Source organism: Marinobacter persicus (genome assembly GCF_002934325.1).
In the GTDB taxonomy this organism is placed as follows: Bacteria; Pseudomonadota; Gammaproteobacteria; order Pseudomonadales; family Oleiphilaceae; genus Marinobacter; species Marinobacter persicus_A.
In genome coordinates this window covers 1-56,772 of the sequence record NZ_PTIV01000021.1, presented here as the reverse complement: position 1 = coordinate 56,772, position 56,772 = coordinate 1, and the positions used below count along the sequence as shown (strand labels likewise).

Annotated in this window: 57 protein-coding genes and 2 tRNA genes (1 of these 59 only partly in view); 26 read left to right on the top strand and 33 right to left on the bottom strand. The window is 56.1% G+C overall.

Annotated elements, in window-relative coordinates; translation table 11 throughout:
- Positions 1-459 carry the 5' end (the start) of a TolC family protein gene (locus tag BY454_RS11555; protein WP_258075638.1) on the bottom strand. The gene continues 819 nt to the left of window position 1, outside the view, so the window shows 459 of its 1,278 coding nt (coding positions 1-459); its start codon is at positions 457-459; the stop codon falls past the left edge of the window.
- 228 nt (positions 460-687) lie between these two features.
- Here BY454_RS11555 and BY454_RS11550 point away from each other — a divergent pair, with 228 nt between their 5' ends.
- Positions 688-993 (top strand): hypothetical protein, encoded by a 306-nt coding sequence (locus tag BY454_RS11550; RefSeq protein WP_258075637.1) that lies wholly within the window; start codon positions 688-690, stop codon positions 991-993.
- A 113-nt stretch (positions 994-1,106) separates the two neighbouring features.
- Entirely contained in the window at positions 1,107-1,328 is a 222-nt protein-coding gene (locus BY454_RS11545; protein WP_104416565.1) for a hypothetical protein, read from the top strand.
- 341 nt (positions 1,329-1,669) lie between these two features.
- Here BY454_RS11545 and BY454_RS11540 read toward each other — a convergent pair whose 3' ends face one another.
- Positions 1,670-2,764, bottom strand: coding sequence for a YncE family protein (locus tag BY454_RS11540; protein WP_258075636.1), 1,095 nt, complete (start codon positions 2,762-2,764; stop codon positions 1,670-1,672).
- Positions 2,765-3,448: 684 nt separating this feature from the next.
- Between BY454_RS11540 and BY454_RS11530 the strand changes: the two genes are divergently transcribed.
- Positions 3,449-3,952, top strand: coding sequence for a DUF411 domain-containing protein (locus tag BY454_RS11530; RefSeq protein WP_104416562.1), 504 nt, complete (start codon positions 3,449-3,451; stop codon positions 3,950-3,952).
- Positions 3,953-4,003: 51 nt separating this feature from the next.
- A complete protein-coding gene (locus tag BY454_RS11525) occupies positions 4,004-4,726 on the top strand; it encodes a cytochrome c biogenesis CcdA family protein (protein ID WP_104416561.1) in 723 nt (240 codons plus the stop codon).
- A gap of 79 nt (positions 4,727-4,805) precedes the next feature.
- Here BY454_RS11525 and BY454_RS11520 read toward each other — a convergent pair whose 3' ends face one another.
- From BY454_RS11520 to BY454_RS11495, 6 genes are all read right to left on the bottom strand, one after another.
- On the bottom strand, positions 4,806-5,192 hold the full coding sequence (locus tag BY454_RS11520; protein WP_104416560.1) for a DUF302 domain-containing protein: 387 nt from the start codon (positions 5,190-5,192) through the stop codon (positions 4,806-4,808).
- Between the two features lie 24 nt (positions 5,193-5,216).
- Positions 5,217-7,589 carry a heavy metal translocating P-type ATPase gene (locus tag BY454_RS11515; protein WP_104416559.1) on the bottom strand — a complete coding sequence of 791 codons (2,373 nt, stop codon included), beginning with the start codon at positions 7,587-7,589 and terminating at the stop codon, positions 5,217-5,219.
- Positions 7,582-7,806 carry a hypothetical protein gene (locus BY454_RS11510; RefSeq protein WP_104416558.1) on the bottom strand — a complete coding sequence of 75 codons (225 nt, stop codon included), beginning with the start codon at positions 7,804-7,806 and terminating at the stop codon, positions 7,582-7,584. The genes BY454_RS11515 and BY454_RS11510 overlap by 8 nt, the downstream gene beginning before the upstream one ends.
- A gap of 31 nt (positions 7,807-7,837) precedes the next feature.
- The gene (locus BY454_RS11505; RefSeq protein ID WP_104416579.1) at positions 7,838-9,190 is read right to left on the bottom strand and encodes an APC family permease; all 1,353 of its coding nucleotides are present in this window, start codon (positions 9,188-9,190) and stop codon (positions 7,838-7,840) included.
- A gap of 10 nt (positions 9,191-9,200) precedes the next feature.
- Positions 9,201-9,554, bottom strand: coding sequence for a hypothetical protein (locus BY454_RS11500; RefSeq protein WP_104416557.1), 354 nt, complete (start codon positions 9,552-9,554; stop codon positions 9,201-9,203).
- A 73-nt stretch (positions 9,555-9,627) separates the two neighbouring features.
- Positions 9,628-10,152 (bottom strand): cupredoxin domain-containing protein, encoded by a 525-nt coding sequence (locus tag BY454_RS11495; RefSeq protein WP_104416556.1) that lies wholly within the window; start codon positions 10,150-10,152, stop codon positions 9,628-9,630.
- 196 nt (positions 10,153-10,348) lie between these two features.
- Here BY454_RS11495 and BY454_RS11490 point away from each other — a divergent pair, with 196 nt between their 5' ends.
- Both BY454_RS11490 and BY454_RS11485 read left to right on the top strand, forming a co-directional pair.
- Positions 10,349-11,014 carry a response regulator transcription factor gene (locus tag BY454_RS11490; RefSeq protein ID WP_104416555.1) on the top strand — a complete coding sequence of 222 codons (666 nt, stop codon included), beginning with the start codon at positions 10,349-10,351 and terminating at the stop codon, positions 11,012-11,014.
- Positions 11,001-12,329 carry an ATP-binding protein gene (locus tag BY454_RS11485; protein WP_104416554.1) on the top strand — a complete coding sequence of 443 codons (1,329 nt, stop codon included), beginning with the start codon at positions 11,001-11,003 and terminating at the stop codon, positions 12,327-12,329. Before BY454_RS11490 ends, BY454_RS11485 begins: the two co-directional genes overlap by 14 nt.
- A gap of 4 nt (positions 12,330-12,333) precedes the next feature.
- Here BY454_RS11485 and BY454_RS11480 read toward each other — a convergent pair whose 3' ends face one another.
- The gene (locus tag BY454_RS11480) at positions 12,334-13,575 is read right to left on the bottom strand and encodes a permease (protein ID WP_104416553.1); all 1,242 of its coding nucleotides are present in this window, start codon (positions 13,573-13,575) and stop codon (positions 12,334-12,336) included.
- Between the two features lie 255 nt (positions 13,576-13,830).
- Here BY454_RS11480 and BY454_RS11475 point away from each other — a divergent pair, with 255 nt between their 5' ends.
- On the top strand, positions 13,831-14,274 hold the full coding sequence (locus BY454_RS11475) for a (R)-mandelonitrile lyase (protein ID WP_104416552.1): 444 nt from the start codon (positions 13,831-13,833) through the stop codon (positions 14,272-14,274).
- Positions 14,275-14,299: 25 nt separating this feature from the next.
- Here the strand turns inward: BY454_RS11475 and BY454_RS11470 are convergent, their stop codons facing one another.
- From BY454_RS11470 to acuR, 4 genes are all read right to left on the bottom strand, one after another.
- Positions 14,300-15,244, bottom strand: a complete 945-nt coding sequence (locus BY454_RS11470; protein ID WP_104416551.1) for an AraC family transcriptional regulator — start codon at positions 15,242-15,244, stop codon at positions 14,300-14,302.
- A 222-nt stretch (positions 15,245-15,466) separates the two neighbouring features.
- Positions 15,467-16,687, bottom strand: a complete 1,221-nt coding sequence (locus BY454_RS11465) for an MFS transporter (RefSeq protein WP_104416550.1) — start codon at positions 16,685-16,687, stop codon at positions 15,467-15,469.
- Positions 16,688-16,818: 131 nt separating this feature from the next.
- The gene (gene acuI / locus BY454_RS11460) at positions 16,819-17,802 is read right to left on the bottom strand and encodes an acrylyl-CoA reductase (NADPH) (protein WP_104416549.1); all 984 of its coding nucleotides are present in this window, start codon (positions 17,800-17,802) and stop codon (positions 16,819-16,821) included.
- Between the two features lie 49 nt (positions 17,803-17,851).
- Positions 17,852-18,523, bottom strand: coding sequence for an acrylate utilization transcriptional regulator AcuR (acuR, locus tag BY454_RS11455; RefSeq protein WP_104416548.1), 672 nt, complete (start codon positions 18,521-18,523; stop codon positions 17,852-17,854).
- Between the two features lie 127 nt (positions 18,524-18,650).
- On the opposite strand from acuR, the gene BY454_RS11450 reads away from it, so the two are divergent.
- From BY454_RS11450 to BY454_RS11415, 8 genes are all read left to right on the top strand, one after another.
- Entirely contained in the window at positions 18,651-19,706 is a 1,056-nt protein-coding gene (locus BY454_RS11450) for an NAD(P)-dependent alcohol dehydrogenase (RefSeq protein WP_104416547.1), read from the top strand.
- A 134-nt stretch (positions 19,707-19,840) separates the two neighbouring features.
- Positions 19,841-20,812 (top strand): beta-ketoacyl-ACP synthase III, encoded by a 972-nt coding sequence (locus BY454_RS11445; protein WP_104416546.1) that lies wholly within the window; start codon positions 19,841-19,843, stop codon positions 20,810-20,812.
- A 109-nt stretch (positions 20,813-20,921) separates the two neighbouring features.
- Entirely contained in the window at positions 20,922-21,926 is a 1,005-nt protein-coding gene (gene cysP / locus BY454_RS11440) for a thiosulfate ABC transporter substrate-binding protein CysP (protein WP_104416545.1), read from the top strand.
- 9 nt (positions 21,927-21,935) lie between these two features.
- Complete coding sequence (gene cysT / locus BY454_RS11435; RefSeq protein ID WP_104416544.1) at positions 21,936-22,811, top strand: sulfate/thiosulfate ABC transporter permease CysT; 876 nt, start codon at positions 21,936-21,938, stop codon at positions 22,809-22,811.
- Positions 22,812-23,669, top strand: a complete 858-nt coding sequence (cysW, locus tag BY454_RS11430) for a sulfate ABC transporter permease subunit CysW (RefSeq protein WP_104416543.1) — start codon at positions 22,812-22,814, stop codon at positions 23,667-23,669.
- A gap of 2 nt (positions 23,670-23,671) precedes the next feature.
- Entirely contained in the window at positions 23,672-24,790 is a 1,119-nt protein-coding gene (locus BY454_RS11425; protein WP_104416542.1) for a sulfate/molybdate ABC transporter ATP-binding protein, read from the top strand.
- Positions 24,791-24,958: 168 nt separating this feature from the next.
- The gene (locus BY454_RS11420; protein WP_104416541.1) at positions 24,959-25,642 is read left to right on the top strand and encodes a FadR/GntR family transcriptional regulator; all 684 of its coding nucleotides are present in this window, start codon (positions 24,959-24,961) and stop codon (positions 25,640-25,642) included.
- Positions 25,639-26,649 (top strand): bile acid:sodium symporter family protein, encoded by a 1,011-nt coding sequence (locus tag BY454_RS11415; protein WP_104416540.1) that lies wholly within the window; start codon positions 25,639-25,641, stop codon positions 26,647-26,649. Before BY454_RS11420 ends, BY454_RS11415 begins: the two co-directional genes overlap by 4 nt.
- Here BY454_RS11415 and BY454_RS11410 read toward each other — a convergent pair.
- Entirely contained in the window at positions 26,614-27,276 is a 663-nt protein-coding gene (locus BY454_RS11410) for a molecular chaperone DnaJ (protein WP_104416539.1), read from the bottom strand. The two genes, BY454_RS11415 and BY454_RS11410, sit on opposite strands and share 36 nt — an antisense overlap.
- A gap of 141 nt (positions 27,277-27,417) precedes the next feature.
- Here BY454_RS11410 and BY454_RS11405 point away from each other — a divergent pair, with 141 nt between their 5' ends.
- The 3 genes from BY454_RS11405 to BY454_RS11395 are packed head-to-tail and all read left to right on the top strand — an operon-like array spanning position 27,418 to position 32,101.
- Positions 27,418-29,598: a TonB-dependent receptor plug domain-containing protein gene (locus BY454_RS11405; RefSeq protein WP_104416538.1), complete on the top strand. Its 2,181-nt coding sequence runs from the start codon at positions 27,418-27,420 to the stop codon at positions 29,596-29,598.
- A 44-nt stretch (positions 29,599-29,642) separates the two neighbouring features.
- On the top strand, positions 29,643-30,617 hold the full coding sequence (locus BY454_RS11400) for an ABC transporter substrate-binding protein (RefSeq protein ID WP_258075635.1): 975 nt from the start codon (positions 29,643-29,645) through the stop codon (positions 30,615-30,617).
- Positions 30,614-32,101: a sensor histidine kinase gene (locus BY454_RS11395; protein ID WP_104416537.1), complete on the top strand. Its 1,488-nt coding sequence runs from the start codon at positions 30,614-30,616 to the stop codon at positions 32,099-32,101. The genes BY454_RS11400 and BY454_RS11395 overlap by 4 nt, the downstream gene beginning before the upstream one ends.
- 58 nt (positions 32,102-32,159) lie before the next feature.
- On the opposite strand, the gene gorA is transcribed toward BY454_RS11395, so the two are convergent.
- The 10 genes from gorA to gspE all read right to left on the bottom strand — a co-directional run bounded on the left by gorA (position 32,160) and on the right by gspE (position 41,276).
- Positions 32,160-33,521, bottom strand: a complete 1,362-nt coding sequence (gorA, locus tag BY454_RS11390) for a glutathione-disulfide reductase (RefSeq protein ID WP_104416536.1) — start codon at positions 33,519-33,521, stop codon at positions 32,160-32,162.
- A 63-nt stretch (positions 33,522-33,584) separates the two neighbouring features.
- Complete coding sequence (gene gspM / locus BY454_RS11385) at positions 33,585-34,118, bottom strand: type II secretion system protein GspM (RefSeq protein ID WP_104416535.1); 534 nt, start codon at positions 34,116-34,118, stop codon at positions 33,585-33,587.
- A 1-nt stretch (position 34,119) separates the two neighbouring features.
- Positions 34,120-35,439 (bottom strand): type II secretion system protein GspL, encoded by a 1,320-nt coding sequence (gene gspL, locus BY454_RS11380; RefSeq protein ID WP_104416534.1) that lies wholly within the window; start codon positions 35,437-35,439, stop codon positions 34,120-34,122.
- 2 nt (positions 35,440-35,441) lie between these two features.
- Complete coding sequence (gspK, locus tag BY454_RS11375) at positions 35,442-36,428, bottom strand: type II secretion system minor pseudopilin GspK (RefSeq protein ID WP_258075640.1); 987 nt, start codon at positions 36,426-36,428, stop codon at positions 35,442-35,444.
- Entirely contained in the window at positions 36,418-37,125 is a 708-nt protein-coding gene (gene gspJ, locus BY454_RS11370) for a type II secretion system minor pseudopilin GspJ (RefSeq protein ID WP_104416533.1), read from the bottom strand. Before gspJ ends, gspK begins: the two co-directional genes overlap by 11 nt.
- Entirely contained in the window at positions 37,122-37,502 is a 381-nt protein-coding gene (gspI, locus tag BY454_RS11365) for a type II secretion system minor pseudopilin GspI (protein WP_104416532.1), read from the bottom strand. The genes gspJ and gspI overlap by 4 nt, the downstream gene beginning before the upstream one ends.
- Positions 37,499-38,047: a type II secretion system minor pseudopilin GspH gene (gene gspH / locus BY454_RS11360; protein WP_104416531.1), complete on the bottom strand. Its 549-nt coding sequence runs from the start codon at positions 38,045-38,047 to the stop codon at positions 37,499-37,501. Before gspH ends, gspI begins: the two co-directional genes overlap by 4 nt.
- Complete coding sequence (gene gspG / locus BY454_RS11355) at positions 38,034-38,495, bottom strand: type II secretion system major pseudopilin GspG (protein ID WP_104416530.1); 462 nt, start codon at positions 38,493-38,495, stop codon at positions 38,034-38,036. The genes gspH and gspG overlap by 14 nt, the downstream gene beginning before the upstream one ends.
- A gap of 58 nt (positions 38,496-38,553) precedes the next feature.
- Positions 38,554-39,765, bottom strand: a complete 1,212-nt coding sequence (gene gspF, locus BY454_RS11350) for a type II secretion system inner membrane protein GspF (RefSeq protein WP_104416529.1) — start codon at positions 39,763-39,765, stop codon at positions 38,554-38,556.
- Between the two features lie 2 nt (positions 39,766-39,767).
- Positions 39,768-41,276, bottom strand: a complete 1,509-nt coding sequence (gene gspE / locus BY454_RS11345) for a type II secretion system ATPase GspE (protein WP_258075634.1) — start codon at positions 41,274-41,276, stop codon at positions 39,768-39,770.
- 172 nt (positions 41,277-41,448) lie between these two features.
- Between gspE and BY454_RS11340 the strand changes: the two genes are divergently transcribed.
- Both BY454_RS11340 and BY454_RS11335 read left to right on the top strand, forming a co-directional pair.
- Positions 41,449-42,096: a type II secretion system protein N gene (locus tag BY454_RS11340; protein WP_104416527.1), complete on the top strand. Its 648-nt coding sequence runs from the start codon at positions 41,449-41,451 to the stop codon at positions 42,094-42,096.
- Positions 42,097-42,104: 8 nt separating this feature from the next.
- Entirely contained in the window at positions 42,105-42,770 is a 666-nt protein-coding gene (locus BY454_RS11335; RefSeq protein WP_104416526.1) for a transglutaminase-like cysteine peptidase, read from the top strand.
- Here BY454_RS11335 and BY454_RS11330 read toward each other — a convergent pair.
- The 4 genes from BY454_RS11330 to BY454_RS11315 form a co-directional block, all read right to left on the bottom strand.
- Positions 42,736-44,955 (bottom strand): bifunctional diguanylate cyclase/phosphodiesterase, encoded by a 2,220-nt coding sequence (locus BY454_RS11330; protein ID WP_104416576.1) that lies wholly within the window; start codon positions 44,953-44,955, stop codon positions 42,736-42,738. The genes BY454_RS11335 and BY454_RS11330 overlap by 35 nt on opposite strands.
- A 248-nt stretch (positions 44,956-45,203) precedes the next feature.
- A tRNA-Cys gene (locus BY454_RS11325) sits at positions 45,204-45,277 on the bottom strand.
- Positions 45,278-45,330: 53 nt separating this feature from the next.
- Positions 45,331-45,406 (bottom strand) — tRNA-Gly (locus tag BY454_RS11320).
- Positions 45,407-45,542: 136 nt separating this feature from the next.
- A complete protein-coding gene (locus BY454_RS11315; RefSeq protein ID WP_104416525.1) occupies positions 45,543-46,145 on the bottom strand; it encodes a hypothetical protein in 603 nt (200 codons plus the stop codon).
- A 319-nt stretch (positions 46,146-46,464) separates the two neighbouring features.
- Between BY454_RS11315 and BY454_RS11310 the strand changes: the two genes are divergently transcribed.
- Genes BY454_RS11310 through BY454_RS11295 form a run of 4 tightly spaced genes read left to right on the top strand, consistent with a single transcriptional unit; the run spans position 46,465 to position 49,984 of the window.
- The gene (locus tag BY454_RS11310; RefSeq protein ID WP_104416524.1) at positions 46,465-47,607 is read left to right on the top strand and encodes an MlaE family ABC transporter permease; all 1,143 of its coding nucleotides are present in this window, start codon (positions 46,465-46,467) and stop codon (positions 47,605-47,607) included.
- 3 nt (positions 47,608-47,610) lie between these two features.
- Complete coding sequence (locus tag BY454_RS11305) at positions 47,611-48,432, top strand: ABC transporter ATP-binding protein (RefSeq protein ID WP_104416523.1); 822 nt, start codon at positions 47,611-47,613, stop codon at positions 48,430-48,432.
- A complete protein-coding gene (locus BY454_RS11300; protein WP_104416522.1) occupies positions 48,432-49,367 on the top strand; it encodes an MlaD family protein in 936 nt (311 codons plus the stop codon). Before BY454_RS11305 ends, BY454_RS11300 begins: the two co-directional genes overlap by 1 nt.
- Complete coding sequence (locus BY454_RS11295) at positions 49,364-49,984, top strand: ABC-type transport auxiliary lipoprotein family protein (RefSeq protein ID WP_104416521.1); 621 nt, start codon at positions 49,364-49,366, stop codon at positions 49,982-49,984. Before BY454_RS11300 ends, BY454_RS11295 begins: the two co-directional genes overlap by 4 nt.
- Here the strand turns inward: BY454_RS11295 and pgsA are convergent.
- The 5 genes from pgsA to BY454_RS11270 form a co-directional block, all read right to left on the bottom strand.
- The gene (gene pgsA / locus BY454_RS11290) at positions 49,981-50,538 is read right to left on the bottom strand and encodes a CDP-diacylglycerol--glycerol-3-phosphate 3-phosphatidyltransferase (protein ID WP_104416520.1); all 558 of its coding nucleotides are present in this window, start codon (positions 50,536-50,538) and stop codon (positions 49,981-49,983) included. The two genes, BY454_RS11295 and pgsA, sit on opposite strands and share 4 nt — an antisense overlap.
- Before the next feature lie 47 nt (positions 50,539-50,585).
- Positions 50,586-52,445: an excinuclease ABC subunit UvrC gene (gene uvrC, locus BY454_RS11285; protein WP_104416519.1), complete on the bottom strand. Its 1,860-nt coding sequence runs from the start codon at positions 52,443-52,445 to the stop codon at positions 50,586-50,588.
- Positions 52,429-53,088, bottom strand: coding sequence for a UvrY/SirA/GacA family response regulator transcription factor (gene uvrY / locus BY454_RS11280; RefSeq protein ID WP_104416575.1), 660 nt, complete (start codon positions 53,086-53,088; stop codon positions 52,429-52,431). Before uvrY ends, uvrC begins: the two co-directional genes overlap by 17 nt.
- Positions 53,089-53,163: 75 nt before the next feature.
- On the bottom strand, positions 53,164-53,421 hold the full coding sequence (locus tag BY454_RS11275; RefSeq protein ID WP_104416574.1) for a hypothetical protein: 258 nt from the start codon (positions 53,419-53,421) through the stop codon (positions 53,164-53,166).
- Positions 53,422-53,486: 65 nt separating this feature from the next.
- On the bottom strand, positions 53,487-55,103 hold the full coding sequence (locus BY454_RS11270) for a methyl-accepting chemotaxis protein (protein WP_104416518.1): 1,617 nt from the start codon (positions 55,101-55,103) through the stop codon (positions 53,487-53,489).
- A gap of 159 nt (positions 55,104-55,262) precedes the next feature.
- Between BY454_RS11270 and BY454_RS11265 the strand changes: the two genes are divergently transcribed.
- Both BY454_RS11265 and BY454_RS11260 read left to right on the top strand, forming a co-directional pair.
- Positions 55,263-55,967 (top strand): AzlC family ABC transporter permease, encoded by a 705-nt coding sequence (locus tag BY454_RS11265; protein ID WP_104416517.1) that lies wholly within the window; start codon positions 55,263-55,265, stop codon positions 55,965-55,967.
- Positions 55,960-56,292: a branched-chain amino acid transporter permease gene (locus BY454_RS11260; protein ID WP_104416516.1), complete on the top strand. Its 333-nt coding sequence runs from the start codon at positions 55,960-55,962 to the stop codon at positions 56,290-56,292. Before BY454_RS11265 ends, BY454_RS11260 begins: the two co-directional genes overlap by 8 nt.
- The last annotated feature ends 480 nt before the right edge of the window (positions 56,293-56,772 follow it).

Sequence of the window (56,772 nt, the reverse complement as noted above, 5' to 3'; positions counted from 1 at the left end):
GGCGACGTCCACCAACTGTTCGAACAAGCCCCTATTGGCTTCAATCAGCTCAATGCTCTGTTCGGAACTCCAGATGTCCAGCCAGAGATTGGTCACGGTTCTTTCAATCTCTGCCTTTCGATTCTCACGGCGAAACTTCTCGACCACTGCCAGTTGGCTTTTCTTTTCACTGGCCAGCTGCAGTGTATTGCCCCGGGGAAAGCTCTGGGTGATCCCAATGGTGGTCTGGGTCATGCCCTCCTGTCCGGTATCAAACGTGTCGGTCGGCAAGTTGGCGGCACCAAGCTTAAGGCGGGGGTCTGGAAGGGTCCCCGCGGCGATGGATTCTTCCTGAAGTGCATCCTGAATCTGGACACTCTCAAGAAGCCAGGGGTCATTCTGGATAGCCAAATCAATGGCACGGTCCAGCGCAAGAGGCCCAGCCGCTGCAGGCAGACTCGTAAGGAGAGCAGCCCCCAAAGCTGTTGACTTTATAAAACGAGATAAGGTCGGCAAATTCAATACTCCAGAAAAATAACATCGGCGCGGGAATTCTATGGTGCCAACCTGAAACCAACCTGAAAGTAATACATTTCCACCCCTAAAAAGTTTGTTGATTAAAAATAAATATTAAGCGTTTTTTCAGAAATATTTCAGGAAAGCGTGTTTAACTTTAAACGTTGACCAAACAAACAAGGAGATATTGCAGTGAAAAAAACGATGTCATTTATTTTTGCAGCTTCCCTTTCCGGTACTGTTATGGCGGCTGATATAAATAGCAATCAGGATTTAACAACGCTTACGGAAGCAAGCCTTAAAGATGAGGCAACGAATGAATCCATCCTGAACAATGAAAAGATGAAGCGCCTTCACTGGGATATGACCGTCTCTGGCATGTCCGAGGCGGGCATGGAAGCCCGCGTTCAAATGATGAGCCGAGAAGGCAAGGCGTATCACGAAGCGTTGGAAGAAAAGGAGAAAAAACCGCAGGATAACCCTGCGGTAAACAGCTGAATGAAGAGGTGTCCGCCAGCAGGGTCCTTGTGGCGGCTGGCGGAGCCGACATGGCCAATAAATCATGAAAATCTGAAACCTACCTGAATTCCATTAAGTAGTTGGAGAATTCCATGAAAAAATACTTTGTTTCTGCAGTCTTGCTTTCAGTTCTGTCCACCGGTGCATACGCCGAGTCAGGTTACGCGGATCGTATAAACGAGGCACGAACCTATCCCAACAAAACAGTTGAGGCGAAATCCGCCGAAAAGACCTGCTCCCGCCACGTTGATAGCGATGAAAGATCCCAGTCAAAAACCATCGCAACCAAAAACTCGAAAACCAATAAATCTTAAAGAGCATTTCTAGCTTTAACCATAATAAAAGAATGACAAATATCACCTGCTATAAGCCTGATAGCCTCATAGCGGGAAAGGGCTGCTTTTATAGGTAGTCATTAAAGCCTGGCTCATGCATATTGCCGCAATATTTACATTGCGGTTTTTTTTTGCGAAAAAAAAGCCGCAGACGAATCTGCGGCACTAATATTACTGAGAAAACGCAAATGGAAAACTAAAGTGCTTACCTCTGCGGAATTGAATTAGACCATACGAACCTTAAACATTCCTGAAATTTTGATGGTTAATTTTATTTATAATATCGTTCCACAGGTTGAGGGAAATCGGCCCCGGGTTGTTCACTGGCCATCAATCGATATCTGGTGACCAACCCCCTCAAGGGTAACCTCCTTGAGGATAGTGAGCGACTCAGGGTCAAGGATCCAGAGCTTTGGCTCACCACGACTGGTAACCAATAGACTGCCATTAACCGGAGAGACGGCCAGGTGATAGGGAGCAGGGGCTAACTGCGCGCTTGTGCGGGAATTGTTGTTGAGTCCCAAGCGAACGATTCGTTCATCACCGCGGCTTGTGGCGAAAAGAAATTCCCCATCAGCGCTGAGATCCAGGCCATGGGGCGCATCGCCAATTTTGTATCGCGCTGTCACAGTGCCGTCAGCAAGCTTGAGAGCCGCAACTTCACCAGAGGCAGCGTCGTTGACGTAAAGGTGGTCCCCATCGGCAGAGAGCACCATGTGCTCGGGTCCTCCGCCTATGCGCATATTGCGCTTCACAAACCAGTTTCGAGTATCAATTTCGCTAACGGTGCCATTGCCGGTATTGCTGACAAATAACGTCTTCCCGTTATTAGCCGTCGTAACGTAGTTGGGAGATGGACCGGTGGCGATCACTTCAACAACCTCCCCCGACACCAGGTCGAGAACGCTGATTCCACCGCCCATGGGATGTGTGGAGACCGCGTAACGGCCATCGGTTGTTACCAGAACGTGGTGGACCGGGCCCGGTACTTCGAGTACCCGATCAACAACGTTGGTATTGGTGTTCACAACAAAAATCCGGCCAGTGGAGGCATCCGGCGCTGCGCTGCTGCCGCCGCCGTGGTGGGCAGCGTGGTCGTCTGCGCTGACCCCAGCCGGCCGGGCAGGCATCTTTTTACTGTCATGAGCCGTTAAACTGCCAACAATGAGAAAGCGGCCATCGGGCGTCAGTGCCGAACCGTGGGTGTTAACGGTGCCAGCAATTGTCGACGTCAAACGGTTATTCTCCAGATCCATCACGCCTACCGAGTCTGCCATCCCCATCGGAATGAACGCCCGATTGCCAGCGGCTGACACCGTTAGCGACAGACTCATCAAAAATACGGCGGTCGGGCCCGCAAACCACTGCTTACGTGAACGGTATTTCATTGGGGTCACCTTGTCTTCAGAGTACATGCGTCTGTGCGAGTTGAGCATGCCGAGCTGAAACCGGGCTGAAAACGCTTATAAATTTATTCATCGGTCGTACGCATCGGCGCAATCATTACGTGAGTGGGTCGAAATGCTTGACGTGTGAGCTACTCAAGGGTTTTATGGTTTAAGCGTTACTTGTGATAAAAGCCAATCCAGGGATCAGCCATGCTCACTCGCCCACTTATTGCAGCGTTACTAAGCATCCTGCTGCTGATTGGCGGCCTTAATCAGGGGCTTGGTGATGTGGCAAGTGGAGCCCTGGAGAGTTCTGCTATCAATGCGGTTGATTGTCATGGAATGACCTACCCCGGTACAGAGACTGCTAACACGTCTGGCATGAATCATTCCGGAATATCCGTGGATTGTGATGACACTGAACAGGAACCGTGTGACTTGGCGGCACCGCACTGCGCCTCCGTCTCGGTTCTCGGTATAATTACCGGAGCTCCAATTCCCCCCATTGAGCTTGCTGCCCGGGGCCACGTCATTCCACCCTGGGAGGCCTATCACAATCATACTTCCGATGTCCTGACACCCCCGCCTGACGCCCTCTCCTGACCTTGCTGCATCTTTAACGCCCCCGCCAGAAGGCGGGGCGAACCGAATTATCTGTTTATGTTCGCAGGCAATATCTCTATGTGCCGTTATGCCTGTCAGGAGAGCACCATGAAAACCAGAAACAAGGCTGTTATCGCCACTTCCGTAGCACTCGCCATTGGAGCAATCGCTGTTGGATTTAAACTGCAGGCCTCAGAGCCAGCCACAAAAAACAGCGTTTCCAGTCCGGCGACGCCCGTGGTTACCGTTTACAAGAGCCCCAGCTGCTCCTGCTGTGCAGGCTGGACGGAGCATCTTGAACGCAATGGCTTCAAGGTAAACGTCAATAACACAAACAACATCAATGAAATCAAAATCAAGCACCAGATACCGCGGCAAATGGCCTCGTGCCATACGGCGTTGATTGACGGCCTGGTGATTGAAGGGCATGTCCCGGCCGCCGACATTACCGCTTTCCTGGAAAACCCCCAGTTCAATACAGCGGGACTTTCTGTGCCAGGCATGGTTCAGGGCAGCCCCGGGATGGAAACGGGTACAAAGCAGGACTATCAGGTAATTGCCTTCCGGGCCAATGGTCAGCAAAGCGTATTCCGGGAACATAAAGACTACTGAAACCGGCTCCCTGGCCAGCGGCGGGGAAACCAATCAGCATGGAGTTCTTGAATGCCTGATCTCGCAACCTGGGGCATTCTGGCCGCGTTCCTCGGCGGCCTGGTGTCCTTCTTCTCACCCTGCACTCTCCCACTGGTGCCGGGCTACCTGTCCGTTGTTACCGGCGGCGCAGTGACTGAGACCTCAAATCGCCTGAAAGCATTTTGGCTGAGTTTCTGCTTTGTGCTCGGGTTCAGCGTGGTGTTCGTCGTGTTGGGCGCAAGCGCCAGTCTTCTGGGACAGTTGCTGATCGCCTATCGGCAGGAAGCAAACCTGGTCGCCGGTACGTTGATCATCCTTATGGGTCTCTTCATGCTCGGCTGGTGGAGTATGCCGGCACTCCAACGCGATTGGCGACTGGGTCACACGCTGGAAGGCGGACGACCAACAGCAGCCTTCGTGCTGGGTCTGGCATTTGCCGTGGGCTGGACACCCTGCATTGGCCCCATACTCGGAGCTATATTGGCGCTCAGCTCTACTCATGCAAACGCTGAGACGGGGATGCTGTATCTTGCAACGTATTCTCTGGGGCTGGCACTGCCCTTCCTGGGGACGGCAATGTTTATTGAGCACTTTCGCGAGCGTCTGCGCAGGCTCAGTCGGTGGAGCCGATTATTAAGAGCTCTGGCAGGCCTGACGCTGGTACTCATGGGCGTTATGGTGCTGACCGGCCAGATGACCCGCTTCGCCTCCTGGATGCTTTCAGCCTTTCCGGTGCTCAGAGAGCTTGGCTAGATAATAGAGCATCTCCCGGCTACGTCTGCCGGGAGATGCTAGTGATTAAATCGGCACCAGGCCGCCTGTTATGGGCTGGTCAGATCGCCTGAACAACCTCAGAAAGCATATCCCTGACTTTCCCAGCGACCTGCTTGAGTTCGGCATTATCAATGGCAGACATGGAGGCCACGGGATCTACCGCACTGACCTCAACGCCCTCTGGAACCTCGCGGAGAATCACATTGCAAGGCAGCATGGCACCCACGCGAGGTTCCACACCGATGGCTTCCCAAGCCATTCCCGGATTACAGGCCCCAAGAATCCGATAGGCGGACATATCCTTGTCCAGCTTTTTCTTCATGGTGGCTTTGACATCAATTTCCGTCAGCACGCCGAAGCTGTGGTCGGCTAGCGCCTCTCGCGTCCTTTTATCTACCTCTTCGAAATCGGCATCCTTGATGATTCGATTGATTGTGTATGACATAGCTCTCTCCGATTCATCAGAAATTCAGTGCTCAGGCCTCCCAAGCTTGACCACCCTTAATCGTAGCGCATTCACAATCACACTGACCGAAGACATCGACATCGCAGCCGCTGCAAAAATTGGCGACAGCAGGATGCCGAAAAACGGGTAGAGAACCCCCGCAGCAATGGGCACACCGGCGGAGTTGTATACAAAAGCAAAGAACAGGTTCTGGCGGATATTGCGCATGGTGGCCAGCGACAACCGGCGTGCTTCCACAATGCCCATAAGATCGCCCCGCAACAGGGTGATGCCGGCACTTTCAATGGCAACATCAGTGCCGGTGCCCATGGCCACGCCGACATCCGCTGTTGCCAGGGCGGGTGCATCATTCACGCCATCACCGGCCATCACCACAATACGGCCTTCGTCTTTCAGCCGCTGAACAATCTTGCCCTTGTCTTCGGGCAGGACCTCCGCTTCCACTTCATCGATATGAAGCTTGCGGGCAACCGCCTCGGCCGAGGTCCGATTATCGCCGGTCAGCATGACCACCCGGATGCCGTCTTCCTGCAGGGCGGAAATAGCGGCTTCCGTGGTCTCCTTGACAGGATCGGCGATGGCAAGCAAGCCGCAGATTTTGCCCTCCACTGCCACGAAAATAACCGTGGCGCCGTCCTTTCGGAGCTGGTCGGCCTCCTCTTCAAAGTCCGCCGTATCGACGTTTTCGGATTCCATCAGCAGGCGGTTACCAATCAGTACTTGCTGGCTATCAATCCTGCCCGTTACCCCTTTGCCGTTAGGCGAATCAAAGTCTTCAGCGTCCGGAAGCTTCAGCTCCATGGCCTTGGCTTTATCGAGTATGGCGTGGGCCAGCGGGTGTTCGCTGCCCTTCTCCAGGCCACCGGCAAACCGCATCAGTTCTTCCTCGCTGGTTCCCTCGGCCGGAACAAGACTGGTCACCTGGGGCTTGCCTTCGGTCAATGTGCCGGTTTTGTCCACCACCACGGTGTCGACCTTCTCCATGCGCTCCAGAGCTTCGGCATCGCGGATCAGGACACCGCTCTGGGCGCCCCGCCCGACGCCGACCATAATGGACATGGGCGTTGCCAGACCCAGGGCACAGGGGCAGGCAATGATCAGGACACTGACGGCCGCAATCAGGCCGAAGGCCATCGGCGGTGTCGGTCCGAAGAAGGACCAGGCAATAAACGCAATGATGGCGATCACAATCACGGCCGGCACAAAGTAGCTCGCCACCTTGTCTGCCAGCCCCTGTATGGGCGCGCGGCTGCGCTGGGCGCTGGCAACCATCTGCACAATCTGGGACAGCATGGTATCCCGGCCAACCTTGTCGGCCCGCATGATGAAGCTGCCCTGCTGGTTGATGCTGCCGCCAATCACCTGGTCACCGGATTTCTTGCTGACCGCCAGGGGCTCCCCCGTCACCATGGATTCGTCCACATTGGAGCTACCTTCAAGTAGCTCGCCGTCCAGGGGCACCTTGTCGCCCGGGCGAACCCGCAGGCGGTCGCCAACCTTGACCTGATCCAGTGACACATCCGATTCGCCGCCATCCTCATCCAGCTTGCGGGCCGTGGCGGGTGCCAGATCAAGCAAGGCTTTGATGGCGCCGGAGGTTTTCTCCCGGGCCCGCAATTCCAGCACCTGCCCCAGCAGCACCAACACGACAATGACCGCCGCTGCCTCGAAATACACGGCGACCGAGCCATCTGCCTGCCGGAACGCATCCGGAAAGATCTGAGGGGTCAGTGTTGCAACCAGGCTGTAGATCAACGCCACGCCGGTACCGATGGAAATCAGCGTGAACATGTTCAGGTTACGGCTGACCACGGATTTCCAGCCCCTGACGAAGAATGGCCAGCCACACCACGCCACCACCGGCGTTGCCAGCACCAGCTGAATCCAGTTGGATGTCTGCGGAGCGACAACCCGATCAAGCCCGGTCAAGTGGCCGCCCATTTCAAGGATCAGTACCGGCAAGGCCAGCACGAGGCCGATCCAGAACCGGCGCGTCATATCTTTGAGTTCTTCGGAAGGGCCCTCCTCAAGGCTCACCTCTTCCGGTTCCAGCGCCATACCACAGATGGGGCAATCCCCAGGCCCTTGCTGTCGAATTTCCGGATGCATGGGACAGGTATAAATAGTGCCCGGTGCTACGGGCTCTTCCCGATTTGGCTCATCACCAAGGTATTGTTCCGGGTTTTCGTCGAACTTGGATTGGCAATGCGACGAACAGAAGTACCAGGTTTTACCCTCATGCTGACTTCGATGCTCCGCCGTGTGAGGATCCACCGACATGCCGCACACCGGATCCTTCACCGTATGTTCGCCGGATTCCTTCTGCGCGTTGTCATTGTGATGTTGGTGATGGTGAGCGCGTTGATGTTCAGCCATTGCGATCTCCGGTCTTGTCCGCCGGCCACTCCGAAAATGCAAGGAAATAAAGCAAAGCAAGGTTGATAACTGGTATTAGGATCAACACCCCCAGCCAACCCGGATACCCGGTGCGCTGGCAAATACGCCAGACTGGAATGACGGCGATAATCGCAAGCACCAGCATCCACAGCCAGTGTCCTGCCCACATGGTATTACCGAACATATGACCATCCATCTTGTACACATCCTCGTGCCGTTAACTGTATTCAGTTATGGTGGTGAGCGTGCGAGTGCTCTCCTTTTGGAGGCTCAATTCCAGCTGTTGTCTTCAGGAAAACCTGTTCCGCAATGGCGATTGCTATCATCGTGACAACTGCCACGCCGATAACGAATGGATCGGTGTGTAGCTTGACCCAAACAAAGCCGCCAAGTGCGAGCAAATCCAGTAAAATGGCGGTGGCCGGAACCCAAACGTTGGCTTTTATGTCCCGGCGCAAATAACGCAATACCCCCCAGTGGATGGCAATATCCATAATCAGATAAAACACAATGCCGAGTGCCGCTATCCGAGAGAGGTCAAAGAAGGCCGTCAGAATCAGCCCCAAAACCACAGTGTAGACCAGCGTATGTTTTTGGATGCTGCCCGGCATGCCGAAATGCCTGTGGGGAACCAGCTTCATCTCAGTCAGCATTGCCAGCATGCGGGAGACAGCAAAAATGCTGGCCAGAATGCCTCCGGCTGTGGCCATTATGGCAATGGCCACCGTAAACCAGACACCGTATTCTCCCAGCGCAGGACGCGCAGCTGCAGCAAGGGAATAATCCTGAGTCGCGATAATTTCAGCCAGGGACAAATTGGCGGCGACAGCAAAGCCAACCAAGGTGTAAATCACCACACAGGCTGCAATGGAAATGATGATTGCGCGCCCGACGTTTCGCTTGGGGTCTTTCACTTCCGAGCCGCTGTTGGTAATCGTGGTAAAGCCTTTGAACGCCAGGATACCCAATGCGGTTGCACCGAAGAAATTGCCGACTGTTCCGGCCTCGCCGGTGTTCGAAAAGTCGACGGAAATGCTTTTTGCAAGCCAGACACCAACGAGCCCGAAAATCAATATTCCGCCAATTTTCAGGATCCCGATGAAAGAGGCTACTCCCTGGATCATCCGGTTACCAAGCAGGTTGATCACGAACGCTACAAGGATCAGTGATACCCCAAGGGTGGACACCATTAGCCCACTTTCGCCACCAAAAAGCTGCATCGTGTAAGATCCGAAGGTACGCGCCAGAAAGCTTTGGGCGATCACCATGGAAAAATACATCAGCAAGGCGTTGAACGCTGTGGGTAAACGGCTTCCGTAAGCCTTGTGCAAATACATACCAATGCCGCCGGCCGACGGATAGGCATTAGAGATCTTGATGTAGGAGTAGGCGCTGAAGCTGACAATGACAGCCGCTGCCAGAAAGGCCAGAGGGAATAGAGCGCCCGTCATCTGAGCCATTTGCCCGGTTAAAGCAAAAATACCGGCGCCAATCATGACGCCGGTACCCAACATGACAGTTCCAGACAGCGACAGGCTGCCCTCCTGGTAATGAGTCGATCGATCTTCTTCCGTGCTCATCATCTCCCCATCATTTCTTCATCGGCGGAATTTTGGAGCAGCAAAAGGGCTTGTGTTTGGCATTGGCACGGACGTTTTCATCGGTGAACCGATACCAGGCCAGTTTTCTTCTCAGCCACCAGCTGTTTGTCAGCCACCCTCCATGGGCCTTGATTGCGTCCAGAAGCTCCTCCGTGGACCAGTGGGTTCCGTCGTATGTAACTTCCAGCAGATCTTTGGGTTTGCGCTCGGCGAAATCAACGCAAGGGTGATCGTTCAGCTTTTCTATCAGATCGTGCCACTGGTTATCATCAAGACCATTCACTCTTAGCTTACGGCACAGCAGAAACCCTTCTTGGTTTGCTGCCTTATGTGCTTTGGTCATGGCTCACCTCCAGATCAATACGCTTCACCTCCCATGAAACCATTTGAACCTGAATCGGCGCTGAAAATTGGACTTAGTTGATTTGAATCTCGCCATACATTCCGGACTGGTAATGGCCGGGGACATTACAGGCAAATTCAATGTTATTTTTCTTACTGAAAGTCCAGATCACTTCCTTGCGCTGGCCTGGTTCCAGCAAAACGCTGTTGGGATCGTTGTGCTGCATTGAGTGGCCGTTGCCCATGTCCATGCCCATTCTTTCATGGTGGAGTTCGCCACCCTGAATGACACCGTGCTCCACCATCATCGCCATCTGTTTCTGATGGGCATCGTGCATTGACGGAGTGCCGATATTGAATTCATGGACAAGGTTGCCCTTGTTTTCCACCACAAAGCGAACAGTCTCTCCGGTTGTGACATCGAGCTGCTCGGGCTCGTAATAGTTATCCCGCATCTCAACGTGAATAGTTCGATTTACTTCAGCGGCTGTTCCCGGTTTACCACTGGCGGCACCATGGCCTCCACTATGCGCACCGGCAGCAAAGGTCAACGCCGGGCCAGACAAGGCGGCAACACACAAAAAATGAGATACTCGCATTTTAATCCTCAAAAAATCGTCGTTCTGAAGTGTCTTCTAGCGCCAAAAAGTTCTCAGTTGGGCTCACAGCCCGATACCATAACGTAGCAACCTGAACCCCTCCTGAAAAAGTAGAGTTAATTATTATTCAGGCCGGATTCAGGTTTATCGGCGAGACTGGGAAACCTCAGTATTAATGCTCTAAAAGGACCGGTTCATGCGCTTACTGCTGGTGGAAGATGATCGTTTGCTGGCCGAAGGCCTGACTAATCAGTTGGAAAAAGCGGGTTTTAGTGTCGATGCGACCCAGACTGCCAAAGAGGCCATGATCCTGGGCAGGCAGGAGGATTATCGTGCCGTGGTACTGGATTTGGGGTTGCCTGACGGTAATGGGCTCGACGTTCTGAAAAATTGGCGTATGGCCGGAATCAGTTTCCCGGTCCTCATCCTTACCGCTCGCGGAGACTGGCAAGACAAGGTGAATGGCCTGAAAGCTGGCGCGGATGACTACCTCGCCAAGCCGTTTCAGTCCGAGGAACTGATCGCTCGTCTCAACGCCATCGTTCGCCGAAGTGAAGGGCGCACCCATTCAATGCTCACCGCCGGTCGCTTTGAAATTGATGAAAACCGTCAAAGCCTGACAGTATCTGACGGTACTGAACACAGCCTGACCGGCACAGAGTTTCGGCTGCTTCGATGCCTGATGAGCCGTCCTGGCCACGTGTTTTCCAAAGAACAACTGATGGAGCAACTGTACAACCTGAGCGAAAGTCCGAGTGAAAACGTGATTGAGGCCTATATCCGGCGGCTCAGGAAGCTGGTGGGGCCCGACACTATTGTCACCCGCCGTGGTCAGGGGTACCTGTTTGATGACACTGTTTAAAAAGCCGGCTTCGGTAAAAGGAACCCTGCTGACTCTCCTGCTACCGGCCGGTATCTTGTTGATGGTGTTGGCCTGGCTGGTTCATGGCTTGCTTCTGGACCGGATGTCCCGATCATTTCTGGAAAGCCGACTTAAAGACGAAGCCGCCTTTCTTGAACACCAGATCCGAAACGCCAATGGTGAACTGGACGCCATTAAAACCGGCGACTATTTCCAGGACGTGTTTCACCATGCATTTGCGGTTCACTCGCCCTCGAAAACTCTCGTTTCACCAAAGGCTTGGAGACCGTTATTAATGCCATTACTGGAAGCGGGTTCAGACGGCATAACTCGGGTACAGGAATCTGTCATTCCTGAAGCTCCCTCAGATATTCTGGCTTATCGCACGTCATTCCAGGTCAATCAAACGCCTGTTGTGGTCATTGTCTCCGAGGATCTTGGTGCCCTTAAGCGCAGCCAGGGGGAGCTACACGCATGGACAGCCATTGTCTCTCTTCTTTTGATAACATTGTTGGTGGCGGTTATCTGGTTTGGCATCAATCTGTCCATGAAACCAGTAACGCCTATCAAAGCCGCCCTGAAAAGACTCCAGGAAGGCGAAGACTCGCGTATTGACGTGGAGGCACCAGAGGAGTTCCAACCACTGGTACTGCAACTAAACCAGCTTCTGGATTCGCTGGACCAACGACTGGAGCGGTCCCGGGAGGCTGTGGCCAACCTTTCTCATAGTGTCAAAACACCCATTGCAGCCGTGCGTCAGATTCTGGAAGACGACACCCGCCCCCTGGATAGCCAACTGAGACACCAGATGGCATCTCGCCTGGACGATATCAACAAACAGCTGGAATCAGAAATGCGCCGCAGCCAATTCGCCGGTCCACAGGTCGGCAAATTCGCCCACCCAATTGACCAGGCGCGGGATCTACTCTGGCTGATGGGGCGCTTATACCCCGGCAAGTCTTTTGAGCTGTCGAGTTCACTGCCTGAGGAGACAAGATGGCCAATTGAGGAGCATGACTTGAGTGAAGTACTTGGCAACTTGCTGGATAACGCTGGCAAGTGGTCCAAGCAATGTGTCGAGCTGGAGTTGAAACAGGCTAATGGAACCCGGCAGGTCATCGTCACCGACGACGGACCTGGGGTTAAGGAAAATGAAATAACCCAACTTGGCCAGCGAGGGTTAAGGCTTGATCAACAGATGCCTGGCCACGGACTTGGACTGGCCATTGTTGAAGACATTGTTTCCCGTTACAGCGGCAAAACCCATTTTGTGACCGCAGCCAATGGTGGGCTGCGGGTGATTGTCGAGCTCTGATTCATCAGACCAAAGGGAGCGTCACTCCACCGGCTAGCCAGATCACTGCAACCACAACTAATACTCGTAACACCTTATCGGTCATAGAGACACCGCCGTGGTCATGGTCATGGTCATGGTGATGATGATGGTGAGAGTGCCCTTGTTGCGACTGGCGCCAGAACCAGACCAGCACCACGGTCACACCCACAAATATAATGTTCAGTACCGCCTGGTAGTTCCATTTGAAGAATTCACGATCCGCAATTGCCGCGTGGCCACTGAAGTCCGGCAGCATGCCAAGCATCAGCAGACTGTAATGCATGATCAGTGACACACTGACAATGCCTACCAGCATCAACGCCAGGATGTACAGCGCCATTTTCCATCCGTAGTAGGATGCGTTAATGCGCAGTACCGGCAGTACCACAAGGTCGGAAAAGATAAAGGCCATGACGCCCGCGAAAGTCACGCCTTGGCTAAACAGGACCGCAGCCAGCGGAATATTGCCCATGGAGCCGATAAACGTGAAAAACGCGGCAACGGGACCCACCAGAGTCTGGGCCAGCACCTCCAGGAAAGCCGGGTTCGCCGCGTTTGCGCCTCCGGAGCCAATAAACAGGGCTTCGAAGAAGCTTTTGGGCAACATGGCGGAAATAATGCCGGCCACGGTGAAACCAATCAGCACATCTTTCCAGACCATCTGCCATTCCATCACGTAGGTCTGGCCGATCTGTTGCCACCCTTCCCGGCTGGTGATCTTTTCCTTCCAGCCTTTCTGCTCGCCGTGTTCCTCGGAGTCGCCATCATCCATTTTTCGGCGCGCCTGCGCTTCCAGCCGGCGTGGGCGGGTAATTCGTATAAGTAACCAGGTCACCAGGATCAACAGAATACCGCCAACATACTCGCCCACGACAAACTGCCACCCCAGGAAAATGGCAATGACCATACCCAGTTCAATCACCAGGTTCGTGGAGGCCAACATAAACGCCAACGAAGGTGCCAACCCGGCCCCCTTATTAAAGATGGCTCGGGTCGTGGCCAGAGCGGAAAAACTGCAGGAACTGGAGATAAAACCGAAGAAAGTGGCCAGTGCCATACTGCGCGGGCCGTCCTTGCCCATGGCCTGCTGCATGCGCTTTCGAGTGACCAACACCTGAATCAGGCTGCTGATGACATAACCAAGTACAAACGCCCACAGCGCCATCCAGAAAAAGCCGAGACTGGTGGTTGCCGCTTCGTGCCAGAGTGCCATGAAGTTGCTCAAACCGGTTCTCCTTATACGCGATGACTGTTAACCAACATAGTTCATTTGCCCGGGCCCTCTATGTGAAGGACTTTGTGCGTCATCCTCCTCTCTTCAACACCTTGCAGAAGAAAACTGAACTCAGCCTGAAAAGCTGCCAATACCCGTCAATCGGAAAGGTCTGGACAATCAGGCAAGAAAACAAAGATTTTGTTCTAACGGTTCCGGCTCCCGGCCCCCACACTTATAGAGACTCGGTTAACGACGGAGGCAGTTATGAAAGACACGGATTCCACACAAGACAACATGCAGGTGATAAGAGCCGGCTCGACTGAAGCCATCAAAGGGCCGAGCGATTACTTCACCGGCAATGTTCGAATTGACAAGGTATTCAGTGCCCCGGAGCCCTCCCGCGTGGGCATGGCAGTGGTCAATTTTGAGCCGGGCGCCCGCACGAACTGGCATACCCATCCACTGGGTCAGGTTCTGCTAGTCACCGATGGCGTGGGCTGGACACAATGCGAAGGCGGGCCGAAAACGGAAATCCGTCCTGGCGATGTTATCTGGTGTAACTGCGGTCGTCGTCATTGGCACGGTGCGACCGATACCACCGCCATGCAGCATGTGGCCGTTCAGGAGGCCCTGAATGGCAGTCCGGTTGACTGGTTGGAACCGGTATCCGATGAGGACTACCTGGCCGGTCCGGTCAAGAAAGATTGATTACCCGGGTTTTAACGGGAAATGCTCAGCCGGCGGCGCTTTGAACCAGCCGCCGGATATCCCTCACCGGGGGCAAGCCGAACAGGCGGCTGTACTCCCGACTGAATTGGGACGGGCTCTCATAACCAACCTCGAAGGCTGCACGGGAAGCATCCAGGTGATCGGCCAGCATCAGCCGGCGAGCCTCACTCAGGCGAATTTTCTTTTGGAACTGCAACGGGCTCATGGCCGTCATAGAACGGAAATGGTTATGAAACGATGAGACGCTCATTCCCGCCTGCCTTGCCAGGGTCTCCACCTTCACCGGCTTGCTGAAATTTTCTTTTAGCCAGTCAATGGAGCGAGCCACCTGGTAACTGTGATTGCCGCTGGAGGTAATCTGTCGCAGTCTTGCACCCTGGTCACTTTGCAATAAGCGATAGAAGATTTCCTGCTGGATCAGCGGCGCGAGGGCCGGAATGTCCTCCGGATGCTCAAGAAGATCGAGCAAACGACTGAAAGCATCCTGCAAACGCTCATTCACCTCGCCAACGGCAATGCCCAACCTGTCCGCCGAGCGTTTATCGTCCGGCGACGGATATTCCACCATCAACTGGGCGATCACCCTAAGGTCCATTTCCATGGTTAAACCGACATAGGGTCGTTCCGGGCGGGCCTCAATGATTTGGCTGACCACCGGCAGATCCACCGAGGTGATTAGGAAGTGGTCGGCGTCATAAACGTAAACCTCTTCACCCAGGAAAACACGCTTCCTGCCCTGTCCGATCAGGCAAATACTGGGAGCCAGCATATAGCTGGTGGGCTCGGTGGGGCTCTCCCAGCGATGAAGACTGAGCCCGCGGATGGGCGTGTCCAGCCTGTTTTTCTGCCCGGTCAGGTTCACAAGACGTTCAGCAAGCCCGGATGCCACTGGTGTATTGCCGGGTGTCGTTTCTGTGTGCTCGAAACAGTTGTTGGAATGACTGTCCATCGACTTTCTTACCTCGCTAAAGGCTTCTGCTTCTTTGTCGAGTGGCAGAAGTTCCGGGGATACCGCAGGAAGCTGATCCGGTTTAATGCAGCGTTCCTAGAACACATCACTGGCAAGTCGAGCCGTGAGGACTGAACCAAATAAAAAACTCTGGAAGACCTCACAGTCTCCCAGAATCCGGGTATAACGGGAAGTATTCCGGCTGTGTGCCGGGCTTCTTTGTCAGGCGTTTTGCACTTTGGCTTCCGCCTTCGTCTCACTGATGGGCCAATGCAGGGCCATGGCCACCAGGCTGAGACCCACGGCAAGCCACCAGACGATATTGTAGTTGCCGGTCAGTTCATACAGTACGCCACCCAGCCAAACGCCCGAGAAGCTGCCCACCTGATGTCCCAGGTAGACCACGCCATAGAAAGTCGCCATGTAGCGGGTGCCGAACATGGTAGACACCAACCCACTGGTCGGCGGCACCGTGGCCAGCCACAACACCCCCATCACGCAACTGAACAGGATGACAGACACCTGGGTCAGTGGCAGGACCAGGAACAGCGTGATCAGAAGCGCACGGGCGCCATAGATGGCGATCAATACATTGCGAAGCCCGAAACGTCCGGACAACACACCGGACAGGAGCGAGCCTGCAATATTGAACAGGCCAATCAGGCTGATGGACCAGGCGGCCACGCTGGTACTGAAACCGGCTTCGGTCAGGAATGGTGGCAGGTGCACGGTGATAAACGCCACGTGAAAACCACAAACAAAAAAGCCCAGGATCAGGAGCCAGTAGGGCCTGTGCCCACGGGCGATGCGCACGATTTCGGAAAAGGACGGTTCGTTTTGATCATGGTGGGCGGCAGCGTGTCCATCATGCCCCCGGGGCCGGGCCAGCGGCATGGCCAGTAATGCCATTACGAGCGCCATTCCTGCCATGGCCTGCAGCGCAACGTTCCAACCCAGCGATTCCACTAACTGGCCAATAACCGGCACCAGCAAAAACTGACCGGCGGAAGCCGCAGCGGTGCCAATGCCCAAGACCAGTTGGCGCTGCTCGGGTGCCACCGCTTGTGCCATGGCAGGCAGCACGATACCAAACGAGGTACCGGCAACGCCGGCGCCGATCAACACGCCCAGGCCTGCGTTCAGGCTCCAGACATCGGTGACATTCACGGTCATCAGGATGCCGCCGGCATAAAGCGCAGCACCGGCCACCAGCACCTTGGTGGTACCAAAACGGTCTGCCAGACCACCAGCAACCACCGCAACCACACCCCACGCGAGGTTCTGGATGGCCAGCGCCAGGCCCAGGATATCGCGCCCCCAATCGTTGAACTCGCCAATCGGCTCCACAAACAGCCCAAAACTGGAGCGCAAGCCGAAAGACAGCATCAGCATCAGACAGCCGCTGATGATGAGAAAGAGTGAGGATAAGGGAAGACGGCTCATTGGGTGGTCTCCAGGGTGGGGCTAACAGTACTGAGTGATCAAAAACGGTGTGCAGAAGAACAGAAAAAACTCCGGAAGGCCATGAGGGCCTTCCAGAGTCGGGCTATTACCGGAAGTTCTGCGGTTCTTTCTTACCGGTTCACATCGACAATGATGCGGCCGCGAACCTTGCCTTCCAGCAGCTCCTCGGCTTTAGAGATAGCATCGCCCAGGCCGATTTCATGGCCGATTTCGCCCAGCTTGTCCACGTCCAGGTTGGTACCCAGGCGCTTCCAGGCTTCCAGGCGGTCTTCACGCGGACACATCACGCTGTCGATACCGGCCAGGGTGACACCACGCAGGATGAACGGTGCCACGGTTGCCGGGAAGTTCATGCCAGCGGCCAGGCCACAGGCAGTAACTACGCCGCGATACTTCATGGTGGAACAGATGTTGGCCAGCACGTTATCACCGGCAACATCCACGGCGCCTGCCCAGCGGGATTTACCCAGCGGCTTGGCTTTCTCGGAGAATTCCGCGCGGTCCAGGATGTCCTTGGCGCCAAGCTGCTTGAGGTAGTCGGCATCGTCCGGGCGTCCGGTTACCGCCACCACATCGTAGCCAAGCTTGGACAGCACGGAGATGGCGACACTGCCAACGCCCCCGTTGGCGCCGGTCACGACAATTTCACCGTCTTCCGGCTTTACGCCGTGCTTTTCCAGGGCCAGAACACATAGCATGGCGGTGTAACCGGCGGTACCAATGGCCATGGCCTGCTCCGGTGAGAACTGCTCCGGCAGCGGGATCAGCCAGTCGCCGTTTACCCGGGCTTTCTGGGCCAGGCCACCCCAATGGCCTTCACCGACACCCCAGCCGTTCAGGACGACCTTGTCGCCAACCTTGTGTTCCGGGTGGGAGCTTTCTTCCACTTCACCCACGAAGTCGATGCCAGGCACCATGGGGAACTGTTTAACCACCGGGCCTTTACCGGTAATGGCAAGCGCGTCTTTGTAGTTCAGGGTTGAGTGGCTGATGCGAACCGTCACATTGCCTTCGGGTAACTGGGCCTCGTCGAGTTCTTTCAGGCCGGCCCGATAGCCGTTGTCGTCTTTCTCGATCAAAATGCCTTTGAACATGACTTCACCTCCTAAATTAGACTGGTCGTCTATTTATGGTTAAAAAATTTTATTTCGTCGGCAGTCCGGCGAAATAGTACTTCGCGAACACCATCAATGGTGTGGATTCCTGCTCAAGCTTGGCCCTCAAAACAGCGCCTTCCCAACCAATCCAGAAGAAGCTGGCCAATTGTTCCGTATCGGCAGCCTCGGACAACTCACCGTAACGCTGGGCTTCCATCAGGCATGCCTTGAACCGGTTTTCCCAGTCCTCGAACGTTTCCTTGAGTCTGGACCGGAAACTTTCCGGCAAAACGGCCATTTCCTGGCCCAGGTTGCCAATCAGGCAGCCCCGACGGAAATCGTAACGGGCCATGCCTTCGGCCGCGTCATCCACGAACGCCCTTACCCGGTCCAATGGCGCCAGCTCGGTGTTGAGAAAGTGCTGGTCCAGCTTGTGGGCGAAAAAGCGGGTGTAGCGATCAATCAGGGCAAGGCCGAAAGCCTCTTTGCTCTTAAAGTAGTGATAGAAAGACCCTTTTGGAACCCCTACCCGGCGAAGGATCTGATCGATGCCAACCGACGAGAAACCCTTCTCCGTCAACACTTCCAGCCCGGCGCGCAAAAGCAGTTCACGGGTCTCGGTGAGATCTTCCCTCTTCCTGGGCGGTCGTCCCCGCCGGCGTGGGGCTTGTTGGTCCGCTTGTTCAGCGCGGTTTGCTGTTTGCTCTGCTGTGTTCATGGAAAATATTTTAGACCGGTCGTCTCTACAATTCAAGGAGCGCTATATACGTAGCCTGCGTGATCTTGTTAGTCTGCTAAACGTATACCGAAGGGCATTTCACACCAATCGTTGAGGAGTGAACAACATGGCAAATACCAAAGCTTATGCCGCAACCAGCCCATCTTCCGGCCTGGGCCCCTATGCCTTTGACCGCCGGGAGCTGCGCGCTGACGACGTGGCGATTGACATCGATTACTGCGGCGTCTGCCACACGGACATCCATTTCGTGGAAAACGACTGGGGCGTTACCGAATATCCTGTAGTGCCGGGGCACGAAATTGTAGGCCGTGTGACCGCGGTCGGGCCCGAGGTAAAAGATTACAAAGTTGGCGACCTGGTTGGCGTGGGTTGCATGGTCGATAGCTGTCGCACCTGCTCTGCCTGCGAAGCTGGCCTGGAACAATACTGCCTTGAGGGCATGACAGGCACCTATAACGGTGAAGATCGCCACGACGGCAGCATCACCTTCGGTGGCTACTCCACCTCTGTCGTTGTCAGTGATCGGTTTGTGGTCCGTATTCCGGAGAACCTGGACCCGGCCACCGCGGCGCCCATTCTCTGCGCTGGCATTACCACGTATTCACCTTTGCGCCACTATGGCGTGAGTAAGGGTCATAAGGTTGGCGTAATTGGCATGGGCGGCCTGGGCCACATGGGCGTAAAGTTCGCCAAGGCACTGGGGGCGGAAGTCACCATCTTCACTCGCTCCGAGAGCAAGGTTGCTGAAGCCAAAAAACAGGGCGCCGACCATGTAGTCATTTCCACGGACGAAAAACAGATGGAAGCCGTGGCAGAATCATTTGACTTCATGTTGGATACGGTGCCGGTACAGCACGACCTGAATCCTTACCTGAATTGCCTCAAGTTTGATGGCACCCATATTCTGGTTGGGCTTCTGGAGCCGATTGAGCCAGCACTGCAGGCTGGCCAACTGGTGTTCAAGCGTCGCGTTCTGGCAGGCTCGCTTATCGGAGGTATGCCGGAAACCCAGGAGGTGCTGAATTTCTGCGCTGAGCATGGCATCACCTGCGATATTGAGATGCTGGACATGAAGAACATCAACGAAGCCTACGAACGGATGAAGAGAGGCGATGTGAAATACCGGTTTGTGATCGATATGAACACGCTCAAGGAGAGCTAAAGAAGCAAACCGGGCTGGCCGGCACAGTGGCACAGACTGTGCCGGCCAGACTATGACAAACCGCTAATTACTCTGAACGCTGGAAAGGGTTACTATCGGGTTTTCTTTACCTTATCGAACACTGGAAACGACGCATGACTTTTGCACGCATTGCCGGTACCGGCTCTTACCTGCCAGACAACATCGTCACCAATCTCGATCTCGAAAAGCGGGTGGACACCTCTGATCAATGGATTCGTGAGCGAACCGGTATTGAGCAGCGTCACATTGCCCTTCCAGGCCAGAGCACCGTGGATCTGGCTGAGCAAGCCTCGCTCCGCGCCCTGGAGGCTGCGGGTATTGAGGCGAACGACATTGACCTGATTGTCTTTGCCACCACCACGCCCGATAAGGTTTTCCCCAGCAGCGCCTGCTTGCTGCAGTCGCGACTGGGTATCCAGAATGGCTGCCCCGCCTTTGATGTCCAGGCCGTATGTTCTGGCTTTGTTTATGCACTGACCACCGCCGAAAAGTTCATCACTTCCGGTTCCAGCAAGAAAGCACTGGTCATCGGCGCTGAAGTGTTCTCCCGTCTGCTGGACTGGGAAGATCGCGGTACTTGCGTGCTGTTTGGCGACGGCGCCGGTGCCGTTGTGCTTGAGGCCAGCGAGGAAACCGGCATTCTCTCGACTCACCTGCATGCCGATGGTCGCTACGAAAAGCTGCTGCATGTGCCCTGTGGCGTTGCCAATGAGTTTGATGCGGTTAAAGCCGGCACGGCTTTTGTAGAGATGAAAGGCAACGAAGTCTTCAAGATGGCAGTGAACACCCTCGGTCGCATCGTGGATGAAACCCTGGAAGCCAACCAGATGCAGAAGTCCGATGTTGACTGGCTGGTTCCCCATCAGGCCAACCTGCGCATCATTGCCGCAACGGCGAAAAAGCTGCACATGCCCATGGACCAGGTGGTGGTGACCGTGAACAAGCACGGCAACACCTCCGCAGCCTCTATTCCCCTGGCGCTGGACGAGGCGGTTCGCGATGGCCGTATCCAGCGGAACCAGACCGTGCTGCTGGAAGCATTCGGCGGTGGCTTTACCTGGGGTTCTGCACTGCTGCGCTACTAATGCATATTCCCTTTAGTTCGGATAATATTTATTTTTAATATTTTTCGTTCTTAACCCTCTCTGATACATTGCTCCTCAGATTTCAATCACCGATTTCTGAGGAGCAATCATGAAACACTTGCTGAAAGGCATTGCACTGGGCGCCGCCCTGCTCTCCGCTCAACCCGCATTCTCGGCAGACCGTGAGCTGCTCAATACCTCCTACGACATTGCCCGTGAACTGTTCGCTGCCTATAACGAAGAGTTCAAGGACCATTGGCTTGAAAAAACCGGTGAAACCGTCGAGATCAAACAGTCTCACGCCGGTTCCTCCAAGCAGGCGCAAGCCATCATTCAGGGCCTGAAGGCCGATGTGGCCACCTTCAACCAGGTAACTGACATCAACATCCTGCACGAACGCGGCAACCTGATCCCGGAGAACTGGGCCGACCGCCTGCCGAACAACAGCTCGCCGTACTATTCCACCATGGCTTTCCTGGTGCGGGAAGGTAACCCCAAGAACATCCAGAACTGGGACGACCTGGTTCGCGAAGACGTGGACCTGGTGATGCCGAACCCGAAAACCTCCGGTAACGCCCGTTATACCTACCTGGCTGCCCTCGGTTATGCCCAGGAAACCTACGGCGATGACCAGGAGAAAATCGACCAGTTCATGTCGGAGCTGCTCGGCAACGTGAAGGTTTTCGACAGCGGCGGCCGCGGCGCCACCACTACCTTTGTTGAGCGTGGCATTGGCGACGTACTGCTGACTTTCGAATCTGAAGTGCTGAACATTGCCGACCGCTTCGAGAATGGCGAATACGTGCCGGTAACACCGGAAGTGAGCTTCCTGGCCGAATTCCCGGTGACCTGGATTGACGAGTACGTCGAGCAGAACGGCACCGAAGCCCTGGCCAAGGAATACCTGAAGCACCTCTATTCCGAGGATGCCCAGCGCCTGCTGGCGGGCTTCAACTACCGGGTACACAACGAAACCGTGAAGCAGGAAAACGCGGATCGCTTCCCGGAACTGAAGCTCAAGTCCATCGATGAAATTGCCGGTGGCTGGGACAACGCCATGGAAACCCACTTCACCAGTGGCGGCAAACTCGACCAACTGCAGCGTCGGCGTTAAGAGGTCGCTATGTCCGCGCCTTCCCAGGCAGCAGGCGCCGCCCCCGTGCGGCGCTTTGCTGGTCGCAGTAAACGGGTATTGCCGGGGTTCGGTCTGAGCCTCGGCATTTCGCTGTTTTTCGTCAGTCTGGTGCTGCTGCTTCCCCTGACCGGCCTGGTCATGGAAACCGCCGGCATGACGTGGGATCAGTTCTGGTTCACCGTGACTGATCCCCGCGTTGTGGAATCCTACAAGGTCACCCTCTGGACTGCACTGGCGGCTTCCCTGTTCAACGGGGCCTTCGGCCTGCTACTGGCCTGGGTACTGGTGCGTTACGATTTTCCCGGCAAGCGCCTGGTGGACGCAGTGGTGGATCTTCCCTTCGCGCTGCCCACCGCCGTGGCCGGCATTACCCTGGCAACGTTGTTTGCCACCAACGGCTGGTATGGTCAGATGCTGGAGAAGATCGGCGTGGAAGTGGCATTTACCCCGCTGGGCATCGTAGTGGCCATGGCTTTCACCAGTATTCCCTTTGTGGTGCGCACGGTTCAGCCGGTATTGGAAGAGCTGTCGCCGGCCGATGAAGAAGCGGCGGTCAGCCTGGGCGCCTCCGACCTGAGGGTCTTCCGAAAAGTGATTTTCCCTTCGCTGTGGCCGGCGGTGGTGACCGGTATTGCCCTATCATTCACCCGCAGCCTGGGCGAATTTGGCGCCATCATTTTCATTGCCGGCAACACACCCTACGTCAGTGAAGTCACCAGTCTGATGATCTTCGTGCGTCTGCAGGAATACGACTACGCCGCGGCCAGTGCCATTGCGTCACTGATGCTGTTGGTCTCGCTGTGCCTGCTGTTTGCCATCCATCTCTGGCAAGGGCGCTATCTGCGCCGCCTGGAGGGCCGGTAAATGGCGGCGAAACACCATCGCGTGGGCGACCAGCCCTGGGTGCGACGCATCCTCGTCGGCCTGGCCCTGAGTATCACCGTGATCCTGCTGGTCATTCCCCTGGTCGTGATTTTCTACCAGGCCCTGAGTGCAGGCTGGAGCACCTTCACCAGTAACGTGCTGGACGAATACACCCTGCATGCCATCGGCCTGACCCTGTTTGTGGCGCTGCTGACCGTGCCCCTGAACCTGGTGTTCGGTACCGCGCTGGCCTGGTCGGTCACCCGTTTCCGGTTCCCGGGGCGTAAGCTTCTGACCACGCTGATCGACATTCCCTTTGCGGTATCGCCGGTCGTGGCCGGTCTCCTGTACCTGTTGCTGTATGGGCGCAATGGCTGGGTAGGCAGTTGGCTGGGCCAGTACGACATCCAGCTGATGTTCTCCTGGCCGGGCATTGTCATGGTTACCGTGTTTGTAACGTCGCCGTTCGTGGCCCGGGAACTGATTCCGCTGATGCAGCAGCAAGGCAGCGAAGAGGAAGAAGCCGGCGTGGTACTGGGTGCCTCGGGCTGGCGGGTCTTCCGCAAGATCACCCTGCCCAACATCAAATGGGCGTTGATCTACGGCGTAATCCTGACCAATGCCCGTGCGATGGGGGAATTCGGTGCCGTGTCCGTGGTTTCAGGAAATATTCGCGGTCAAACCAATACCTTACCACTGCATGTTGAACTGCTTTATCAGGATTACAACATTGTTGGAGCCTTTGCCGCCGCCTCACTACTGGCAGGCATAGCCATTCTTACGCTGATTGCCAAGGCCTTTGTTGAATGGCGGCAGTCACGACCAGAACAGCCGGCGCCCGAAAGAGGAGGTGTCTGAACATGAGCATTACCATTGAAAACATCAGCAAGCGTTTTGGCGGTTTTACCGCACTGGACAACGTCAGCCTGGACATTCCCGAGGGCAAGCTGACCGCCCTGCTTGGGCCTTCGGGCTCTGGCAAGACCACCCTCCTGCGCATCATCGCCGGCCTGGAATCCTCCGACGCCGGGCGCATCCTGTTCGGGGGCGACGATGTCAGTGACCTGCACGTGCGGGACCGCAATATTGGTTTTGTGTTCCAGCATTACGCGCTGTTCAAACACCTGACGGTCGCCGAGAACATCGCCTTTGGCCTGGAATCCCTGCCCCGCAAGCAGCGGCCGCCGAAAACCGAGATCCGCGAGCGGGTCAACAAACTGCTTGAGATGATCCAGCTGCCGGACCTGGCCAACCGTTACCCCACACAGCTCTCCGGCGGGCAAAAGCAACGTGTGGCGCTGGCGCGGGCCATGGCCACCAAACCGCGCATCCTGTTGCTGGACGAGCCATTCGGCGCGCTGGATGCCAAGGTACGCAAGGACCTGCGCCGCTGGTTGCGGGCGCTGCATGACGAATTCCATTTCACCAGCATCTTTGTCACCCACGACCAGGAAGAGGCGCTGGAGCTGTCAGACCAGGTCGTGGTGATGAGTCACGGCCAGGTGGAACAGGTGAATGAGCCTGCCGCCCTCTACGCCCGCCCGGAAAGCCGGTTTGTCTTTGACTTCCTCGGGCACGTTAACGTGCTTGAAGGTAATCTGAAAAACCAGAAACTGACCCAGGGCGACGCCTGGGTATCGCTGCCCAGTGTCCAGGGCGACCAGGAGGCACAGCTGTACATGCGTCCCCATGAAGTTCAGTTGGCGCGTTCACCGTCGGCTCACGCACGGCTGCCGCTGCGCATTGAGTCCGTGAGCCTGATCGGCTCCGAGGTGCGTATTGAGCTGCAGCCCGAAGGCTGGCATAGCAATGAGTTGTGGGAAATCGGCATGAGCCATAACGAGTTCGCCCGTCATGCCCCGGCGCGGGGTGACCTATGGTACGCGGTCCCCGACATTGGCCACTTGTTTACCAATGCCCAGAGCCAGCCGCGCACTGTGGACTGGCACTATCCGGCGACGGCCACCGCTCACCCCTGATACCGGATTCCCTCGAATCCGCCTTCTCGCCAGTGTCGCTGCCTGACCAGCCGCTGGCGTTTTTCATTCATAAAGTTACTCGGCATTCTCGTCATGGTTACCCCTCGTGGTTGTGCTTTTGATCTAAACATAGGATGATTGGGTGATATGTTTAAGGGATCAAAGGATATGCTGACAAAAATTCGAAAAGGCTCTCTGGTGGACACTGCCATCGAAAGCCTCCGCCATAACATTGAGAACGGCGAATGGCCTGTTGGCACTCGGCTGCCCGTGGAAGCAGAACTTTCAGAAGCGCTGGGCATCAGCCGAAACACCATCCGCGAAGCGGTTCGCGTGCTGGCCCATGTTGGTATGCTGGAAACCCGCCAGGGCGACGGTACCTACGTGCGAGCTAATCGCGATGCGGGCGAAACCCTACGACGTATTGCCCGTACCCGGCTGGCAGAACAGATCGAAGTGCGGATCATGCTGGAAACCGAGGCAGCGCGACTGGCCGCCGCCCGGCGAACAGACGCAGATCTCAAAATAATGACCACGGCACTGGACGACCGGGCCGGCGCAGGCACCGATATCGCCGAGCGCATTCGCCACGATGAGCGGTTTCACCATGCGCTGGTCAAGGCATCCCACAACACGGCACTGATCGAGCTTTACGACTACTTTGCCAATGCTGTGAGCCAGACCATCGAACAAACGGAAACCGACTCGGAGTTGCCGGAACCCAGCCAGGAAGATCATGAGCTACTGTTGGCGGCCATCCGCCGCAAGGATGCGGACAAAGCGGAATCCCTATCACGCGCCCTGCTCTCCCCCAGCCTCCAGGCTCTTCAGCTGCGGGGGGAATTGCCATGAAATTGCGGATAGATACCTTCACCCTGCTTTTGCTGGGCGCCATTGTCCTGGCCTCCTTCCTGCCAGTAACCGGTCAGGCGGCGGACATACTGGGCACCGTTGGTACCGTAGCCGTGGCTTTACTGTTTTTCTTTCATGGTGCGGCGCTGTCGCGGCAGCAGATCATCGCGGGCGCCACACACTGGCGGCTGCATATCCTGATTACGGCATTGACGTTTGTCTTCTTCCCGCTGATTGCATTACCCATTAACGGATTGAGCGACATTATCCCAAGCTGGATGCCGAAAGATCTGGGGCTGGGGTTTCTCTATCTGGGGGTACTGCCATCAGCAGTCTCATCGTCCATTGCCTACACCGCCATGGCAAAAGGCAATGTACCCGCCGCCATCTGCAGCGCAGCAGCTTCGAACGTGTTTGGCATGATGCTGACGCCTTTCCTGCTGCTGCTACTGGTTTCCACGTCGGGTGCAGGGGACTTTTCTGTCGCTGAGGCACTGAAGGATATTGTGCTCCAGCTGTTATTGCCTTTTGCGGTCGGGCACGCGCTAAGGCCATGGCTGGGGGGCATTCTGGCCCGAAATGAGTCTTTCATGGCACGTTATGACAAGAGCGTGATCTGGATTATCGTTTACTCGGCCTTTTCCCACTCAGTGGAAAGCGGGTTGTGGCAAAAGCTGCCCATCCAGGCCATCGTATTCACCATTGTGCTCTGTTTCGCACTGCTGGCACTGTTCATGTTCATTGCCCGGCTGATGGTGAGAAAGCTTGGCTTCAGCCTGGAAGACGAAGCCGCCGTGGTGTTCTGTGGTTCAAAGAAGAGTCTGGCATCAGGCCTGCCGATGGCCAAGGTGCTGTTCTCCGGGCACCCCGGCTTTGGCATGATCGTGCTGCCGATCATGTGCTACAACCAGATCCAGGTGATTGTCGGCGCCATCCTGGCGGAGCGTTACCGGATAAAAATCGAACAGGCGTCAGCCGCCGCTCATGCCCCCGAAGATCGAGGCTAATATCGCCAGACCCACGATCCAGCCAATCACAGCCGGCCAGAAGTTCATCATCTGGGGCGGCTGTTCGGGCGCCTCGTCATTGTCCTCGTTCTTGCCGACCCCGGGCTCCGGATAGTTTCTCGGGTCTGGCTGGTCCGGCACTGGCTGCCGGTTGGCCTCGCTGACACTGAACCAATCAAACCAGTCGCCCAGGAATTTTGCCACCGGCTGCGGGAAGCTGCCGTTCTCCGCCATCGGGCGCAGCTGTGGCTCAAGGGAACGGGCAATTTCCCGGCGAACCGGCAACTGATCAGCGGGCGGCTCACACAGGATTGCCTTCCAGATGCCTACATCCTGCTGGCGACGGTCATCGTTCAGCAATGCCCTGATCTGAATAACCACCTCACGGGCAATCTGGGCGTCATTGGCATCAAGGGAGTCGTCCACGGGCTCTGACCGGGGCACCTCCTCCGAATGCTCAGCAACTGGCTCTGACGTCGGCGGCACTTCTCCGGTTGCTTCCCGGAACGCACGATCCAGTGCTTGGGCGTCCTCCCCTGAGGCAAATTTCATTTGCCGATCATAGGCCTCGCGGATTCGGTCTCGATTGTTGGTTGGCTCGATCCCCAGAATTTCCCAGCAATTCATAAAATGGCCACTCCGATTCGGCATTTATCTATCGTTTATGGAGACAAATTAATCCGCGTCACTTAGGATGAACGCAAACAGCCAGCAATGGACTGCGGTTGGATTATAAAACGACAGGCGTGAATAATACGAATTGCACTCATGACAAAGCAGCCATCTCCTTTCGCCCAACCGATCGCCCGATACTTGCCCGGCATTTTTGTCAGCACCCTTGCCGCAGTTGTTGGCCCGGCTGCAGCTCAGGAAGCCCCGCCCGAGTTTGACACCAGCACGGTAAGTTTTGAAGAGCCAGTGCCGGAAGTATTGACCACGACCCGGCTGAGGCAACCGAAGACCCGCGTGCCCGGCAGCACAACGATTATCGAAGGCAGCCTGATCCGGGATCTAGGCATCAAGCATCTGTACGAGGTGTTCCGCCTGGTGCCTGGCATGACAGTGAACTTCGTGGGCAGCCATCAGCCTGTTGTGACCTATCACGGCACCAGTCATTACGAGCAACGCCGGATGCAGGTGCTTGTCGATGGCCGCACCGCCCACCGGGCCACCCTGTCGGACATGGACTGGGAAAGCATGCCGGTGCCTCTGGAGATGATCGAACGGATCGAGGTTGCGCGGGGGCCCAACTCCGCTGCTTATGGCATTAATGCTTTTCTGGGTACCATCAACATTATTACCCGCGATCCAGCTGACACCGATGGTGTTGAGGCATATGTCAGCCGCGGGTCTCGTGGTTATGAAAGAACCTTTGGGTCACTGGGCAATACAGGTGAAGTTGTCGACTGGCGACTTACCCTGGAAAACCGGCAGTTTGACGGCTTTGGCACCAAACGGGATGGCAATGAGTTCCACGATGGACACAATTTGAATTTCATTACGTGGGATTCGCGAGCCACGCTCAATGACCAGGCAAACCTGGAGTTTCGTACAGGGATGGCGGACGGCGTAAACCAGGAGGACCCAAGTAAAAACGGCGGTCTTACTCCCATTGAGAATCCTGACATTGAGCTGAGAGATTATTATCTTCAAAGCAGATTTAACTACCACTTTTCCGAAAACCATTTTTTTCATATTCAGGCTGCCATGGAAAACTTCCGCCGCGAGCAACGTTACCGAATTGTTGCACCCAGTGGTGTCGTTGACTGCCTGCTTCAAGGTACCCCTCTGTACGCCAGCCAGAATTGCTTTGAACCCTCTGGTAATCCCGGAGACCCTCCTGCGTTATTTACTGAGATAAACAGCGACTATGAAGACGCCCGGTTAGAGTTGGAAATTCAGGACACACTTCTCGTAAATCCAGCCCTAAAGCTGGTTGGAGGCGCAGGGTTTCGAAAGGACACTCTGCGCTCGGAGACCTACTTCAACGGGACGGTCGATAATTATCAGTCACGCTACTTCGGCAATATGGAATATAGCCCCTGGAACTGGCTGACACTGAATGTCGGCGGCAACTGGGAGCGCACCAGCACAACCGATGACAGCTATTTTTCTCCGCGAGTAGCGAGCAACTTTGTCTTTAATGACAGTCAGGCCCTGCGCTTTGTTTATTCGGAAGCCGTTCGAACTCCGGATCCCTTTGAGCAAGACCCGGATTACGGCTACACCCTCCGTAATGTGTCACCCGATGAGTTCTCTGAACTTGAGGGGTTTCGGCTTACAATGGCCGACATAAACCCTTACCCCGCCCAGACGACTCTGGGTGAGGATCTTGAGGAAGAGAACATTACGTCTTACGAAATCAGTTACTTCGGGCAATTCCAAATGGAAGAAGCCCTCCTTTATCTCGAGGTTCGGGGCTTTCGGGATGAACTGAGAGATATGATCGGCGGCGTCATCAAACTTCGGGATTGGACGCTGGCAAACAGCCTGTCCGCCAACCAGCAGGGATTTGAGATCGAGGCTATGCTTGAATACCCTGCAACCACCCTTCGTGCCAGCTATGCTTACCTTGATCAGGACACGTGGTACACGGGTGATCCTATTCTTGATGAAAATGGCAATGTGGATACCAAAGAACAAAAGGAACAGGCAGAACTGCTTGAGCGTATGTCCGTCACCCATTCCGGCAGTCTGGCTATTATCCGGGATCTACCGTGGACCATGAAAGCGTCAGCAGCCTATTATTGGGCTGATCAGTTTCAAAGGCTCAATGAGCAGTTTGAACGCATTGACGGGCGACTCAGCAAACAGTTCTTCGGCCCCAAGTACAATGCCGAGCTGGCACTTACCATTCAACATTATCTGAACAGGGACCCGGAAATGGGGCGTGATGACAACATCGATCACCACAACCAGTTCTTTGTAGAAGCTGCAGTGCGGTTCTAAAACCACGACCGTCACGGCAAAACGGAGCGTAAAACCAGGAAGGTATGAAAGCCACCCCAGATATTGATGCCTATAGGCAATTAGAGAGCAGCTTCGCCCGGTGGCGGGTCTGGCTGTGCTGCCTGCTTGTCCTGCTATGGCTGCCGGCACTGACTTTTGGCCAATCAGCCGGCGCGACTGACGTGTATGTGGCCGGCTCCGGCAACGACGCGCTGGATCAATATGTCATTCGACAGATAAAGCAAAGTGTTGGCCCGGCATTCAATCTCACGCCCCTCTCCAGCCGCAAAAACCTGCCCGGAAATCGTGCCCCAGTACTGGCTATCGGCCCCCAAGCTTTTTCCCGCGTACTCCAACAGGATGCGAAACAACCCGTACTGGCTTTACTGGTAAAGAAGTCGCTGGTCAAAGAATACGAGGAGAAACCGGGTAGCCAGATCGGCGCTGTTTATAAGGACGTGCCGTTAATTCGCCAGGCGTTGACGGGCAAGGCCATTCTCCCCCAGGCGACCCGAATCGCGATGTTGGCCACCACAGAATCGGCAGATCTGTACGAACCTCTTCTGGAACAGCTTGAGGCGTTCGGGCTGGAGGCACGGGTTTTCATCACAGACACCAATGAGCAACTGATTCCCACCCTTAACCGTGCGCTGAGTTATGGCGACTTTCTGTTGGCGGCCGACGACGAGGCCATTTACAACCCGAGAAATATCAAACACATCCTTCTGACTGCTTACCGGCGCAACAAGATACTGATTGGCCCCAACCAGAGTTACGTCAAAGCGGGCTCGCTGGCCTCAAGCTATGCGCCTTTCCCGGAAATGGCCAGACAGGCCGCCGAAGCCCTGATGGCCTACCGGGAAACCGGGCAGTTCCCGCCGCCCGGGTATCCGGATCAATACCGTGTGCAGGTCAATGAACAGGTGGCCCGATCGCTCAATATTCCGTTACCGGATCGGGATGATATCGCTGACACGGTTGATCAAATCCTGCTTGAGTCACGGGAGGGATCACAATGACTCCGGCAAAGAAAACCGGCTTATCGCTATCATCAAGACTGCTGTTGCTTGGCGCCTTACCAGCAGTGGTCATGTTTGTTGTCCTGATGGTCTTTTTTACCGTCGCGCGTCTGGACGATGCACGGGAAAATCTTGAGAAGAATAATCAATTGCTGGCTGACAGCCTTGCCCCGGCGCTGGAATACGCTGTTGTTTCCGGCAACAAGCGTGCGCTTGAGCAGGTGCTCCGACAATCGCTGTTACGGAGTGAAGCAAACTGGATCCGCGTTACCGATTTAACGGGAACAGAACTTGGGTTTGTCAGCCATGGCATCGACCGCCGGGCCATCAACGAGGGTGATTTCCGCGTTCATACTGCTGAAATTCTTCAGGAACCGGTCGAATTTGGAGGTGACCTGTTTGCCGGCGGTTGGAGCGGCAATGCCGGCGCCCTGCGTGTCGGCACCGTGGAAGTCGGCGTAAACCCCAATGTTCTCGAAAGCCGGGAGCAGGAAATCCTCTGGTCGTCCGTTATCGTCGGCGGTGTCGTGCTGGCCTTTACACTGGTGATCGTCAACCATTTCCTCCGAAACATACTTAGCCCGGTCCATAGCCTGGCCCGGCGTGTCGCCAATATAATTGAGGGTGACTACCAGAAGCACCGTGTGCCGGTTCAGGGCAATGCCAGTGAGCTTCTGGAAATCCACCAACAACTCAACGATCTGGCAACCCATTTGCGGGAACTTGAAACCAGCCGGGAAGAAACACTCAGGATTTCAGAAGAAGCCCGAAGCAAGGCGGAACACGCCAGCCAGGCAAAGTCTGAATTTCTCACCGCCATGAGCAACGAATTGCGCACGCCCCTCCACGGGGTGCTCGGTACCCTGAACCAGATGCGCGATGAACCCCTGTCGCTTCAACAGAGCGAATCGCTGGCGACGGTCCAGCGCTCAACCGAAGACCTGCTGACGGTGATTTCGGATGTGCTCGACTACGCGAGTATGGAAAATGGCTCTTTTGCTACTGATAAGCAGGAGTTTGACCTCCGGCCACTGGTCGAAAACTGTGCCGCCTCATTCCAGTTGGCAGCGGAGCAACAGGGGGCTAGCCTCGAACTGCAATTGCTGGGGGAGTGGTCTGATTCCGTGATGGTGATGGGCGATGCGCCCCGGGTACGGCAAATTCTGGCGGGACTTCTGGAAAATACCCTGATGTACTCAGACAGTGGTTTTGTCAGTCTCCGCAGTCACCTCCTGTCGCTGGAAGATCAGCGTGTCACACTCAACTGCACTGTGACGGACTCCGGAGGCGGCGCCATGGCGAACCAGTTAAACAGCGCCTTCGGGGGCATCGAACAGACCCCGCCCGGGGACATGGGGCTGCCCGTGGTCCAGCGGCTGGTGGAACTTATGGGCGGGTACATCAAGGTGGAGCATGAGGCCGGTCACAGCTCCTCTATCTGTTTTGAGCTGGTATTCGACCTGGCAACTGAACCATCCGGCTAAACCGGGAGAGTGTGATTCACTGCCATTAACCACATTCTCCCGCCCCACCCGGCTTCTGTCAGCTTACTGGCTCGCGCATGGTCACGAATTCTTCCGCTGAGGTGGGGTGAATACCCAGCGTCGCATCAAATTGTGCCTTGGTGGCCCCAGCTTTGATCGCCACCGCCAGCCCCTGGGTGATTTCGCCTGCGTCGGGCCCCACCATGTGAGCGCCAAGCACATGATCAGTGTTGGTATCCACCACAAGCTTCATCAGGCTTCGCTCATCGCGGCCACTGAGGGTGTATTTCATGGGCCGGAATTCCGAACGGTAAATCGTGACCTGGTGCCCCGCTTCCCTCGCCTCCTGCTCGGTTAACCCGACGGTGCCTATATTGGGCTGGCAGAACACGGCGGTGGGAATGGCAGCGTAGTCCATTTCGCCCTGTCCATCACCAAACAGGCGACGCGACAGGACCATGGCCTGGGCCAGTGCCACTGGCGTGAGTTGTGGAGTGCCAATCACGTCGCCCAGGGCATAAATGGAGGGAACTGTTGTCTGGAACCCATCGTTTACATGCACGTGTCCGGATGCCGTCAGGTCCACGCCCAAATCAGTGAGGCCAAGGCCATCCACCAGTGCCCGACGCCCTGTTGCCGCCATGATAAGCCCGGTTTCGAGAGTATCGCCGTTGCTTAGTCGGGCGCGGTAGGCGCCCTCATTCGCTTCTACCGCGTCGATGGTTACATTAAAGCGAAGATCGACGCCTTTTTTGCGCATTTCCTGCTCGGTAAAGCGGCGAATGTCGTCATCAAAACCCCGCAGGAACAGGTCGCCCCGGTATAACAGGGTGGTCTCTACGCCCAGCCCCGCCAGGATGCCGGCAAATTCGACAGCGATGTAACCCCCACCCCAGACCGTGGCGTGGCGAGGTAATTGGGGCAGGTAAAACATTTCGTTGGAGGTCAGCAGGTGTTCCTTACCGGGAACATCGGGAATCACCGGCCAGCTGCCGGTCGCCACGGTAATGTGTTGGCTAGAATAGCTCTGGCCCGCCACCTTGACAGTGTGCGGATCGGTCACGGTAGCTGTGCCTTCAATAATATCGACGCCGGCGTTGGTCAGAAGGCGACCGTATATGCCATTGAGGCGCTCAATTTCAGCGTTCTTGTTGGCAACCAGGGTAGGCCAGTCAAAGCTCACATCGTCAGTGGGGATCTGCCAGCCATAGCCGGCCGCGTCTTCCAGCTCTTCATGAACATGAGCTCCGTAGACAAACAGCTTTTTCGGAACACAGCCCACGTTCACACAGGTGCCGCCAAGATGCCGGGCTTCCACCACCGCCACTCTGGCGCCACGTTGGGCTGACATTCGGGCCAGTCGGACACCGCCGGAACCGGCACCTATAACTATCAGGTCGTAATCGTAACTGTCAGACACAGTAACTCCCACTCAGTTTGATCAATCTGGATTTTTGACAGGATATCCGGAGCTTATCGACATTCAAATAGTCAATGTCAATCGTACCGATATGATGCCGGGCGTTTCAGCACGATCCATGGAGGCTTGATCAATAATCACGCCGTGCCGGTTGGCCAGCCTTTCAAGCCAGCCCGCAACCCGGGTATAAGGAACAGAGTCCATCCACACCCGAACCGTGTTTTCATCACCGGGCTCGAAACGTTGCAGGGCCAGGTCGGCTTCATCGGCGGTGCGGGTAATGAGGGCCATCAACGCCCTGCCATCGACCGGTTTTTCAACGTTATTGCTACCCGCGGCGGCATTGCTCGCCGGGTTCAGGGCCTCAATCGCCTCCTGGTTTGATTGCATCCAGGCCAGCAATTCCTGGGCATTCTCGCGTTCGTTCAGTGTGCGTTCGTGAAAATCCGCAGCCGGACGCCAGACGATAAAATATAGCAGTGCGAGCAACAAGGCGACGGCAAGTACCAATAAAGCCTGGCGATCTCTAACAGGAAGGTGGTCATAGTAGGCAACTGCTTTACCAACCGCCGGTTGTCGCTTGATTCTTGACCACATGTTACTGACCTCCCGAGACCGTCAGGCGGCCACGTGCACCAGCGGGCTCGTTGACCACCGAGCCTATTTCCGCCTGCAGCCCTTCGTCGGTCAGACCATTGCGCAAACGGCTCAGTTGGTCGTAACTCTCGGCGCTTACGGCCACCACCAGCTCACCCCGGCCTCGGGCATAGTTGATTGAATCAAAGGAAACGGATTGGGTGTCGGGAAGAGCCGTATACTCGGCACCAGTAAACTTCAGGAGGGTAAGAAAATCCGTCTGGGGTCCAGCTGATTCCGCTGCCCGAAGCTGGCCCTGAAGCACCCTGCGAACATTTCCGGCATGAGTGCGGTTATCGTCGGGAAAGACTTGCCGGTACATGGCCATGGCCCGGTCCTGCAACTGTTCAGCCTGATGCTGTTGATACAGGCCAAAGCCGATTTCCAATGCCACCTGAAGGACAAACCAGAGTCCAGCCACGGCAATCAGGGGTTTCCAGGGCGATAGTGAATACTGCCCTTTTTCCTTGAGAGAGAACTCCCCCTGACAGAGATCGATCGGATCACAGAGTTGCTGGTGGTAAGACCAGGCCAGGAAACCGATCACTGACAGCTCCAGCGGTTCTTCCGATATCCGTAAACGGTCCGAGGCCTGGGTCAGTTGTTGGGTGACACCCTCCTCCTTCGCGTATCCCTCCGCCGGGTGAAAGATGCGAACGGGAACCTCGGCAGCCACATCATCGGGGCTTGGGTTAACCAGGTTCGCCGGAGGCTCTGCCATGGTAGCGGCAAACATGGGCAGGTTTTCCCGTCTCACCGCCAGCCATTCCCCACGGTCACTCCGCAGAAGCACCATGGCGCCATCCAGGCACAGTGTCCAACCGTTCTCCGTGGCCGGTAACAGGGTGGCATCGGCGTAAATAGCCGCGAGGGGCGCATGGTGCCAACCGGACAACAGGTGCTTCCAAACACTCATTTGTCCCTTATCGATGGCGGCTACCTGATACCCCTCTGCCGTGTGCCGACCCAGGGCGAAATGCAGGGTCTCGACGTCCTGGGCCACCTGCTCCTCCACCGCATACGGCAGGGCCTGGGCCACATAGCGGGCTTGTGTGGCGGGGATGTCAGCGGTGCAGAATACGGTGTCATCAGCGGGAATCAGTCCCAGCAGCTCGACATTGTCGAGCGAGTTCCGGGCCAGGGTTTGCTCAATGTCTTCACGCAGGTCGGAATCACCCTGTGCCTGGGCGTCACCGCCGGCGTCCTGCAGCACCCAGCTGAAACGCTGCTGGGCCGGTTCCGCAAACGGCGGCAGGGGGCGAACGAAAAGACGGTAAGACATGGCTATCCTTCTGACAGAGTATAAGGTTCCCTGGTGATGCGGTTGTTCTGGCTCAAGTCCCTGTGGACGGTCTGTACCTCGCCCTTGGCACTGCGGAACACCCGACTGACCATGTTCACCTTTCGATTATCGTAGGTAATCCGGCAAACAACATCAAAAAACGACGTTTTTAGGGTTAGCCCCCGGGACGTTAACCCCATGCCTGCAAGTTCAGGCAATGACAGGAAATCCTTGATGCTTTCAAAGCGAGCTTCTTCGCGTTTTTCGATGATGACGCCGGCGATGGCCTCGGTGAGATTCTCATGCAGAGACATCAGGACCGGAGCACTTGCGGTATTAACATTGATGCCAGAGCCAGTAACCGGCAGTACGACAACATGGGGGCGCAGCGTTTCATAAGCGCTCTCGGTCATACCGGCAATCAACCGCAATTCACTGATGGATACAAAGGGCTGGTTGGCGGCACGGTAGGATGGTTCTTCGGTCAGATATAAACTGTCTTCCGCTCCGGCAGCACCGGTTGGCTGGTCGTCCTCGTCAATCCAGTCAATCAGGGCGTCCACACTTATCCCGGTAATACCCAGCGCCTGCAGTAATCGCTGTACTCGACTCCGGGTGAACTGGTCCACCTTGCCTGCCGGTGTCACCAACTCGTTCAGATTGATCCGCCCTCCCAGGCCGTCTATCTGCACTTCGACGACGCCGTTTTCGTCCAATGGCAAAATCGCGGCCCCAATGGCCCAGCGTTCATCCAGGCTGTCGATCATCAGGTCCTCATCCTGATCATCCTCAAAATCCCGGATCAGCATTTGCCGGCCGAAGGTTTCCGCGCCCAGGGCAATGCTGTATCCCTGCTGCTGGGCTTTGTGGTGACTCGCCTTGAACACCCACAGGCTTTGCTCACGCACCATGCCGGTGGCCAGCATAATGATCAGTGCCATCGCCAAAAGGACCATGATCAGCGCAACACCTTGGTGTTTATTCCGCATCGGCATCGGCATCGGCATCGGAATCCGTGTCCTGCTGTTGACCGAAGCTTTCCCGTACCTGGGCCGGGTCAAAATCGGGCAATGGGAAAATCCGGGTCAGCTCTCCGAACTGCTCGTGTTCAAGGGTTATCTCAATGCCCCGGGGTAGCGGTACGTCTGGCCTTTGACCGGCTACCTGTTCTGCCAGGACAGCCTCCTCCGGCCACTGAGCAAGCCGATTTCCACTGGCATCAAGAAACTGGATGTCGAATGCCTGGACGTTATCCAGTAACAACACACTTCTGCTGGAGTCGTCCTGCCCCTGATCCAACACAGACCAGTAATGGCGGCGTAATTCACTGCCCGAGTACTCCCATGCCACGCGTTGAAGTTCACTGCGCCGAAGACCCAATGGGTTCCGCCAACCCTGGCGCGTGAGCAGTAGCGCGTAGCCTTCATCCCGGCTGGTCAGTGCTGGCTGAAAATCCCTGTAGAGACCCCTTGCCGGGCGGTTAACGATCTGGACGATGTCCCTTTCGAGCAGCAGCATGACCTTCTGGATGTTTTCAAACTGCCCAGCCAACTCATTGACGCGATCCCGGGAGTTCACAACACTTCCAATGACCTGCCACACGCCCACACCGATCACCGAGGTAATCGTCACCGCAATCAGAACCTCCATCAGGGTAAAGCCCTGTTCACGAGCCGAGGACGTCATGAACTTTCTCCCAGGAATGCGGAGAGCGACATCACCCGAAAGGGTTCGGTCTGCTCATTCTGGTATTTGGCAACAATCACCTCGACCCGGCGCATGGTTGGTTCTGCAGTGCCGGTAACGACCGTCGTGATACGCCAGCGGAACGGTCCGTAGTCCTGATCTTCAGCGCTTTCCGATATTGGCGGTAAGGCATTTTCCAGCCTCAGTTGGTTGATGCGATTGTCCGCCAGCCAGCCGGCCAAGACATTGTCCCGCACCCTTTCAAAACCAGTGATATAGTTACTGGCGACTCGTGACGCAGCACCGGCAATCAGCCCGAACACCAGCAGTGCCACCAGCACCTCCAACAACGTGAATCCGGAATTCCGCCGGCTCATGGCACTTCCTCCGCCCCGGGCTGAAGCCATTCCATGGGAGAAAATCCGTCTGAACGAATCACGTGACGGACAGTCGGCCCTTCTTGCACGCTGAATGCCAGTTCAAAAGGGGTGGTTTCGCCACTCGAATAGAAAACGATCTCGGGTTGCGGGCCTTCTTTATCATCAGACGGTAATCGTGGTGCGTCAGCTGCGACCTGGACGGTCACCACCAACCATTCTGGCAAGGTGCGCGGGCGGAAGATTCGCTCTTCGTTCGTGATCCAATCTCCGGATTCGTCATCCATGGCTACAAACCGATAACCGCCCTCCTCCAGCACCAGACCATATTCCCGGTTATTAAGAACCGCCTGTTCGGAAGCTGCCTGCATCAACAGATACACATCACGTACCTGTTGCTGCAGCTCCCGAAGCCTGGAATTTCCGGTCAGATTGACCACCGCCAGGGAGGCCAGCAAACCCACGATGATCAGCACAACCAGTATTTCTATGAGCGTAAAGCCGCCTTCAGCGGTTCCGGATTGTCTCCGCTTACTGCTCAACATCCCAGACGCTGATGTCGGCCGCATCGCCTTCACCGCCTTCCTGCCCATCGGAGCCGTAGGAGTAGAGATCATAGGGCCCCTCGGACCCGGGACTGACATACTGGTATTCGTTACCCCAGGGATCTTCTGGAACACTGTTCATGTAACCCTCCGGATTCCAGTTTCTTGGTTCCGGGGTCCCACTGGGTTCGCTGACCAGCGCTTCCAGCCCCTGCTGGGTGGAGGGATAATGGCCATTATCCAGTCGGTAGAGGTCCAGCGCGTTGGCGATGTTGCTTAACTGGGTTTCTGCCACGGTCACCCTGGCCTGGTCACTCCGCCCCATAATGTTGGGCGCGACAATGGCCACCAGCAGCCCCAGGATGACCATCACCACCATAATCTCAATCAGGGTGAAGCCCCTGGCCAGTTGCGGGCCTGGCGTGTTGTTCAACAGATTACTCTTCATCGTCGTAGTCCTCCGTTATACAACGCCTGCAAAGCGGGCCACGTGCCTCAACAAGCCATCAGCCCACGAGGTTACTCATATTCAGAATAGGCAGCATGATCGCCAATACAATGATCAGTACCACGACTCCCATCACCAGCAGCATCATTGGCTCGAAAAGCCCCACCAGCGCCGCAATCTGGGATTGCAGTGTGTTCTCCTGCATGCGGGCGGTTCGTTCAAGCATGTTGTCCAGTTCACCACTGGCCTCGCCACTGGCAATCATGTGCAGCATCATGGGCGGAAAGTAGCCGGTTTGCTCCAGCGACCGATGCAAAGAGCCGCCCTCGCTGACCTTGCGTGCCGCCTCCTGTAACTGTTGGCGCAGGTAATCATTGGACAAGACCTCGCCAGCAATACGCATGGCATCCACCAGGGGCACGCCGCTGGTGGTCAGGATGCTCAAGGTGCTGGCGTACCTCGCAGTGCTGACGCCTCGAACCATGCCTTTAACCAGGGGCAGGTGTAGCAGGCGCTTGTGGAATCTGAGCCGGAAGCCAGGCTTGGTCAGGGCAAAGCGGAACGCCAGTAGCCCGAGGATCAGAAGTACCAGCAGATACAAACCCCAGGCTGCCAAAAAATCGGAAACCGTCAGCATCGCCTGGGTCAGTGCCGGTAGTTCCTGCCCCTGCTTGAGGAACACTTCGATAATGTCCGGCACCACATAGGTGAGCAGGAATACCACGATAGCGATGGCAACGACGCTGAGGATGATGGGATAGATGGCTGCCAACTGGATTTTCTGGCGAGCTTCCTGCCGGCCTTCGGTGTAGTCGGCCAACCGGTTGAGCACCAGGTCCAGGTGGCCAGCGCGCTCCCCTGCTGCGACGGTGGACCGATACAGGCGCGGAAAAGCCCGGGGGAACAATGCCAGGCTGTCGGCAAGGGCATAACCCTCCATCACTTTCGCCCGTACGGCGATCAACATGCTGCGTATACGGGGCTTTTCGGTTTGCTGGGCCGCCGCACTCAGTGCCTGCTCAATGGGGATGGCGGATTGGATCAGCGTGGCCAGTTGCCGTGTAACCAGGGCCAGGTCCGCCGAGCTTATAGATCCGGCTTTACGTAACGCGGTGGTACGTGTCTGCCGTTCAACCGCCGGCTCCACCGCCAGAGGCGTGAGCCCCCTGTTTCGTAATTGCTGACGAACCGCTCTAGGCGCATCCGCCTCAAGAACCCCATGCTTCTGCTTGCCCCGGGCATCCAGTGCCTTGTACTCAAAGGCTGGCATGATCAGGGGCTCCGATGGGTCACGCGCAGAACTTCTTCCACCGTGGTTACCCCATCAAGTATTTTCTGGACACCGTCTGCGTGAATGCTGTGGCTATGACGACGTGCCTCCCGTTCCAGGTCCAGTTCCCCTGCCCGTTTATGGATCAGGTTCCCCATTTCATCCCCCACCTGGACTACCTCATAAATGCCAATCCGCCCCCGGTAGCCCAGCTGGTTGCAATGTTCACAGCCAACCGAACGAAAAATGGTTGGTGGATGGGAAGGATCCTGCTGCATGAACTCGCATTGCTCTGCGGTTGGTATGTGACGCGCACGGCACTCGGAGCATAGGACGCGAACCAGCCGCTGGGCGACAATCCCCACCAGGCTGGAGGCAATCAGGAACGGCTCGATACCCATATCCATCAGCCGCGTGATGGCACCGACGGCGGTATTGGTGTGCAGCGTGGACAACACCAGGTGGCCGGTCAGGCTGGCCTGCACGGCAATTTCCGCAGTCTCAAGGTCCCGGATCTCCCCGATCATGACCACGTCCGGGTCCTGACGAAGGATGGCCCGCAGTCCTCGGGCGAAGGTCATGTCCACCTTCGGGTTGACCTGCGTCTGGCCAATGCCCGGGAGGTTGTACTCAATAGGATCCTCAACGGTGAGAATGTTACGGCTGCGGTCGTTTATCTCCTGCAGCGCGGCATACAGGGTGGTGGATTTACCAGAGCCTGTCGGACCAGTAACCAGCAGAATGCCATGAGGCCGGTGGATGAGTTTACGCAGGGCCTTCAGATCCTGCCCGGCCATGCCCAGAGACTCCAGGCGAATGGCTCCGGCCTGTTTGTCCAGCAGGCGAAGAACCACCCGTTCACCACTGGACGACGGCATGGTAGAGACCCGGATATCCACTTCCCGGCCAGCCACCCGAAGCGCAATCCGGCCATCCTGGGGCACCCGCTTTTCGGCAATATCGAGCCTGGCCATGACCTTGATCCGGGATACAAGAAGTGGCGCCAATGCGCGTTTGGGCTTCACTGCTTCCCGTAGTACACCGTCAACGCGAAAACGGACGATCAACTGTCTTTCATAGGTTTCGATGTGGACATCAGAAGCGTTGGTTTTTACGGCTTCAGTAAGAATAGCGTTGATCAGGCGAATGATCGGCGCATCATCTTCCTGTTCCAGCAGATCTTCGGTCTCCGGAACGGATTCAGCCAGGGAGGCAAGGTCCATTTCATCGCCTATGCCCTCCACCATCTGCATGGTTTCGGCGGAATCGCTCTGATAAGCCTCATTCAGGGCCTGGTCAAAGTGGTCCGATTCGATGGTTGAAAACCGTGCCTGTCCGCCGCTGATGCGGTTTGCCTCTGCCAACGCGGAGTGGGTAGCTCCAGGGCGCACCAGAATCAGCGGCTTACCGTCTTCATCCTGAGTGAGGATAACGCCATTACGCTTGGCGAAAGCAAACGGCAATCGGCCAGGTAATGTCTCCTGGAGCGGGGGCTCAGTCTCGATATTCACGGTATTCCTCAATGGGGCTTGTTTGAACCAGCCTGTTACGCTGGACCGAATAAACGCCCTTTTATGAAAAGTAGCACAGGAAGCCGAGACCATCGCCCGTGTGCGGTACACTATACTGCGTGGAAAAGCACCAAAGACTGTCAGCTCCGGTTTAGAATGAGCAGGGTAAACAATGCCAACCGTTGATCAACGAATCCCACCATTACTGGCGATGGCCACGGCATTGGCCATGCTGGCTGTCACGGGATGGCAGGGCTATGAATTCTGGCAAACCGAGTCTGGCCCCGGCCCGTTGGGTGAATCCGTCAGTACTGTCCCGGAACCACAATCCCGGCTCACGATACCGGATGTGTCACTGGCTGAATTACCTCTGTTTGGTGATGCGCAAGCCATCCAGCCACAAACAGCATCAAACACAAGGAACCTCCCGGAAACTAATCTCAGCCTGGTGTTACGTGGGGCAATGGCCGCCGGTGGCGACTACCCGGCCAGTGCCCTGATTGAAGGCCCTGAGGGCGATACCGAGGTTTACCAGGTGGGTGACCGGCTGCCGGGTAACGCGCTGCTGCGAACTGTGCTTCCCAATCGCATCATTATTGAACGGGGCGGTAAACTGGAGAACCTGTATTTTCCGGAAACAGAGGCGACAGAAGGTCTCAGCCTGACCCGTGAGAACCAGCCAGAACCAGAGACGGTTGCCCCGCCAGAACCCCGGCAGGACGAAGCAGCATCAGGCGCGTCACCAGGCGACCAGAATCGCCGCGACGAAATCCGCCGTCGGCTTGAAGAGCGCAGACAAGAGTTGCAGGAGAACAATTGAGATTCAGCATGTTTCCGGCAACACGGTCATCATCGCGCTTGTCGCTTCTTCTGCTCCTCACCCTATTGTTGGTGGTCTCCGTGGCCGACGCCATTCAACTGGATGATCAGTTAATGAATTGGGTGCTCATACAGCACGGACCGGCAGCACAACAACGCCTGAAAGACTGGCAACGCCTTAATAACCTGATTGAAAAAGCGCCTGTAGATCGTCAGTTGGAGCTGGTTAACCGCTTCTTTAACCGGGCGGAGTTTGTTGATGACATTGATCACTGGGGGAAGGAAGATTACTGGGCCACGCCGGTGGAGTTGCTGGCCACCAATGGCGGCGATTGTGAGGATTTTGCCATCGCCAAGTACCTGACCCTGAAGGCCGCCGGGGTACCGGACGAACAACTAAGAGTGGTGTATGTCAAATCCCTGGTGCTGGACCAGGCGCACATGATTCTCGCCTGGTACCAGACACCCGACGCGGAACCGCTGATTCTGGACAACTTGATAAATGAGATTAAGCCAGCCTCCCAACGCACTGACTTGGAACCAGTTTACAGCTTTAATGGTGAAGGGCTATGGCGCAATAAATCCGCCCGGGAACGCGCCCGGATAGGTACCGCCAACGAGCTTGAGCGCTGGCGGGATCTTAATCAGCGATTGATTGAGCCGCTTCAGCAGTAGCCGTCAACTGATCAAATGGCACCGGCCTGGAGAACAGAAAGCCCTGCAGCAAATCGCAATTCCGTTGTTTCAGGTCGGCGGCTTGTTCGGTCGTCTCCACGCCCTCACCCACAACAACCAGTCCAAGATGATGAGCCATGGTAATCACCCCCTGAACAATGGCCGCATTTGCGGTGTTCTCGGTAATATCCATGACAAAGCTTTTATCCAGCTTCACCTTGTTGATTGGTAACTGACGCAGATAGCGAAGACTGGAATACCCCGTGCCAAAGTCGTCTATCGATACCTTGATACCCATCTGACGGATCTTCTGAAGGGTATCAATGCCCTGCCCGACACCGGACATCAACACGTTTTCCGTGACTTCCAGCTCAAGCAGCTCGGGATCCAGCCCGGTTTCATCCAGTGTTTTGCGTAATTCCTCCAGAAACCCGTACCGCCGGAACTGGAATGGCGAGATGTTCACTGACACCGGCAAGCGCCGGTTCATTTTGGCATTCCAGTTTGCCAGGTCGGAGCAGGCTTGATGGAGCACCCACTGGCCAATAGCCACGATCTGCCCCGTCTGTTCGGCCAAAGGAATAAACTCACCCGGCGAGACGAAACCGCGCTCGGGATGCTGCCAGCGCACCAACGCTTCCATTCCGCGCATAATGCCGGAGTCCGCCGCTACGATGGGCTGGTAGTAAAGCACAAACTGTTCGTGCTCGATGGCCTCCATCAACTCACGGCGCAATGCCACGTACTCATTGCTGGTTGAGGTAGCCACTCCTTCAAACCAGTGCCAGGTATTGCGCCCCTGGGCCTTGGCATCCTGAACCGCAGCATCGGCATAAGACATCAGCTCTTCGGGGCGCATGGGGCGGGTATGTTGGGAGGCAATACCAATGCTGGCACTGATGTGCAGCAACTGTCCTTCCAGATCAAATGGACGGCACACCTCAGAAAGCATGGCATCGGCACATTCTGTTACCTGCTCTTCAGTGCCGCCTTCCAAAAGCACTGCAAATTCGTCACCCCCCAAATGGGCCACCATGGCATGTTCCGGTGCAATATCCCGTAATCGGTTGGCCACGGCCACCAATAACTGATCACCCAAGCCATAGCCCAGGCTGTTATTGATGGGCTTGAAGTCGTCCAGGTCTGCGTGCATAACCGACACTTTCTGGTCAGCCTGTCGGGACTGCCGACAGGCCTCTGCCAGATGTGCCTCAAACATCACCCGGTTGGGCAGACCGGTGAGTAAATCATGAGTGGAATACTGCCCGAGCAAACGTTCGTTTTCCCGTTCACGGGTTACATCGTGCTGCACACCCACGAAATGGGTGCACTCACCCCGGTCGTTTAACACCGGCTCAATCACCATGTGGTTCCAGAAGTAATCGCCGTCTTTGCGGTAGTTCAGCAGGGTTACTTCGGCACGCTGTTTCTTCTGGATCGCGCGGCGCAGGGTCGCCACGGCCAGCGGATCGGTGTCCTTGCCCTGAAGGAACCGGCAGTTCTGACCCAGGGCCTCCTCCTGGCTGTATCCCGTGATCCGGGTAAAAGCTTCGTTGACAAAGACCAGTGGCATGTCGGGATCGCGGGCATCAACCATGACCATGCCATCGGAACTGGATTGAATACCCCGTTCCAGCAACCGCATCTGTTCTTCGGAGGTTTCCCGGCGGGTGACTTCTTCCTGATGGGTAATGGCAAGCACCGCCAGGCCGGCAGCGCGGCGGATTAGCTTGATTTCTTCGTCGTTGGGCTTCCGTTTTTCACGGTAGTAGGTGGCAAAGGTACCCAGAATACGGCCAGCAGTATCGACAAGGGGAACGGACCAACAGGCAGCCAGGCGCTCATGGGCAGTGATCTCGTGAAAGCCTCTCCAACGCTCGTCGTTAGCGATGTCGTCACAGATAATCAATTCGCAGCTATGCGCCGCTGTACCGCAGGCGCCGACACCCGGCCCGACCCGAATATCCTGCATGGCCGCCCGATAGGACTCGGAAAAGCTGCTACCCGCGATCATGTTCAACCTGCCGGTCTCCGGCGAGTACAGCATGACTGAGACCAGCGCCCCGGGCAGCTCATTTTCCACGACACTGGTAATCGCATTGAGCACCACATCCAACGGTGCTCGCTGGGTTATCAGCTCATAAATGGACTGAGAAAAGCCGGTAAAATGTTGTTTTTGTGTCACCTGCTCACTCCACAATAGCGTCACTCCAACCCTGCCCGATTTTGGAGTCTGACGCAATTAGTAGGTAATGCACCGTTAGTCGGATAGCGCTTTGCTGTAGTGACGATTAGGGGATCTAAAAGACAAAGGCGGACGTAGCGTGAGGAAACCAGAATGAGCAAAACAGCAGGAGAGTGTCACCTTTTTGTCGCCATCAAAACGGCTAACAGGCGAGGCGCTGCAAAGTACTGGATTTAAAAGGGAAAAATTGGAGGCGCGGGTCGGAATCGAACCGGCGTACACGGAGTTGCAGTCCGCTGCATAACCACTCTGCCACCGCGCCGGGTAAGCCTTGAACTGGCTTTTGCTCTCAGGGGGCGTGAGAGACTTGGAAATTGGAGCGGGAAACGAGATTCGAACTCGCGACCCCAACCTTGGCAAGGTTGTGCTCTACCAACTGAGCTATTCCCGCTCTTTGCTGCGAGGCGTTGCCTCATCAACGGCTGCGTATTGTACGGATTCCGTTGCAGCCGTCAACACTTTTTTCATGTTTTTGTTTTTTAAGCACTTCTGTGCATTTTTCGAACAACGACAAACACCTCACACCGTTAGAAGCGAACCGAAGCTCCGATGCCGGCGGTAACCACTGACAGGTACTCGATCTCATCGTATGGGATACTCGTCCCTTGACCAGCATAATAATCGTCCAAGGCATCCTCGTAATCACTGTTGTCCCGCACGGAGACCCAGAGCTCCACCGACACCCAGGGCCAGCTATAGCCGGCACCAGCTCCGAGCGCCAGGCCCTTAAAGGTATCGCCATTAACTCGGGCGGGTTGATTGTCCCACTTGAGGTCATCCCGGAAGAACCCCAGAGAGCCATAAGCCTTGAACCCTTCGCTGGCCAGACCAATACCACCCAGGACCGTGCCCTCAATGGTCTCCAGCTCAATATCGGATTCATCGGTATGTTCCTGCCAGCCATACAGGACACGGAACGCCAGATTATCATTCACCGCAGCCGTGCCAAAAATGGCCGGTCCACTGAACGTCTGTTCTTCATCATCTTCCAGACCGTACTGGTATTCCACCGTGTAATCCACGGACGTGGCAAACGACGCAAGGCCAACCGAGAAGGGCTTGCTGTCCTGGGCAAACGCAACAATAGGCAACAACAGCAGGCTGCCGGCCACCAGATTTTTACCGATCATCACAACTTCTCCTTATCACAATGCTCATCTTCCCTGTGCGGATATCCCAGCATCTGGCCAACCGCACCAAAGGTGCTTGATTATCGAGGCATTCAGAGCCTCCCCGATAACCAGCTTTAATACTATAGCATCCCCGAGCAGGCAATTGATGGGGTTCCGCGAGCCAGAGAAGTTCTTTAATCTGGCCGGCCACTTATATAATCTTACAACATACACTGGAGCCTCTGGCTCACTCCTGATCACCTCCGGATTGCGGAGTGATTCAGAGTGGGCCAGAAGCTCTTCCAACGAGGATCGGTAAAAGGATTTGCGTCGTTTCGTGAGCACGCATTCAGGCACTGGACAGCAAACCGGGAAACCGGGCACCTTTGAACAGGATGGCGCTATCCTGCGATTCCATGGTGACTGGACGCTGAGTCACTACTCGGAACTGAGTCACGCTGTTGCGACCCAACACAACAGGAACACCGCGTACGAAGCCGACTTTAGTGCGCTCGGACAACTTGATACCGCCGGCGCTTCGCTGATGGTCAAACTGATGGGGGCGGACCGTCTGCTGGACATACTGGACCGTAGTCAACCTCCTCAAGCGCAGAAAGCCCTGTTGCATGCCGTTGCATCTTCCCTGAACATGCCGCCCACATCGCCCCGCCACTCGAACACAGTTATGCAGTTCCTTGGCAATCTTGGCGTTAATGTTAGCAACATTGCCCGTGAGCATCTTTTGCTGGCGGGCTTCATGGGGCAAACCCTGGCGACTCTTTTCCACATTCTGCCTCGGCCAAAGCGCTGGCGCGTCACCTCATTCGTCGCATCCGTACACAATACGGGCCTAAACGCCCTCCCCATCGTCGCGCTCCTGACGTTTCTGGTGGGCGCCGTGGTGGCTTTCCTGGGGGCCACCGTGCTCGATAATTTTGGCGCCACCATCTACACAGTGAACCTGGTAGCCTTCTCGTTCCTGCGGGAGTTCGGTGTCCTGCTGGCCGCCATATTGCTCGCCGGACGAACCGCCAGCGCTTTCACCGCCCAGATAGGCGCCATGAAAGTCAACGAGGAGATTGATGCCATTCGCACACTGGGCCTTAGCCCCATTGAATTGCTGGTCATCCCCCGCGTACTGGCGATGATGCTCAGCCTGCCCATTCTTACGTTCGTTGGCATCATCTCAGGCATGTTTGGCGGGGCTCTGGTCTGCTCATTGGCACTGGATATTCCCCTTACCCAGTTCCTTAGCATTGTGCACCGGGACATCACACTTCAACATTTCCTGGTCGGGCTGGGCAAGGCACCTATCTTTGCGTTCCTGATTGCCGTCATTGGCTGCCTGGAGGGTTTCAAGGTAGCCGGGAGCGCCCAATCGGTTGGGGAGCACACCACATCCAGCGTTGTTCAGTCTATTTTTATGGTGATACTGCTGGATTCCATTGCTGCGCTTTTCTTCATGGAAATGGGTTGGTGAATCATGGCAGATCATCGGTCCCCGGCATCCAGACAACCAATACCAATCATCCAGGTGCGCGGCCTGGATAACCGCTTTGGCGATCTGACTGTTCATAAGGACCTGGACCTGGATCTTTACCAGGGTGAAATTCTTGGCGTTGTAGGGGGCTCAGGCACCGGTAAATCCGTGCTTTTGCGCAGCATCATTGGATTACAAACACCGTCCGCTGGCCAGATACGGGTGTTCGGCAAGGATTTGACCGCCATGTCTCCTGGCCAGCGTTCCCAATTTGAGCAGCGGTTCGGCGTATTGTTTCAGGGTGGCGCCTTGTTTACCTCGCTCAATCTGGCCCAGAACATCGCCCTGCCCCTGATGGAACATACCGGGCTGTCCCGGGTGGAGGCAGAAGAACTGGCTTGCATGAAGCTCGCCCTGACGGGCCTGCCGGCTGAATCCGCACAGAAATACCCCTCAGAGTTGTCCGGGGGCATGGTGAAGCGCGCCGCACTGGCCCGGGCCCTGGCGCTGGACCCGGAAATCCTGTTTCTGGATGAACCAACCGCAGGGCTCGACCCCATCGGCGCTGCGGGCTTTGACGAGCTCATTGTCACGCTCAGAAATGCCCTGGGATTGACGGTGTTTCTTGTCACCCACGACCTGGATACCCTGTACAGCGCCTGCGATCGGGTCGCTGTGCTGTCACAACGCCGTGTTCTGGTTGCTGACACACTGGACAACGTGGCCGAAACCCAGGACCAATGGGTTCAACAATACTTTCATGGGCCCCGAGGTCGCGCAGCATCCGCCGCGCACCAGAGGCACACCAATGAGGAGCCAGGTTAATGGAACCCAAAGCCCATCATGTCGTTATCGGTTTCTTTACGCTGGTGGCCGTGGCGGCGGCCCTCGTATTTGCTCTCTGGCTGGAAAAATCCCAGACCGACACCGAGTGGGCGTATTACCGCATCAATTTCGATCATCCGGTTGGAGGCCTGGCCGAGGGCAATGCCGTACTGTACAGCGGTGTCAATGTCGGCACGGTGGAAGACCTGACCCTTGCTCCCGAGAATCCGGCCCACGTTCGTGTGCTGGTGCGGGTAGACCAGAACATCCCCATTCGGGCCAACACCAAGGCTGGACTGGTGCTGGCTAACATCACCGGCAGCATGAGCGTGCAGTTTACCGGTGGTTCCCCAGACAGCCCGGTATTGAACGGTAGCCGAGAAAACCCACCCGTGATTGAGGCCCAGCCCTCTACCCTGACAAGTTTGCTCTCCAACAGCGAAACGCTGCTCACCAAGGCAGACCAGTTGTTGGGCAGTGCCAATGAACTGCTGTCGGAAGATAACCTCGAGAACATTGCCCGGATTCTGGAAAACACCCGCGCGGCCAGCGAGTCGCTGCTGCAAAGCCGGGAGGATCTGATTGCCCTGCTCGAGCAGTTTAATGCCGCTGGAGCACGCACTGAGGATGCAGCAAGCCGGGTATCCGGAGCGGCCAACCACGCCCGAGAGGTTCTGGGTAAACTCGAACCGGTGATCGCCGGGCTGGCAGACTCGGTCAATTCACTGCAACCGACACTGGAACGCCTTGACAGGCTGACAGCGGACAATGAAAAAGCACTGGATACCGGCTTGCAGGGCGTTGGCGAACTTGGCCCGGCGCTGCGGGAACTGAGAAACACCCTTCGCACACTCAATTCCTTCACCCGGCGCCTGGAACAGGACACGCGGGGCACGTTGCTGGGCGAAGAAACCATGAAGGAGTACCGGGAATGATGCGCTTTCCAAAACCGCTGATTACGGTCGGCTCAGTGTTGCTAATGTCGGCCTGCACGGTATTGCCGGAATCAAAGCCACCACGCATTGTCGGGCTTGGGGATATAACGCCACAGCAGGCAGCATATCAAAGCCCCCGGCCGGTCAGTATGCGGGTTGATCTGCCGCTTGCCTCGGCGCCGTTTGACGGCACTCTGGTACTGATACAGCCAAGCAACTGGGAATTCCAGGCCCTGCCAGGCACCCGGTGGCGGGACACCATGCCGGTTCTGGTTCATGACCAGCTAGTGCAGAGCCTGCGAGAGAGCAACGGCTTTGACAATGTATTGGCGGCCAACAGCGCTGCCAACGCGGACATTTCCCTGCTCCCGGAGTTACGGGGGTTTCACGCCCGACAAACCGACCAGGGAACGGTGGTTGTTGTACACGTTTATTATGAGTTACTACAGAACCAAACCCGGGAGACATTATGCGTGCTGGATGAAAAGCAGGTGGTGCCAGCGCAAGGCACCGAAGTAGCGAGCCTGATGACTGCTTTCAGCCAGGGAACCACCGAGGTTGCCGCCAACACAGCCCAGTGGGCATTTGACTGCCTGGAAGGAGTAGACGCAAATTAACTATCCGCTTTCTTCGGAAACAGGTCGTGTCGGGCAGCCTTGAGGTAAAGGAACATCGACCACAGCGTGAGCACTGCCGCGACATAGAGCAGGCCGAGAGCCACATAAGCCAGGGTTTCTCCCGGCGGGAATGCCAGCAAGCCCACAATGGCTACCATCTGGGCGGAAGTTTTGATCTTGCCAATATAGGACACGGCCACACTGGCGCGGCTGCCGATCTCCGCCATCCATTCCCGCAGCGCTGAGATCACAATTTCACGACCGATAATGACCGTCGCAGGGATGGTTAGCAGCACGGCTGCGTGTTCCTCAATCAATACCGCCAGGGCAACAGCCACCATGAGTTTGTCAGCCACCGGGTCCAGGAAGGCGCCAAACGGCGTACTCTGATCAAGCTTGCGAGCCAGATAGCCATCCAGCCAGTCTGTGACCGCCGCCAGGGCAAAAATGGCGGCACACCCCATGTAACTCCAGTTCATTGGCAGATAGAAAACCACCACAAACACCGGGATCATCACAATCCGGGACATGGTCAGAATATTGGGCAAGTTCATGGCGTTCCTATTTTGAATTCCGTTGTTCAACTCGGTGGTACGTTCTGTTACTCATTGTGCAGCGCGGCGTAGATGGTCTCTGCCAGGCCCTTGCTGATGCCCTGCACCTTGGCCATTTCTTCAACACTGGCTTTGCGGATACCCTGCAGACCACCAAAATAGCGTATCAGTTCCCGCCGGCGTTTGGGGCCAACACCTTCAATGCCTTCCAGTGTGGACTGCCGTCGTTTTTTGTCCCGCCGCGCCCGGTGGCCCGAAATCGCGAACCGGTGCGATTCGTCACGAATGTGTTGAATCAGATGCAACGCCGGTGAATCCGCCGGCACCCGAAAGACACTGCCGGTCATGGCATCGATCAGCTGTTCCATGCCGGCCCGGCGAGTCACACCCTTGGCGACACCAATCAGTGGAATATCGGAAATACCCAGCTCGTCAAAGACTTCCCGGGCAATGTTCAGTTGCCCCTTACCACCATCGATAAACACCAGGTCGGGGCGTTTGCCTTCACCGTTCACCATACGCCGATACCGACGGGTCAGTACCTGCCGCATCGCTGCATAATCGTCACCGGCTTTGACGCCCTCGATATTATACAGCCGATAGTCACTCTTCAGCGGCCCATTCTCATCGAAAACCACGCAGGATGCGACGGTATTTTCGCCCTGGCTGTGGCTGATGTCGAAACATTCCATCCTAGCCGGGGTCTCAGCCAGCTCCAGGAGGTCCCGCAGTGCCAATAATCGACGGTAAACGGTTTCCTTGCTGGCCAGGTGTGTCAGCAAGGTCTGCCTGGCATTGGTCATGGCCAGCTCCAGCCAGCGCCGGCGCTCACCCCGAACATTGCCTCGCACCCGTGTTTCACGGCCGGCGGCTTCGGACAGGGCCTGGGACAGCAGTTCCTGCTCATCTACAGCCACGGGCACCAGGATGTCACGGGGGATTTCCCGGCGGGTGTCACCGCCAAAATAATACTGCCCCAGGAACGCGGCCAACAGCTCGCCTTCCGACTGCTCCAGGGAAAACTTGGGGAAATAGTCCTTGGTACCCAATACCCGCCCGCCACGGACGATGATGGCCACGATACAAACCACCCCGGCTTCCTGAGCGATGGCCACCACATCGGCATCCCCTCCTTCACCCTCAACGGACTGCTGCTCCTGGACGTGGCGGAGATGGTTGATCTGATCCCGATAGCTGGCCGCCTTTTCGAATTCCAGGTTTTTCGATGCCTGCTCCATGGCGCTCATCAGGTCATGGATGATCGCGGGGTTCTTGCCCTCCAGAAACATCGTGGCATGGCGGACATCCTCCTGGTATTCCTCCGGGGATATGAATTCCACACAGGGCGCCGTGCAACGATTGATCTGGTACTGCAAACAAGGTCGGGTCCGATTCCGAAAATAGCTTTCACTACAGTTTCTTATACGGAAAACTTTTTGCAGGATATTAAGACTTTCCTTAACCGCGCCAGAGCTGGGAAAAGGTCCGAACCAGGTGCCGCCGCCCTTCTTCGTGCGACCGCGACGGAACGTCAGCGAGGGGTAATCGCTGTGGGAGGACAGGTAAATATAGGGGTAGGATTTGTCGTCCCGCAGCAGGATGTTATAGGGCGGACGCAGCGACTTGATTAGATTCTGCTCAAGTAGCAGCGCTTCGGTTTCACTGCCAGTAATGGTAACTTCGATGGACTGGATCTTGCCGACCAAGGCCTCGGTTTTCGGCGCCAGGCCAGTTTTCCGGAAATAACTGCTGACCCGCTTTTTGAGGTTCCGGGCCTTACCCACATACAGCACATTACCGCCGGCGTCGTACATGCGGTACACGCCAGGACGTTCAGTCAACTGTTTCAGGAAGCTTTTACTGTCAAACTCCCAGGAAGTCTCCGGGGGATCAGACCTTGTCGCCATCCACCAATCCGAGTCTTACAGCCATCAGCGCCAGCTCAACATCGCTGGAAATCTCAAGTTTTTCAAAAATGCGGTAGCGGTAGGTGTTCACCGTCTTGGGGCTGAGGCAGAGTTTGTCTGAAATGTCCTGAACCTTCTGGCAATTAACCACCATCAGCGCAATCTGCATTTCCCGTTCCGAGAGTCGCTCAAACAGGGACAGTTCTCCTTCGTCGTCTGGATCACCGGCAATCTGCTTGAGCGCCATTTTCTGGGCAATTTCCGGACTGATATAGCGCTGCCCCGAATGGGCTTTGCGAATGGCCCGCACCATTTCTTCAATGCCGGCACCTTTGGTGATGTAGCCCTGGGCCCCGCTCTGCATGACCCGGGCAGGATATGGGTCGTCGGCACAGGCGGTCACTGCAATCACACGAATGGAATCGTCATAGCGGAGAATGCGCCGGGTGGCTTCCAAACCACCAATGCCGGGCATGCGAATGTCCATCAGCACGATATCAGGTCGCTGCCCACGCACGAACTCCACGGCATCTTCCCCGGACGAAACCTGGCCCAGAACATCGATGTCCGGGTTGTCCGCCAGCATGCGGGTAATGCCGGAGCGCACCAGCTCGTGGTCATCTACAACCAATACCCTGATCAACATTCACCTCTCATTCAGGCATAACAATAGAACAAGTGTATCTTTTCAATGTCGGCCCGAATAGCCGGGATTCACTTATACCTTCGATGGATGTCCCAGACTGGCGATATTTTCAACCGGATCAAACCAGACAACCAAGTCGCCCCGGCGCAGTGCGGCCAGTACCCTGTCCCGCTCCGCCAAGGGGGATTCGGTGTCATTAAGCCCGTGATAACGGGTGCAATATTCCTCAGCCAGGCCCTCGAGCAGGTCGTCAGAAAGCAACTCCGTCTCAACAACGAATTTTTCCTGCCGGGGATCACCTTCCGGCTGGTTTTCGGTTTGGTTAGTCATGGACCCTCCATCAATGGCGCCCATGTTACGGTTTCTTGTCGGCAATCAGAAGACCCGGAGACTACCTACTCGCACGCCCGTGTACGGAAGCTGGCCATCAACTGGCGCATGGAGACTGATTCCTGCCGCAGGGCATCACTGATCATCCGTGTGCCCTGAACATTTTCCGTCAGTGTCTCGGCACTGGCTGACAGGGCATCGGCCCGGCGCCCTACCCGACCGATTTCATCGCGTTGAAGGGTCACAGACTCGCGGATACTGTCGCTTTGCTGCTCCAGTTCATCGAACTGTCCATTGAGCTGTTCCAGATGGTTCTTGAGAGTCAGAAGGTTATCCCGGTTCTGTTCACCGGCACTCCGGACTTCGGTTAGCAGTAGGTCCACATTACCAACGCCACTAACCAGGTCCTCAACCCACTGGCGAATATTACGGGTCGAATCCGCCGTGCGCTGGGAGAGGGTCCGTACTTCATCCGCCACCACCGCGAAGCCTCTTCCATGCTCGCCCGCTCTTGCAGCTTCAATGGCCGCATTGAGGGCCAGAAGGTTGGTCTGTTCGGCAATGTCCGCAATCACTCCGATCACTTGCTCAATATTGCCGGTGGATTCATTCAATGCCTGGATTGAGGACGACACCCGGGCGATGACTTCCATGGTGTGATTGGCTCCCGTCTCGCTGTGCTGGAGGCCTTCACGCACTTCACTGTTTGCCGACACCGCCTGACTTACGGTGCTGGCCGACTGCTCGGTGGCCTGCTCAATCTGTGACGCCTGCTCAGAGATTGCGGCCATGGAGGTGGTGACATCGCTAATTTGACGACGCGTGGCGTCAGAAGCCTGTTGCAGGGCCTCAGCACCCTCATCCAGGGCCGAGGAACGCTCATCCAGACCGCTTGCAGCGTTCCGGATATCCCCGATAAAGCCTTCAAACCGTGACACCAGACGTTCCAGGGCGCCTGCCACCCCGGCCACTTCATCACGACCGTTTAATCTTGGAGTCAGGGTCAGGTCTGATTGCTGCTCCATGGCCGTCAACTCCCGTTCGATGCCCTGGAGTCGGAGAATGACCGATCGACGTAACCACAGCGTCATCACAATGACCACAACCAGGAACGTCCCGGAACCGGCCAGCAGCAGAAACTGTTGATCATCCAGAAATTTGAGAAGGTCATCAGCCCCGGCGGAGACCTCGTTCCGACTTTTATTCTGGCGCTCGCTGATGGCACCCAGCATGGGTTCCAGAGCGGGGAACAACTGGAAATCGACAACCTGGCCGACACGGTAATAGCTTTTCTGGTCGATCCCGGCTTTCATGTCGGCCATCAAGGTCTGCACTTCTTCGAAGCTGGCCTCATGATCAGTGGCCCAAGCCATGAGGCTCGGTGTACTTTCGACTCGCTGCCAATGTTTGGCCAAAGCAGTCTCGATCTCATGGTATTCGGCTTCAATTTCATCCCAGAGCAGCAATTGTGCTTTAACCTTGTAGGCCAGATCCTGAAGCCGACGGTGATCCTGTTCCAGATCAATGAGAATCCAGGATTCCTGCAACGTGTTACGGATAAGGTTATCGGAAGTATCTTCAGCCTTGAGGATAATCACCCAGGCCATCGCGGCCAGGCCAGCTACCGCAGCCAGTGACAGAAAAGCGAAAAACAGGATACGGGCACGAACAGTGGCAAGCATTGAAACTCCGATAAAGCAGGGTTTCCCCGGAGGGTATGCCTGTTTTGTGACACTTTTGTGTCTACGCCGGCTTCACGGCCTTCGATGCTGCCTGGCTCCGTCTTTCAAAACCCGCTCCGTTCGCCTATCATCGCCGGCTTTCTCAATGTTTGTAAGCTAATGAATCAGACCACATTCCGCCTGACATTACCGATTCTGTTCGGCTACCTGCCCCTGGGCACAGCCTTCGGGGTCCTGTTTGCCACCCAACTGGACTACGCCTGGTGGATTGCTCCGCTCATGGGCGTGGTGATCTATGCCGGTGCCGGCCAGATTCTGGCGGTGAGCCTCCTGGCAGCCAACGCAGGGCTAATGGAAGTGGCCGTGGCCATGTTTGTGCTAAACGCCCGGCATCTGTTCTATGGCCTGTCGCTGCTAGGCCAGTTTCAAGGTGCGGGCTGGCGCAAAGCCTATCTGATTTTCGGCCTGACCGACGAAACCTATTCCCTGCTCACCAGCCGTCCACGAGGTTCGGACCGCAAAGGCGAACAACTGCTCGATTTCCGCATCACCCTGTTTAACCAGTTGTACTGGGTGGCAGGCTGCACCCTTGGCGGGCTACTGGGCGAATGGGTGGCGTTTGACAGCACCGGTATTGAGTTTGCGCTGGTGGCGTTGTTCATCGTGCTGACGATTGAGCAGCTCAAGTCGCTGGGGGATAGCTTTCCGGTGTGGTGTGGTGCCCTGGCTGCCGGCGTTGCCATGCTACTGGTGCCTAACACCCGTCAGCTGATTGCCGGCATCGCCATCGTCACAGTGGTGTTGCTGGCGCAATACCGCCGGCACCGCAACCAGAGCCTGGATCTGGAGGCCCCACATGACTGAGAGCCTGTACATTACCGCATTTATCGCTGTCTCTGCGCTGGCAACGTTTGCCACCCGGGTGGTGCCTTTTCTATTCCTGCATCGGCACACAGAGCACCCCCTGATCCAACACCTTGGGCGGTTTCTTCCAGCCGCTGTCATGGCCCTTCTGGCAACGGTCTTTATTCAGCGATCCGCAGACTGGCAGGCGCCAGTGCCCGGGCTGGATGCCCTGATCCCCAGCCTGCTGGTCATTGTGATTCACCTCTGGCGTCGTAATGCCCTTCTCTCAATCGCCGTGGGCACGATCGCCTATATGGCCATTCAGCAAGGCCATTGGTTCTGAGTCATTCTCCGTGAATGCCCTCCCACGCCTTAGCTATAGCAATAGCCTATGAATAATTGCCTTACAAACCGACCACACTATCATCAAGCGCAAAACCTTCCACAAACACTCCATGTATGGAAAAATCCGCGAGAGTGACGGCAAACTGCTGGGCGACCATGACAGCACTGGCGACAAACCATTCCTGAAGCCAGACAACCTTCGCCCAGAAGCTTCGAGTAAACTCAGGGTTTACACTGTTGATACAGGCCTCCTATCCGGAGGCCTTTTTCATGGTGCGCCAGGCATGGCGCGTAGCGCCTTGACGGGCGCTGTTCCGGTACAGGTGGTGCTGGCCGGATGACTTGGGGGTGCAAGTCCCCTGTGGGCCCGGCAAGGGGAACCGCTAGCCGGACGGCAAGGGTGTCCACCGCGAGGTGGAATCTGAAGGAAGCCGCAGGCAAAGCACTGGCCCGACGAACAGGAATCGCATCAGGCGGT

Excerpts from the sequence above, each read along its gene's own strand:
- BY454_RS11545 (WP_104416565.1), top strand. The coding sequence starts at position 1,107 with ATGAAAAAATACTTTGTTTCTGCAGTCTTGCTTTCAGTTCTGTCCACC.
- BY454_RS11540 (WP_258075636.1), bottom strand. The coding sequence starts at position 2,764 with ATGTACTCTGAAGACAAGGTGACCCCAATGAAATACCGTTCACGTAAG.
- BY454_RS11530 (WP_104416562.1), top strand. The coding sequence starts at position 3,449 with ATGAAAACCAGAAACAAGGCTGTTATCGCCACTTCCGTAGCACTCGCC.
- BY454_RS11525 (WP_104416561.1), top strand. The coding sequence starts at position 4,004 with ATGCCTGATCTCGCAACCTGGGGCATTCTGGCCGCGTTCCTCGGCGGC.
- BY454_RS11520 (WP_104416560.1), bottom strand. The coding sequence starts at position 5,192 with ATGTCATACACAATCAATCGAATCATCAAGGATGCCGATTTCGAAGAG.
- BY454_RS11515 (WP_104416559.1), bottom strand. The coding sequence starts at position 7,589 with ATGGCTGAACATCAACGCGCTCACCATCACCAACATCACAATGACAAC.
- BY454_RS11510 (WP_104416558.1), bottom strand. The coding sequence starts at position 7,806 with ATGGATGGTCATATGTTCGGTAATACCATGTGGGCAGGACACTGGCTG.
- BY454_RS11505 (WP_104416579.1), bottom strand. The coding sequence starts at position 9,190 with ATGAGCACGGAAGAAGATCGATCGACTCATTACCAGGAGGGCAGCCTG.
- BY454_RS11500 (WP_104416557.1), bottom strand. The coding sequence starts at position 9,554 with ATGACCAAAGCACATAAGGCAGCAAACCAAGAAGGGTTTCTGCTGTGC.
- BY454_RS11495 (WP_104416556.1), bottom strand. The coding sequence starts at position 10,152 with ATGCGAGTATCTCATTTTTTGTGTGTTGCCGCCTTGTCTGGCCCGGCG.
- BY454_RS11490 (WP_104416555.1), top strand. The coding sequence starts at position 10,349 with ATGCGCTTACTGCTGGTGGAAGATGATCGTTTGCTGGCCGAAGGCCTG.
- BY454_RS11485 (WP_104416554.1), top strand. The coding sequence starts at position 11,001 with ATGACACTGTTTAAAAAGCCGGCTTCGGTAAAAGGAACCCTGCTGACT.
- BY454_RS11475 (WP_104416552.1), top strand. The coding sequence starts at position 13,831 with ATGAAAGACACGGATTCCACACAAGACAACATGCAGGTGATAAGAGCC.
- BY454_RS11470 (WP_104416551.1), bottom strand. The coding sequence starts at position 15,244 with ATGGACAGTCATTCCAACAACTGTTTCGAGCACACAGAAACGACACCC.
- BY454_RS11465 (WP_104416550.1), bottom strand. The coding sequence starts at position 16,687 with ATGAGCCGTCTTCCCTTATCCTCACTCTTTCTCATCATCAGCGGCTGT.
- acuI (WP_104416549.1), bottom strand. The coding sequence starts at position 17,802 with ATGTTCAAAGGCATTTTGATCGAGAAAGACGACAACGGCTATCGGGCC.
- acuR (WP_104416548.1), bottom strand. The coding sequence starts at position 18,523 with ATGAACACAGCAGAGCAAACAGCAAACCGCGCTGAACAAGCGGACCAA.
- BY454_RS11450 (WP_104416547.1), top strand. The coding sequence starts at position 18,651 with ATGGCAAATACCAAAGCTTATGCCGCAACCAGCCCATCTTCCGGCCTG.
- BY454_RS11445 (WP_104416546.1), top strand. The coding sequence starts at position 19,841 with ATGACTTTTGCACGCATTGCCGGTACCGGCTCTTACCTGCCAGACAAC.
- cysP (WP_104416545.1), top strand. The coding sequence starts at position 20,922 with ATGAAACACTTGCTGAAAGGCATTGCACTGGGCGCCGCCCTGCTCTCC.
- cysT (WP_104416544.1), top strand. The coding sequence starts at position 21,936 with ATGTCCGCGCCTTCCCAGGCAGCAGGCGCCGCCCCCGTGCGGCGCTTT.
- cysW (WP_104416543.1), top strand. The coding sequence starts at position 22,812 with ATGGCGGCGAAACACCATCGCGTGGGCGACCAGCCCTGGGTGCGACGC.
- BY454_RS11425 (WP_104416542.1), top strand. The coding sequence starts at position 23,672 with ATGAGCATTACCATTGAAAACATCAGCAAGCGTTTTGGCGGTTTTACC.
- BY454_RS11420 (WP_104416541.1), top strand. The coding sequence starts at position 24,959 with ATGCTGACAAAAATTCGAAAAGGCTCTCTGGTGGACACTGCCATCGAA.
- BY454_RS11415 (WP_104416540.1), top strand. The coding sequence starts at position 25,639 with ATGAAATTGCGGATAGATACCTTCACCCTGCTTTTGCTGGGCGCCATT.
- BY454_RS11410 (WP_104416539.1), bottom strand. The coding sequence starts at position 27,276 with ATGAATTGCTGGGAAATTCTGGGGATCGAGCCAACCAACAATCGAGAC.
- BY454_RS11405 (WP_104416538.1), top strand. The coding sequence starts at position 27,418 with ATGACAAAGCAGCCATCTCCTTTCGCCCAACCGATCGCCCGATACTTG.
- BY454_RS11400 (WP_258075635.1), top strand. The coding sequence starts at position 29,643 with ATGAAAGCCACCCCAGATATTGATGCCTATAGGCAATTAGAGAGCAGC.
- BY454_RS11395 (WP_104416537.1), top strand. The coding sequence starts at position 30,614 with ATGACTCCGGCAAAGAAAACCGGCTTATCGCTATCATCAAGACTGCTG.
- gspM (WP_104416535.1), bottom strand. The coding sequence starts at position 34,118 with ATGTGGTCAAGAATCAAGCGACAACCGGCGGTTGGTAAAGCAGTTGCC.
- gspL (WP_104416534.1), bottom strand. The coding sequence starts at position 35,439 with ATGTCTTACCGTCTTTTCGTTCGCCCCCTGCCGCCGTTTGCGGAACCG.
- gspK (WP_258075640.1), bottom strand. The coding sequence starts at position 36,428 with ATGCGGAATAAACACCAAGGTGTTGCGCTGATCATGGTCCTTTTGGCG.
- gspJ (WP_104416533.1), bottom strand. The coding sequence starts at position 37,125 with ATGACGTCCTCGGCTCGTGAACAGGGCTTTACCCTGATGGAGGTTCTG.
- gspI (WP_104416532.1), bottom strand. The coding sequence starts at position 37,502 with ATGAGCCGGCGGAATTCCGGATTCACGTTGTTGGAGGTGCTGGTGGCA.
- gspH (WP_104416531.1), bottom strand. The coding sequence starts at position 38,047 with ATGTTGAGCAGTAAGCGGAGACAATCCGGAACCGCTGAAGGCGGCTTT.
- gspG (WP_104416530.1), bottom strand. The coding sequence starts at position 38,495 with ATGAAGAGTAATCTGTTGAACAACACGCCAGGCCCGCAACTGGCCAGG.
- gspF (WP_104416529.1), bottom strand. The coding sequence starts at position 39,765 with ATGCCAGCCTTTGAGTACAAGGCACTGGATGCCCGGGGCAAGCAGAAG.
- BY454_RS11340 (WP_104416527.1), top strand. The coding sequence starts at position 41,449 with ATGCCAACCGTTGATCAACGAATCCCACCATTACTGGCGATGGCCACG.
- BY454_RS11335 (WP_104416526.1), top strand. The coding sequence starts at position 42,105 with ATGTTTCCGGCAACACGGTCATCATCGCGCTTGTCGCTTCTTCTGCTC.
- BY454_RS11315 (WP_104416525.1), bottom strand. The coding sequence starts at position 46,145 with ATGATCGGTAAAAATCTGGTGGCCGGCAGCCTGCTGTTGTTGCCTATT.
- BY454_RS11305 (WP_104416523.1), top strand. The coding sequence starts at position 47,611 with ATGGCAGATCATCGGTCCCCGGCATCCAGACAACCAATACCAATCATC.
- BY454_RS11300 (WP_104416522.1), top strand. The coding sequence starts at position 48,432 with ATGGAACCCAAAGCCCATCATGTCGTTATCGGTTTCTTTACGCTGGTG.
- BY454_RS11295 (WP_104416521.1), top strand. The coding sequence starts at position 49,364 with ATGATGCGCTTTCCAAAACCGCTGATTACGGTCGGCTCAGTGTTGCTA.
- pgsA (WP_104416520.1), bottom strand. The coding sequence starts at position 50,538 with ATGAACTTGCCCAATATTCTGACCATGTCCCGGATTGTGATGATCCCG.
- uvrC (WP_104416519.1), bottom strand. The coding sequence starts at position 52,445 with ATGGCGACAAGGTCTGATCCCCCGGAGACTTCCTGGGAGTTTGACAGT.
- BY454_RS11275 (WP_104416574.1), bottom strand. The coding sequence starts at position 53,421 with ATGACTAACCAAACCGAAAACCAGCCGGAAGGTGATCCCCGGCAGGAA.
- BY454_RS11270 (WP_104416518.1), bottom strand. The coding sequence starts at position 55,103 with ATGCTTGCCACTGTTCGTGCCCGTATCCTGTTTTTCGCTTTTCTGTCA.
- BY454_RS11265 (WP_104416517.1), top strand. The coding sequence starts at position 55,263 with ATGAATCAGACCACATTCCGCCTGACATTACCGATTCTGTTCGGCTAC.
- BY454_RS11260 (WP_104416516.1), top strand. The coding sequence starts at position 55,960 with ATGACTGAGAGCCTGTACATTACCGCATTTATCGCTGTCTCTGCGCTG.